Here is a 57,671-nt window from a genome sequence, read left to right as displayed (position 1 = left end):
ATTGAAGGCGGTCTCAAGCTTGTTCAGGGCTTCCAGGCTCTCACGCAGGTACATCAGGACGAAATCCGCCTTTTGGCCGACAATGGAGTAGACAGCGGAGCTTCCTTCCTTGGCTTCCTCGACAGGTCCCCATTCTTGCATAAAAGCGTGCAGCTCCTCCAGAGCTACGGCACGTTCCTCATCATCGGCAGCCGTCCAGGCTGTCCAATTCAGAGAGCGGAAGTCGTGGAGGGCGTACCAGCCTTCCAGGGTCAAAGCAGCTTCATTCATGATCTCACTCCTTAAAAGTTTTACAAAGCCTAAGCTTCGCTGAAATTACTTCGTGTAAAACTTGGCTTCGGAAGCATATGCTTAGTTTTACAAAGCCTAAGCTTCGCTGAAATTACTTCGTGTAAAACTTGGCTTCGAAAGCATATGCTTAGTTTTACAAAGCCTATATGTATCCGATTAATCTATAAGCATTGTATCGCATGCAGACTGCCCAGAGCAAACCGGGAGGGTCAAAAAAGTGCCGGGTACACAATAAAGTTCATTGCTTCGTGACATTTTTTCTAGTAAACTTACTACTAGCTCGTATAAGATGTGCGGTTCTTTATAGAGAGGGGTGAAGACGGCAGATGGGATTTATTCCTGTATTCGTTTTGGCCGTTTTATTCTTTGTCATGATGTTCGGGATTGGCTTTATTCTTAACATGTTAATGAAGACAACCTGGTTTCCCGCTTATCTGTTCGTAATTGTGATTCTCCCGGTTGTGGTGTACTCCATCTGGGACCGGAATGCCATGTCGCTGTGGGAGCATCTGTCCACCTTTCAGGTCGTGGATTACCTTACGGGAATCGCCGGCCTTGCCGGAGCAGTGCTCAGCGGATGGACCATCCAGAAGCTGCGGATCGGCGGCTACAAAATGTTCTAATTCCAAAGCTATTCATGAAAGCGGCTTCCCTAGGGAAGGCCGTTTTCTTTGACTTCTCCAATATCCATAAGTTTCCTAAGGAGAATGAATGTTCTGCGAAAAACGTCGAAATTGGGCTTTATTTTACATTTCCGGCGGAGATTTTTGTGATAGAATAGAAATCTACATGAATTCGTGTAAACAAGGGGGGTGGTATCCGCAGATGCGCATGAGCCATTTACATCATTATACCGAGCATCATCGCTACTGCGTTTCCCGCGAATTCGGGCTTAGTGTGATTGACGGCCGGATGCTTAGTTCTGTATATCAGCCTATGGTAGGCGCATTCGCCATCAGTCTGTACCGGCTGCTGTTTGAGCATGTCCCGGCTGAGACTATTGGCTATTCCGGAGTGGAGCAGCAGCGCAGGCTCTTTATGACACTGGGTGTGGAGCCGAACGAGAAGGGCCGCAAATATTTAATTGATCAGTGTTCCCGGCTGGAGGCGGTAGGACTGCTGCAGACCTGTCGAATCTATGTGCCGGAGACTGATGACTATATGTACGAATATGAGCTGATGCCGCCGCTGTCGCCGGCTGATTTTTTTGCCACCCAGCATCTGACGCTGCTCTTGCGCGACAAGATCGGCAAATTTGCCGTGTTGTCCCTCCGGGAGCAGTTCTGGAACCGCGAGCCGGAGGAGTGGAGCCGCAGATCGATTGGCAAAGAGAATATTTCATTGCCCTTTTACGATATTTTTCAGCTGAATACACATGTGATTGACTATGAGCTAGAGCAGGCCTTGGCCGAGGTGGCATCGGTCCGGCAGCCGGGCATGCGTGAAACAGGTGAGCCGGCGATTGGCTACAGCGATATTATCCTGCGATTCCCGCGGGAATCGGCCAACAGGGGTCATGTGGAGAAGCTGCGCTTTGACCATGCCCAAATGGGGGTCATTAATTATGTGGCCCACAAATACGAGCTTGGCCCGCAGGACCTTAGCCGTCTGCTGGACGAAGACGGGGTCTTCTCGCCGGATGGCGAGGTCATTCTGGATGCGCTGCAGTATAAGGCCAGCCAGCATTTCCGCCAGGATATGAGGCGCCAGGAGAAGCGGGAAATTGCTGCAGCCAAGGTGATTTCCATCCGTGCTGCTTCCGCAGAGGAGGGGGATGATTCCAGTGCTCCTCCGGAGCAGCCTGTCGAGATGGAGTATTATGTAGAGGTGCCTCCGCAATTTTTGTCCAAGTGTGACATTCACCAGTATAATATGATGCTGCGCAACGAACCTTATACACGGCTTTTGCAGACCTTTTTTCCGGGGACTGTGCCAGGGCATCTGATGGACATGTTCGAGAAAATCGATCTGAACTACAAGCTGTCGGGGGAAGTTATTAATGTCCTTATTCATTATTTGATGACCATGGTGGCCTCCGGCGGGGAACAGCGCATGAACCGCAACTTTGTGGAGGCGATCGCTTCCAATATGCTGGTGAAACAGGTGAATACGTACGAGAAAGCGGTCCGCTATATCCGGGACCAGTCCAAAGTAAAAGGCAAAGGGGCGGCCGCCGGGACCCCTGCTTCCGCAGGGAGCCGCACGCGCTCCTATGCCAAAAATGCCGGACGGTCCGGCAAGCCCGAGATTCCCATTGTGCTGGATGATGGCAGTGCAGGGACCGTATCCGATGAAGAATTCGCGGCGATGATGAAAAAAGCGGCCGAAATTAAGGCCAGCAAGAAATCGAAAGCGCCGTAAAGAAAGTGAGGTGGAAGCATGGAGTCTATGGGCGATGTGCTGCGTTCAATGAATAGTCCCGCTCTGCGCCAGCGTTCCCGCGATTTGGAGCAAGGGCTGTTTAACCATCCTTTGGTCAAGGCGCTGCTGGCCGAGCATCCGGAGCTGGAGGAAACCCGGCTTCGGCTGCACATGAGCCGCCTGTATCAATACGTGGAGGAAAGCCGCAACTGTGCCAACTGCCCGGGCCTTGAGAAATGCCCGAATGATTTCCCGGGCCATTACAGCAAGCTTACGGTTGAGACCGTAGGCGGCACACCAGATCTATATGAACGCAAGACACCGTGCCGCCTGAAGGTGGCCCAGGACAATCAGGACAACATCCGCAAACGGATCCGCAGCTTTTATGTGGATGAGCGGGTCCTGAACGGGGGCTACGATGAGATTGATATTATGGGCAAAGACCCGCGCCGGGTCTCTGCTGTCAATAAATTATTCGACTATATTTCAGCTGCCAAGGAAGAGGGGCTGACTTCGCGCGGGATCTACCTGCACGGAACCTTTGGAACGGGCAAGACTTTCCTGATGTGTTATCTGCTGCACGAACTGGCTGTAGCCGGATACAGCGGTGTTATTGTGTACATGCCGGATTTTATTGAAGATCTGAAATCGATTATGATGGACGGCCAGAAGCTGAAGGAAACGGTGGATACGTTGAAAAATTGTGATTTGCTTATTTTTGACGATATCGGTGCGGAGAATTTGAATCCCTGGGCACGCGACCATGTGCTGGGAGCGATTCTGAACTACCGCATGAACCGCAAGCCCACCTTCTATACCTCGAACTATCCGCTGGACGGGCTGGAGAAACATCTCAGCTTCACCAGCAAAGACGGCGAAGAGCTATATAAAGGGCAGCGTTTGATGGACCGGATTGCTCCGTTTGTTGATGTAGTACCTCTGCATGGGGAGAACCAGCGGGGGACCGGCAGATAGCTGGTGAAACTCCTGTTGAATCCCGGGGATGAGTTAGTACACTGCATTTTGTACATCAGTTTGCGGGCCAATCCTGCTTTTGTCCGGTTAGACTGCATTTGATACATCAGGAATAGCAAAATGGGCTGGAAATCACCTGTTTTCTTGATTTTCACTGTACGAAATACATCCAAATGCACTTTTGAGCTGCCCTGGAGCGAGTGTTACTGCACTAAATACATTAGATTGCTCTCAAGCGCAGATAAGGTGCGTTGTTCTACAAATAGAAGGATCTTGGGCTCGAACGTTTTGAATGGAGGAGCAGTAACGTCTCCGGATGGGGAGCCGATCAGGCGAACCATGGTTTTAGCCGAGCCAAGAACCTGTGTAAATAGACAAAAATCCGGTTGCTTCCCAAGGGAAACACCGGATTTTTTGCATTGCAGCTGCCGCCGCGAATCTGAGGAAGGTTTATACTGCCAGCTACTCGGACAGTATAAACTTGACAATCACCATGCCGAAGAACACAACAGTCATGAATCCGGTCATTCCAAAAAAACCGGCCATTAAATCGCCCAAGTCATCGCGGGGTTCTTCGTTCACATGCTCCCGTGGGTCCCGTACGTGCGCGTTGACATCCATAGGTTCTGCCTCCTTGCAGGCGAGAGGCCTGCATTGTTATGAGATAAGTCATTGACAATTAATGCGCTTTCCTCAAGTATACCGAAACTGCAGGGAGATTGTAAAGATAAGGTTGACGGAAGAATGCAGCCCGGCTGGAGGCAGAAATGCCGCGGAAAATATATTTTTAACAATATAATTGTGAGTAACCATTCACTTGCCCCAATAAATATGTTATACTGAAACCGTGTCGGTAGATAGTAATTTGGTTATCATATTAGATGAAACCATTACATTGCTTCGAAAAACTTAAAGGAGGAACAATAACATGGCTATCGTGAACGTGTCTGACCAATCCTTCGCTAACGAAGTAGAAGGTCAAGGTACTGTAGTAGTAGATTTCTGGGCTCCTTGGTGCGGCCCATGCAAAATGCTTGCTCCTATTCTGGACGAATTGTCCACCGAGCTTGGAGATGGCGTAAAGATTGCAAAATTGAACGTGGATGAGAATCCGGAAACGGCTTCCCGTTTTGGAGTAATGAGTATTCCTACCCTGATCTTCTTCAAAGACGGTCAACCGGTAGATAAAGTTGTAGGCCTGAACTCCAAAGAATCCCTCAAAAATATCGTAGCTAAACACCAATAATATCTGTATGCTCCTGCACAGCCCTTTGGGCCTGCACAAGTAACGCCTTCGGTTCCTGCCGGAGGCGTTTTGTGTTCAATAAAAAGAGTACATTTGTTCTGTTCATGTTATAATTAACTTCATGCAAACATCCCCTGTTAGGCCTGGCTGAGGCTGGTGTACAGGAGGATGCCCCCGGGTCTTGCGGCGCGGGGAGGATTCAGGTGGGGGAGAAATTATGGACTATATGGATAATATCCGCAACAAGCTGGCGTTGTTACCCGACCTGCCCGGGTGCTATCTGATGAAGAATGAAGAAGGCACCATTATTTATGTGGGCAAGGCCAAGGTGCTGAAGAACCGGGTCCGCTCTTATTTTACCGGAAGCCATAACGGCAAAACACAGCGGCTCGTGGCCAACATTGTCGACTTTGAATATATTGTTACGGCCAGCAACATGGAAGCACTCATTCTGGAGTGTAATTTGATTAAGAAGCATATGCCCCGTTATAACGTTTTGCTGAAGGATGACAAGACCTTTCCCTATATCAAAATCACGAATGAAGCTCATCCGCGTCTTGAAGTGACACGCCGGGTGCTTAAGGATAAAGCAAAATATTTTGGCCCCTATCCGAATGCATATGCCGCCCAGCAGACCAAAAAGCTGCTGGACCGGATGTATCCGTTGCGTAAATGCGGGGTTATGCCTAAGGAAGTCTGTCTGTATTATCATATGGGCCAGTGTCTGGCTCCATGTGAGAAGGAAGTACCGAAGTCTTCTTATGATGAGATTATTCAAAGTATATCCGGATTTCTGGGCGGCGGCCATGAGGCGGTCAAGAAGGATTTGCAGAAAAAGATGCAGGAGGCTGCCGAGGAGCTTTATTTTGAGCGGGCCAAGGAGCTGCGGGATCAGATCATTCACATCGATGCGTTGATGGAGAAGCAGAAGATCAATACCCCGGACACCCGGGACCGCGACGTATTTGGTTATGCCGTAGATAAGGGCTGGATGTGTGTGCAGATCCTGTATATGCGCCAGGGGAAAATGATTCAGCGGCACTCGTCGGCTTTTCCGTTCTATGGTGATGCCTACAGTGATTTTATGTCCTATGTGACGCAATATTATAGTGACAATCCGGCACTTCCACAGGAAATCCTGCTGCCGGACCCGCTGCGCGAAGGTGGAATCGCAGCCAAGCCTGCTGCCGGTGAGCTGGCGGTGCTGGCTGCGGAAGAACTGAAAGCCGGTCCCGAGGAACCGGAGACAGCCCAGGAAACGGCTGAACGCGAGGCTGCAACCGAAGCCGCCGCAGCGGCCGGCGTGGTCGACGCTGCCGGCGGGGCCGCCATTCTCCAGGAATGGCTGGGCATCAAAGTACTGGTGCCGCAGCGCGGCCTCAAGAAGCAGATGGTCGGCATGGCCTGCGAGAATGGCCGGGTAGCGCTTGATGAGAAATTCCGGCTGATCGAACGGGATGAGGAACGGACCTCGGGAGCGGCGGTCAGCCTAGGGCAAAGCCTGGGGCTTGCGAATCTGAGCCGCATTGAAGCTTTTGATAACTCGAATATCCAGGGGACCAATCCGGTGTCGGCCATGGTTGTATTCATTGACGGCAAGCCGGCCCGCAAAGAATACCGCAAATACAAGGTCCGCACCGTCATCGGTGCCGATGACTATGGAACAATGCGCGAGGTGATCCGCCGCCGTTATGAGCGGGTGCTGAAAGAGAACCTGCCGCTGCCGGATCTGATCGTCGTCGATGGAGGGAAAGGACAGATCTCTTCAGCGATAGATATTCTAGAGAATGAGCTCGGCCTCTTCATTCCGGTCTGCGGACTCGTGAAGGATGATAAGCACAAGACTGCACAGCTGCTGGTGGGAGATCCGCCGGAGCCGGTGGCGTTGGCCCGGGATAGCCAGGAATTCTATCTGCTGCAGCGGATTCAGGATGAGGTTCACCGGTTCGCGATTACGTTCCACCGGGAACAGCGCGGGAAATCGATGGTCACCTCGAAGCTGGATGCCATTCCGGGAATCGGCGACAAACGGCGGAAGCTGCTGCTGAAGCATTTTGGCTCGCTGAAGAAGATCAAGGAAGCCGCGGTAGAGGATTTCCGGCCGCTCTCCATTGGTGACAAGCTGGCGGGACAAATCCTGGATGCGCTCAGGGATGAGGAGCCAAGTGTAGATTAAGACCGCTACTGCTAAAGGGGCTGACCCAAAAGTGGGGAAGAGACGCCTTGATCATTTTAGAAACCTTACAAGTTTGTAAAAAAAAGCGATTCTCCCGTTACCCGGGGAATCGCTTCTTTACATTCGGGACCCATTCTGGCTGGTGACGAACAGCGTTTGACGATGGAGAGGTGGAGGTGAGACCTAGCGCAAACCATTCCCCGGTTTCAAAGGCCCCGGCTTCGCCGGAGAATTAAAGCGGTAGACGACGTAACCTACCAGGAACGGCATAACGAGCGCGAAGATGCCGGAGGCTACATTGATGCTGTCCTTCATAAAGATGAGCGTAGCGCCCATCAGGATGCTGTCAAATACGACGTGGCTGAACATGACGGCTATAAATCCGTACCGGAGAAAAATATAACTGAACAGCAGCCCGATGACGGTCAGTTCAATCGGGCGGGAGATGACCGGATAGATCGGATACAGCGTATGGCCGAAGGCCCAGATCAGGGTAGTGATCAGACTGGCAATCAGAGTGCTGCGGACGAGCTTTTTCAGCATCCGAATCCCGAACAGGCGGTACACCGCTTCTTCGGAAAGACCCGCAAGCCACGCTACAATCGGCAGCAGCCAGGCATACCGCATGTTATACGGCGACTGGTCGGCATCGGTGGTGGACCAGTTGTCCAGGGTATAGCTCAAAATAATAAACATCACGGTCTGCACACCGAGCAGCACGAAAGCCCAGATATAGCCGGCACGGATGCTGCTTAGCACATATTGTCCATATCCCGGTTCCGTAGCCCGGGGCCATGGGTTCAGTCCTTCCTCCTGCCGCCATAATCCGTCTCCGCCGACCAGAGAAAAGTAGAGCAGCGAGGACATAAGCAGACTATAGAGCGCGTACAGGGTGAACATGATGATCGAGGTCAAGCGGGCCGACGCGTCATCGCCGGACGTTTCGGGCAACATATTATAGGTACTGACCATCATGATTACAAAATGCACCGAGCTCAAGAACACCCCGCGGGCGAATGAAGTATGGCCTCTGCGGAGAATGCTGTAGATGAGGGCAAGAATGCCCAGCGCCAGTGTAGGGATTCCGTAGCCGTACATAGTAAGCTTGGTGGCGAGAGAGGTCTGATCCGTGACATACGTCGTGTGCCACGCCGGGGCGGTGAAGCCTGCCCGGAAGGAAGAGACTTCGCTGTCTGCAAAATTAAAAAAATATTGCAGCCGGGACTCCCCTACCTTGACTGAGCTATCGGCGTAGACCAGCCCGAAGCTGTCTCTGCCCGGATCGACTTGCAGCTTCGCCGGATTGACCCCCCAGAGCCGCAGCCAGGGACGGGCCAAATTCTCCTTTTGCTCCAAGGTCAGCTGTGAACCGCTACTCCCGCCGACTGAAGCCTGTTGTGTGAAGGGGATCTCACTCCCGCGTGCAAAAGCTACAACTTTACCGGTATACATATTAAGATCAATGGCCAGACTGGGGTGATCTTCCCCGCCGACCCGCAGGCTTGCCTGATAGACGTCAAAAGGATAACGCTGATCCAGCTTGTTTTTGGAATAGTCCGTCAGCAGCTTTTCGCGGGACATATAGCCATAAAAAGCGGAGTCTGTCCGGTACACCACACTCCACTGGTCGCTTGCCGTCTCCTTATAACCGAGCTCTGCTGCCGCGAATGCTGCCGCCTGCTTACGGGCTTCCGCTTTGCTGATGACTGTAGTACTTTCGCCGTCTGAAGTGGAAAGGACCGAAGGGAGTACTTGGAATATGATAAAGATGACAAGACCGATCAGGCCCGCGATGATGAGCTTTTTGGAAAGGGGCCGCAGCTGCAGGGGTTGGCCGACGCGATTCATGGAACGCCTCCTTGGGATGAGTTAACAATGGCGATAATAAGAGCATATGAGACAAGTAGGCGGATGCATTCCAGGCAATTTATTTGTGTATTTTACCATTGTAGGGTCTGTGAAGGCAATGAAACGGGTTGGAAGCGGTATCCTATAAATGCTTGAAAAATGTTTTGTGAAGTCCGGTAATAACGTATATAATTTGAGTGCTGCACGCCTTTGGCCGAGTAATACATACAACAACATTTAATATTACAATGAAGAGGTGAGACAAGTGGCGTCCCCATTATCGACGACTTCCGAACGCAGATTACTAAGGCTGGCCCCGCCTCAGATTCTGGTGTTAGGCTTTGCGTCCATTATATTGATCGGGACCATGCTGCTGATGCTGCCCGTATCGAATACGACAGGAACTTCTTTAAACTTTATGGATGCCTTGTTTACAGCAACTTCTGCCACCTGTGTAACAGGACTTGTAGTAGTGGACACGGGGACGTTTTTTTCCCAGTTTGGACAAATTGTCATTATGGTGCTGATACAGATTGGCGGTCTGGGCTTCATGACCATGGCCACGCTGTTTGCGCTGGTACTGAAGCGCAGAATTTCACTTAGGGACAGATTAATCCTTCAGGAGGCCATGAACCAGGGCTCGATGGAGGGTATCGTCCGGCTGATCCGCAGGGTGCTGATTTATTCGCTTGTCATTGAAGGGATGGCAGCGGTGTTGTTAACTTTTCGATTTGTGTTCGACATGCCGTTTGGCCGAGCGCTGTACTTTGGGATTTTTCACGCGGTATCCATGTTCAATAATGCCGGATTTGATCTGTTCGGCGAATACCGCAGCTTAACCGGATATGTCAACGATCCTCTGGTTAATATTGTTGTCATGTTTCTGATTATTTCCGGAGGCATCGGGTTTATCGTGATGGCGGATCTTATGGAGTATCGTCACAAACGCAGACTGTCCCTACACAGCAAGGTTGTTTTGTCGATGACCGCAGCACTCATTCTCACGGGTACGCTGGTTATTTTTATTTTTGAATTCAGCAATCCCCGGACTTTGGGTTCTTTGCCTTTTGGCGGCAAGCTCCTGTCGGCCTTTTTCCAATCGGTTACTCCCCGTACGGCGGGAGCCAACACGCTGGATATTGCCGGACTGCGCCAGGCTTCGCAGTTCTTTATTGTTATTCTGATGTTTATTGGTGCTTCTCCGGGATCAACGGGCGGCGGAATCAAGACCACGACCTTCACCATCATGATTGGTGCCGTGGTGGCGATGCTGCGCGGACGTGAAGATATTGTCTTGTTCCGTTACCGGCTGGCGCAGGAGCGGATTTTTAAGGCGCTGACCGTTACACTGCTGGCGCTGCTGCTGATCGTCTCCGTCTCCATGGTGCTCTCCACTACGGAGGACCGCAACTTTCTGATGATTTTATTTGAGACCACCTCAGCGTTTGCCACGGTTGGGCTGAGTATGGGACTGACACCGGAGTTGTCGACGATAGGCAAAATCCTGATCTGCGTGACAATGTTCGCGGGCCGCCTGGGGCTCTTGACGCTCGCCTATGCACTTGGGCCGAAACAGGGTAAACCATTGTATAAGTATCCCGAAGGCAAAATGATTATAGGATAAGGAGCAACCGGATCATGAAACCACAGCAATTTGTTGTAATCGGCCTTGGCCGTTTTGGTTCCAGTCTGGCCCTGGAGCTGATGGAAATGGGCTATGAAGTACTCGGTATTGACCATATCGAGGAACGGGTGGAGGAAATGGGCGAACAGCTGACACATGCCGTGATGGCGGATGCTACGGATGAGGGGATCATGCGCTCTTTGGGCGTACGGAATTTTGACTGTGGCATTGTAGCGATCGGTGACAATATGGAGCGCAGCATTCTGGCGGCGATCCTCCTGAAAGAGCTGGGTGTGAAGCAGGTCGTAGCCAAAGCTATATCGATTCTCCATGGCCGGGCCTTGTCCAAGCTGGGCGTGGACCGGGTAATTTTTCCGGAACGGGATATGGGAGTCCGGGTGGCGCATCAACTGGTGACCCCCCATTTGCTGGACTATATTGAAATCTCCAAGGATTACAAAATCGTCGAGCTGACGGTCCCTGCCTGTATGGACGGAAAAAGCCTGGCAGCGCTCAACACCCGGGCCAAATACGGCTGCAGCATCATCGCGATTAACCGGGAAAGCGGCATTATTGTTGCCCCAACCGCACTCGATGATCTGCATGAAAATGATATCATTGTGGTCATCGGCTCCAATGAGAGTATTGACCGGTTTGAGAATGAAACTGTGAATCAGGAATAGAGAGACTTCGATATTATAGGATACTCAGAACAAAAGCCCATCCGGACCCTTGCAGGCCGGGTGGGCTTTTTGACTTTTGCCAGAGGAATCTCCGGCCATTCAGCACAACGCGTCCCGGATGCTTAAGTATTCTCCAGCCTGGACAGGAAAACATCCTCCGTCACTTGTACCAGGCTGCGCGCCGCCGTGCTTAGTCCGCCGCTGTCACGGTAGATAATGCAGGTGGTCCGCTGGGTCTGCTCCAGCTCCTTGATATGCAGCGAGACGAGTCCGCCGCCGTTCAGCAGCTCGGGACGCAAATAGGATTTCGGCAGCAGTGCCGCGGCTTTGATCGTTGGCAGCAGGCGGACGATGGCCTCGAAGGAATCGATCTCCATGCGTACATCGGGATCAATGCCGCAGCGCTGGAACAGATCATCCGTCAGGCGGCGGTACCAAGTGCCCTTGGAGAACAGAATCATCGGCAGACGGGAGAGATGGTCCATGGTCAGCTTAGGAAACAGGGTCAGCGGGTGATGCTCTGACACGACCAGCCGCAGCTGATCCTCGAACAAGGGGATGCAGCGCAATCCCGGCTCCTGTATGGAGGAGGCAATGATGCCGACATCGGACTTGCCTTCGCTGACTGAGGTGACAATCTCATGGGTTCTGCCGGTATTAAGCTTCAGTTCCGCCGCCGGATATTTCTCCATGTAGGCGTTCACCAGCGGCGGCAGCGTTGTCTGCAGTGTGGTAAGACTGGCGCCGAGCGTAACCAGCAGCGGCTCGCCTTCCTTGAACTTGGAGAGCGCCTCCAGGAATTTGGAACGTTGCTGCCGCTGCTCCAGGGCATAGGTATAGGTTAGGCGCCCGACCTCTGTCAGCTCCAGCCGTTTGCCGTACCGGGTGAACAGCGGAACGCCGAGCCGTTCTTCCAGTTTGGAGATTTTACGGGATAAGGCGGGCTGGGACAGATTAAGCTGGCGGGATGCGCGGTTCAGACTGGAATGCTCCACAACCGAGGCAAAAATGTCCAAATCATCAAACATTTCACGATTCCTCCCGTAATCCAAAATTAGGGTCACTCCGCATTTTGCGATATTGTGACCCTGAATGAAGTGACAAAGCGCATAGCCGAATAGTGGCACATCTGTTGTTCTATAAGGGTTAGGAGGGACAAGGCCGCAGTTGCATGCTTCTAAATGAGAATTATTATCACATAAAAAATATTCTTATGCGTTTATTGTATAACGATTAATAATTAGATTGCAATTCCCTTATAAGAGGAAAAGGAGTAACATGAAAAGTGACACAAGATATTCACACTTTGTGAATGATAAGACAAAGTCCGGGAAAACAATGGATAGCGGTGGACATCTGCTCCCAGCCACCCTGTGCAGGGTGGTTCAACCTGTTTCAACTGTAGTCCCGGCGGTGTATGAACACTAATGAAAACGCTGTTTTAATCGAAAGGGGCTATCTTTGCTATGAGAGGATTTTATTCCAGAAAAATTCATTCCTTGCTTGGCGTTATCCCGCTCGGAGCCTTTTTCCTGGAGCACATGTTGACAAATTTCGCGGCAGTAGAAGGTGGTGCTTCGGGTTTTACAGACAGTGTGCTGTTCCTGAACAGCCTGCCGCTGGTCTTCTTCCTGGAATTGTTCGGCATATGGCTGCCCCTGCTCTACCATGGGGTATATGGGCTGTACATTGCTTACCAATCCAAGCCGAACCTGAACCGTTTTAACCTGGAGCGCAACTGGCGCTACACACTGCAGCGCATTACAGGCGTTGTTACCTTCATCTTTATCGTGTGGCATGTATTTGAGACCCGCTTTCAGGTCACGCTTGGCAACGTGGAGCATGAGGAGCTTGGGGGTCTGATGCACAATATTGTGACCCAGCCGCTGCTGCTCAGTTTTTATGTAATTGGTATCGTGGCTGCATCCTTCCACTTTGCCAACGGACTCTGGTCTTTCCTGATCAGCTGGGGCATTACTGTAGGACCGCGCTCGCAGCGTGTCTCCTCTGTGATTTGTCTGGGCCTGTTCGTAGTCGTTACCTTCATGTTCCTGCTCTCGCTTGTTACGTTCCGTGACAGTGAATTCCAGAACACAGTTGCGCTGGCGCAATCTTTGAAGAACCTGATCTAACCTAATCTAACTGTAGATATAAAGGGAGTGAACTTACCATGGCAACAGCCGATATCATTATCGTGGGCGGCGGCCTGGCCGGCCTGATGGCTACCATCAAGGCGGCGGAGTCCGGTGCGCATGTCCATTTATTCTCATTAGTACCCGTCAAAAGATCCCACTCGGTCTGTGCCCAGGGCGGCATCAACGGCGCAGTCAACACGAAAGGCGAGGGGGATTCGCCTTGGGAGCATTTTGATGATACGGTCTACGGCGGTGACTTTCTGGCCAACCAGCCTCCGGTCAAAGCGATGTGTGAAGCAGCCCCGGGAATTATCCACCTGATGGACCGGATGGGCGTTATGTTCAACCGTACGCCGGAAGGTTTGCTTGATTTCCGCCGGTTTGGCGGTACGAAACGTCACCGGACAGCATTCGCCGGAGCTACCACAGGGCAGCAGCTGCTCTATGCGCTTGACGAGCAGGTGCGCCGCTGGGAAGTGGAAGGTCTCGTGACCAAAAGCGAGAACTGGGAGTTCCTGTCAGCCATTGTCGACAACGACGGCGTCTGCCGCGGAATCAGCGCGCAGAATCTGAAGACGATGGAGATTGAGACGTTCCCTGCCGATGCCGTGATTTTGGCGAGCGGCGGACCGGGCATTATTTTTGGCAAAACGACAAACTCCGTTATCAACACGGGGACTGCTGCAAGTGCGGTCTACCAACAGGGTGTGCATTATGCCAACGGAGAATTCATACAGATTCACCCTACGGCCATTCCGGGCGACGACAAGCTGCGGCTGATGTCGGAATCGGCCCGCGGTGAAGGCGGACGCATCTGGACCTACAAGGACGGCAAACCATGGTATTTCCTTGAGGAGAAATATCCGGCTTACGGGAATCTGGTGCCGCGTGATATTGCCACCCGGGAGATTTTTAATGTCTGTGTGGATCAGGGACTTGGCATCAATGGGGAGAACATGGTCTACCTTGACCTCTCCCACAAGGACCCGAAGGAGCTTGACGTCAAGCTGGGCGGCATTATCGAGATCTATGAGAAGTTCATGGGGGACGACCCGCGCAAGATTCCGATGAAAATCTTCCCGGCGGTCCATTATTCCATGGGTGGCATGTGGGTCGACTATAATCAAATGACGAATATCCCCGGCCTCTTCGCGGCGGGAGAATGTGAATATCAGTATCATGGAGCGAACCGCCTGGGTGCAAATTCCCTGGTCTCCGCGATTTATGGCGGGATGGTAGCCGGACCTAAAGCGGTTGAATATATCAAAGGCCTGAAGAAATCGGTGAAGGACATCTCTTCATCCGTATTCGACACCTTCCACAAGAAACAGACCGATAAATACGAATCCCTGCTTGCTATGTCGGGCACGGAGAACGCCTATGTCATCCACAAGGAGCTGGGCGAATGGATGACGGCCAATATGACTGTAGTGCGGCACAATACCAAGCTGGAAGCGACGATCGCCAAGATCAAGGAACTGAAGGCGCGCTATAAGAACATCAACATGAGCGATACGTCACGCTGGAATAACCAAGGCGTCGCCTTTACCCGTCAGCTGTGGAATATGCTGGAGCTGTCCGAAGCGATGACGCTGGGGGCACTGCTGCGCAACGAGAGCCGCGGGGCACATTACAAGCCGGAGTTCCCGGACCGCAATGATGAGGAGTTCCTGAAGACCACCAAAGCGGCATGGACAGCGGATGGCCCGCAGATCACTTACGACGAAGTGGATGTCTCGCTCATTCCACCGCGTATTCGCGACTATTCCAAGGATAAATAAGGTTACAGGACATAGCTCACATGAAACAGACGCACCAACAGATGTTTACAAAACTTTTAGGAGGTAACTGATATGGCGGAAACAGCTGCAGCCCCCAAAAACGTAAAGTTTATTATTACCCGCCAGGACGAACCGCAGAGCTCGTCGTATACGGAGGAATTTGATCTTCCTTATCGTCCGGGCATGAACGTGATCAGTGCGCTGATGGAAATCCAGCGCAATCCGGTCAATGCCAAAGGCGATAATACGGTTCCGGTATGCTGGGATTCGAACTGTCTGGAAGAAGTATGCGGCGCTTGCTCAATGGTCATCAATGGCAAGCCCCGCCAAGCCTGTGCGGCGCTTATAGATAATTTGGAACAACCCGTCCGCATTGAGCCGATGAAGACTTTTCCCGTGGTCCGCGACCTTGTCATTGACCGTACCCGGATGTTCAATGCACTCAAGCGGGTCAAGGCCTGGATTCCGATCGACGGCACCTATGACCTCGGTCCGGGACCGCGGATGCCGGAGAAGAAACGCCAATGGGCGTATGAACTCTCCAAATGCATGACTTGCGGTGTTTGTCTGGAGGCTTGTCCGAACGTTAATGAGAAGACCAACTTCATCGGACCGGCAGCCCTTTCGCAAGTCCGTCTGTTCAATGCACACCCGACAGGTGAGATGAACGCGGATGACCGTCTGGATGCTGTTATGGAAGACGGCGGTATCGACGGCTGCGGCAATTCGCAGAACTGCGTCGCTGCCTGCCCGAAAGGCATCCCGCTTACGACGTCCATTGCCGAGATCAACAAACAGAGCACCAAGCATATGTTCAAGCGTTGGCTGGGTGTGTAACACACTATAAGCCGGTTGAAATAAAGAAGCATCCAAGGCAGAGTGAGGTCTCTGTGCTTGGATGCTTTTTTAGTTGTAACAAGGGACTTAAATGCGGATGCCGATATTGCCGAATTGTTCCCCCTGCTGCATCCGCCGGAAGGCTGAAGCGGTGTCCTGGACAGCGAATACACGGTCCAGGACAGGCCGGATTTGGTGCAGCTCTATATACTTAAGCATCTCCCCGAATTCTTCGCTGCTGCCCATAGAGGTGCCGATCAGACTGGCCTGTGGAAAAAACAGCGATCTCGCCGGGAACTCTAGTCTGTCCCCGGAGCTTGCTCCGAACATAACGATTCGGCCGCCCGGTTTGATGACCTCCAAAGACTGCCCTAAGGTGGAGGGTCCGATGCTGTCCAGAATAAGATCCACAGGTTCACCGTGGAGGCTCTCGTTCCAGTTGCTGTGGCTGTCCACGGCTTGCCGGGCACCAAGGGCGAGTGCCCTTTGCTGTTTCACTTCGCTGCGTGAGGTCACGCTGACCCGGGCACCTGCCGCAACTGCCATAAGCAAGGCGAAGGTTGCCACACCGCCGCCGATCCCCGGGATGAGCACATGCTCGCCCGGCTGCAGGCGGCCCCGGGTGAACAGTGCCCGGTAGGCCGTTAGGGCGGCCAGGGGCAGCACTCCGGCCTCCTCCCAAGTCAGATATTCCGGCTTGGGGTAGGCGTTCTTCGCTGGAATAAGAATCGCTTCCGCCAAAGTGCCGTCCGTGGGTCCGCCGACGATCTGCGGAACGTCCGGCACAGGTTGTAGTGTATCCCAGCCGATGCAGGGATTGATCACGACCTTAGCCCCGATAGGCAGATCCACAACGCCCGTGCCGACCGCCTCAATCACCCCCGCACCGTCGGAGCCCAGGATTAACGGGGCGTCCTGATTTGTCCGTGCAGCCATCAGGAATAAATCACGGTGATTGATTCCGGCCGCTCTTAAGTTTACTTTCACCTCGCCGGGGCCGGGCGTTCTGTCCGCTGCCTTTTGATACTTCAGACCCTCAAGCCCGCTACTGCCGGCATGTACGATTGCTCTCATTGTTCTGCTGGCCTCCTTCACCTTATGACCATACCGAATGGTTCTGAACTGATTGTACACAGCGGGGATCATCCGGTAAAATGAACAGAACTGAAAGTGGCTATCATAAATAATCATACTAGATTACATACAACTGGAAGGTGAACCGAGAATGGAAAGCGGTGATTTGAGAATATTCCAGGCGGTCGCCCGGGAAGGCAGCATTACCAGGGCCGCGCAGGTGCTGAATTATGTGCAGTCCAATGTGACAAGCCGGATTCAATCCCTGGAGGCTGAGTTTCGGCTGCCTTTGTTCCGGCGCTCCAACCGGGGGATGATCTTGACCCCGGCAGGAGAGAACCTGCTGGGGTATGCGGATCAAATCCTGAAGCTCATGGATGAAGCGGTGCAGACCACCCGGTACTCTGACCATCCTTCCGGGCCTTTACGCCTCGGCTCCATCGAGACGGCTGCTGTTACCCATCTCACACCGCTGCTGGCCGAATATTATTCGGCGTTCCCTGATGTGGATCTATCGCTGATCACCGGAGGTACGCATGCACTTGTGCAGAAGGTGCTGAGCGGTGAGCTGGAGGGTGCTTTTGTGTATGGGCCTGTAGATTCTCCGGCATTGGAACAGGTGGCGGCTTTCAGGGAGGAGCTGGTGCTGATCTCGGAACCGGGTGAGCAGAACATGCTGCAGCTGCTGGCAAAGCCGATGCTTTTCTTTGATGTAGGGTGTACCCATCGCAAACGGGCAGAGCAATTTCTGCGCGAGAGTGGGACCACAAGCTATAAAATTATAGAATATGGCACACTGGAGATGATTCTGAACGGCGTCTCGGCGGGTCTTGGCGTATCTATGCTGCCGGGATCGTCGGTCTCCCAAGCGGAATCCGCAGGGAGAATTCTCTCTCATCATCTGCCCGGGGCGTATCGGGAACTGGAGGTCAATTTTGTGCACCGCAAGGAATCGTCCTGTTCCAGTGCGTTGTCTGTATGGCGTTCATTCCTTGAAGGGAACAGACGTGTATAACCGTTCTGATGCAAAAAGTGCAGCAGAAGGAGCTGGAGAGTCCTCCAAACAAGCTTCTGCTGCATTTGGTGCAGTCTAATCACCGTAAATGGCCCCAAACGGGCTATTTGCGGATATTCTAATGTATCAAATACATTAGAAGTGCTGAAAAGTAACTATTTAGCCAATTCTGCTGCACGAAATGCAGCAGAATGCCTTTACCCGCCAAGCACCGCCCCTGCGCCCTGGCCCCGCGTCGTGTCCCGCCTCGGCCAAGCGCATCCCCCCGCGCCGTGTCCCGCCCCGGCTAAGCGCCCCACCCGCGCCGTGTCCCAGCGCGGTGCCCCACTCTTGCTAAGCACCGCCCCCCAGCCTAACCGCTCGCCTCCCACAACAGTCTGTCCGCCAAACTCTTCACCGCTCTTTTCCGCCGATAACTTCACAAAAACCGAATTTGTTCACTGTGAAATTGTTCAATTCGTTCACTCTCCGCTTGATGTTGCTCTAGCTGGAACGGTTCAGCCGGACGTACACTAGGTTCGAACCCACCAAGGGGCGGGTTCAACCTTAATAGAGACATACAAGGAGGAGAAATGAACGTATGACGCCCCGTAGAGGATTGCTGCGTGAGTTGTCCGCGAACCGGATTATGTTTTTGATGCTGCTGCCTGTAGTTGTGTTCTTCATTATTAACGCGTACATCCCGATGGTCGGGATCTATTACGCCTTTACCAAGTTTGACTTCAACAGGAGCTTGTTCAACAGTGAATTCGTCGGGATGGAGAATTTCAAGTTCCTGTGGAATTCCGGCATTCTGGCCAAGCTGACGGTGAACACGCTTGGATACAATGCGGCCTTTATTTTATTCGGCAATGTATTGGCGATTTTTTGTGCAATCCTGCTGAGCGAGATCCGGCTGAAATGGTTCAAGAAGCTGACCCAGTCGATTATGTTTCTTCCTTATTTCATTTCATTCGTTATTCTCAGTGTGGTCGTCTACAATCTGTTCAATTATGACAGCGGTTTCTTGAACACGATGCTGAAGGCCTTTCATATGAATCCTGTCGATGTCTACAACACCCCTTGGGTGTGGGTGCCGCTGATCATTATTTTTTACCTGTGGAAAAATCTCGGATACAGCATGGTCATCTACCTGGCCGCCATCACGGGGATCAGCGAAGAGTATTATGAAGCCTCCAAGATTGACGGGGCGAATATTTTTCACAGAGTCTGGTACATTACGGTTCCCATGCTGAAAAATACCTTCGTGGTGCTGCTGCTCTTTGCGCTAGGCAGTATTATGAAGGGTCAGTTTGACCTGTTCTATCAATTGATCGGCAACAATGGTGTGCTCTACAACGTCACGGACATCCTGGATACGTACGTCTACCGTTCACTCAAGGTTACCTTCGACATCGGGCTTGCGACTTCGGCCGGCTTGTACCAGTCCCTGTTCGGCTTCATTCTGGTCATGACGGTCAATACGATTATCCGCAAAATCAATGACGAATACGCGCTATTCTAGGAGGTGCCGCCGATGAAGATCAAAGATGAAAAATATGCGATGACGTTCAGAATTATTGCCTATACCGTTACTCTGTTTGCTACTGTGCTATGCCTGTTTCCTTTTCTGCTCATTATCTCCGCTTCCTTTACGCCAAATGAAGTGATTATCCGTGAAGGGTTCCACCTTATCCCGTCCAAGTTCTCGCTGGAGGGCTACAAAATGGTCTTCCGGTTCCCGGAGACCGTACTGCGGGCCTATTGGGTGACGGGTGTCACGACAGTAGTGGGTACCGCGCTCGGCCTGTTTTTTATCACGATGGCCGGCTATGTGCTCCAGCGCAAGGATTTTAAATACCGCAACTACTTCTCGTTCTTCATTTACTTCACGACGCTGTTCGGCGGGGGCCTGGTCCCCTGGTACATCCTGATGACGCGTTACCTGAACCTGATGGATACGTATACCGTGCTGATTTTTCCCGGCCTGATGACGCCGTTCCTGATTATTCTGATGAAGAACTTTATCCGCTCTGCCGTGCCTGAGGAAGTTTTTGAATCGGCCAAGATCGACGGAGCCAATGATTTCAAAATCTACTACCGGATCGTCCTGCAGTTATCCATGCCGGGGATCGCTACGGTCGGCCTGTTTCTGGCCTTGGCGTATTGGAACGACTGGTTCCTGTCCTCGCTGTTCATCAATGACCAGAACATGTACCAGCTGCAGTTCTATCTATACAACATCATCAACAGCATCCAGTTCATCTCTCAGATGGGTGCGGGCACCGGGATTTCGCTGGGCACCGATCTTCCGACCGAGTCCACCAAAATGGCGATGGCCATCATCGTCACCGGACCCATTTTGTTCCTGTATCCGTTCGTGCAGCGTTATTTTGTCAAAGGCCTGACGATCGGGGCGGTAAAAGGTTAGGGCCGGGGGGGCCGATGCCCCCTCAGACCTTGGCTATATAGGATGGAGCTTCAACTCCATCTATATAACATATAATTTTATAGACAATAAGGGAGGATTCAGATGAGAAATAAAGCGAAATGGCTGGGTACGGTAATGGCAGGGGTAATGCTCTCGTCGGCGCTTGCGGGATGCTCAGGTTCGGGCAACACCAAGACGGAGGGGGCAGGGAATGCGGGCAAATCCGGCAATGCTCCGGCCACTGATGCGGCGGCTGAAACCACCAAAGGGCTGGACACCTCCAAAAAGGTCGAACTGCAATTCTACATGCTTGGCGATGCGCCGAAGGATTTGGCTGTGATTCAGGAGGAGGTCAACAAGCTCGCCGAAGCGGATCTGAATGCAACCGTCAAGTTTAACTACACCAGCTGGACCGACTGGGACCAGAAATACAAGCTGCTGTTATCCTCGGGACAGCCGATTGACTTGATTTTTACCGCAGACTGGACGCAGTATCAAGCCTATGCGAAAAGCGGGGCGTTCCTGCCGCTGGATGAGCTTTTACCGGCTGCAGCGCCTGAACTGCAGAAGTACGTCCCCACCGATATGTGGGATGCCGTCAAAATCAACGACAAAATCTACACCGTTCCCGCAACCTATAAGGAATATGTCAATAACGGCTTTGTGTACCGCGAAGATCTGCGCGAGAAATATAATCTGCCCGTTCCCAAAGATATAGCTACCTTCGAGGCTTACCTGGACGGTATCAAGGCCAACGAGCCGGAAATGCAGCCATTGTCCATAAATTCCGACGTCAAGACGAACCTGATGGATGTGTTCCGTGAGATCAGCGATGATACTGTGGGCGGCCCGCTTCCGTACGGGGTTGGCATTAAATACGGCAAACCTGGCGAAGTGTATTCCTATTGGGGTTCCGATGAGCAGAAGAAGGATCTGGAGACGATTAAGCGCTGGGCCGGCAAAGGCTTTTTCCCGAAAAACGTGCTGAACGTCAAAGATACGCTGCAAGCGCCGGTCATCAGCGGCAAAACCGCCGCCATGCTGGGCGACAACCCGAGCCGTTACAACGATACGCTGATCAAAATGCAGGCCAGTCATCCGGACTGGAAGCTGGGGTACACCTCTTTTGCCGAAACCCGCGGGTTCGCTACACCGGTGCATCCGATTCATAACGGATTTGCGGTTCCAAGAAGCAGCAAGAACCCGGAACGCGCCCTGGCCTTCTACGAGAAGATGGTCACTGACAAACGCTACAACCAATTGACCCAATACGGGATTGAAGGCAAGAACTACGAAGTGGCAGACGGTTATTACAAAATGATCGGCGACAGCACCTCGAACGGCTTCGCCCGTGAAGGGATGAATGGCTGGGCTTGGCGTAATCCGGAGTTCATGCTGTTCGACAAGGGCTACGACGGCGTTAAGGCCATCTTCGATGAGCTGGACAAAATCGCCAAACCGGATATTTTTACCGGCTTTGCGGAGGATTATTCGGCCTACCAGTCCGAGCGTGCGGCGCTGGAGCAGGTGGAGAAACAATATTTCTACCCGCTGTATGCCGGTCTGATTGACAACATCGACGAAGGCGTGGAGACGGCGATGTCCAAAGCTAAGCAAGCGGGACTTGAGAAAGTGCAGGCCGCCTATAAAGAACAGTGGGAAGCCTATGTAGCGGAAAAAGGCATCAAGTAAAGTAAGGGAAAAGGCATCAAGTATGCTAAGCCGGTCACACGGCGAACCTGCTCCTCATGTACAGTCTGCCGGACTTTCTGGGATGCCATGAAGGTCCGGCATTTTTTACGGGAAAGAGAAGTTGTTTCTTCTTGTTCCAAGGTGTCTGTATGCCTTATGATCTATCGTACAGAGCTTACAGGGGGGGAAAGCCTTGCGTCTGAAAGATGAAAAAAAATGGGGCGTATACGCAAAGCTGCTGCTTGGCATAGTGTTATGTACAGTACTGACAATTACGATCTCGTCGACGATTCTGTTTATCTATTTCAACCGGATTACACTCAAAGAGGATTATCAGTCCGATCTGAGGGACCTGACCCAGACCAGCCGGGAAGTGAACCATATGACGGACACGGCCCAGTCGCTCACTTTTCAGCTCTACCGCAACCACACGATTATGAAACTTATGTTCTACCCGGAACCGAGCATCTACGACAGTATTGCGGCAATGAACGAGTTGTCCAATTATTTGAACTCCATGCCCTATATCGAATCGATCTACGTCTACAATCCGAAGTCCGAATATGTCTACATTGCCGCCGACAGCGGACAGAACGGACTGCTGACCAAGCAGGAGCTGAGCGATAAGGGGGTGCTGGATTTAATAGAACATTACCGGGACTACAAACCATTCACACCTATCCCGCGCACGTATAACAGCAACAATGAAAGCGATGCCAAAAATGTCTATACCTATCTGGGGTACGATGCGATAGGCAGCGGGAACACGGTCAATTCCGCCATCATCGTCAATATTTCCGTCTCATGGATCAATAAAGAGATTGCGGATGGGGACCAGAAGCCGGGCCGGTCTTACATCATGGATAACCGGGGGCTGCTGTTGTCCGGGGAAGATCTGTCGCCAGCCGCATTCACCGCCGAAGGGACTGCAAAGCTTCGTACGATTGCCGGCAGCGGCCTCGAAGGTTATTCGCTGAGTCAAATTGACGGACGCAAATACCTGGTCTCCTATACGAAGCCTGACGGGCTGGATTGGCGTTATCTGAGAGTAACCCCCTACGAACGGGTAACGGAGAATATCAGGCAGATCCGAACGACGACTATCCTGATTACGCTGGCCATTCTGGCAGCCGGAATCCTTGCCGCCTGGGTGTTGTCCCGCAAGCTCTACGCACCTTATGGCCTGATTGCTTCCCGGATGCAGACACTGGAGGCGGCGAACCGCAATAATGTGTATACGCTGCGCCAGCATCTGCTGCGGGGGCTGGTACTGGGCAATGAGCCGCTCAATCCCAAGTCGCTGCGGGCGAGGCTCAGCCAGATGAACATTACCTTCGACTTCCAGAAGCCTTACCGTCTGGTGCTGCTGCGCATCGACCGCTTCCGGCAGCTCTCCACTCTCCGGGGGGCGGATCTGAAGGCTTACCGGTACGCCATGATGAACATTGGTTCCGAGCTTGGGATGCAGTATTATCATGTGGAATCGGTAGAGATAGAGGGGGATGCCATTCTGTTTGTTTTTGGGGATACCGGCAAGCTGGACATGGAGGATGAAGCAGAGCTTGTCGTGCTGCTCCAGCAGATTCAGCAGGCTATTGCGGAACATCTGCACATTGGCATATCGGTGGCTTATTCGGCTCTGGAGCATCAGGTGCTTCATCTGAAGGCGCTCTACCATCAGGTGGACACGGCCTCCGGGCACCGCTTTTTTCATGGCTTAGGTACGATTATCCGGGCCCAGGAATGCATATTGCCGGATTCCAAGGCCTATGTGTTCCCGGTAGACAAGGAGAAGCGGATGACGGATGCCCTGATGGCAGGCAAAACGGAGGAAGCAAAGCTCTGTATGAAGGCCATCATGGAGGGGACGTTGGCCTTCCCGATCGGAGCGGCACAGGCTGCCATCGCGCGTCTGGCCATTACTTTGAACAATGTGCTGTACACCTTTCACCGCAATAAATTAATCGACCCGGAGGCCGTGCCTGTGCTGATCACCTCCGCTGTGGATGAGCTGGAGACGATGGAGGAAGTGGGCGGAGCCTTTTTGGCTGCCATCGATCAGTTGCATGGGCTCATTGTGGAGAAGCGCAGCATGAAGCAGGAGGATCTGATTCGCAGAATCAATGATATTGTAGATGTGAGCTATGGAGATCCGAACCTGTCGTTGAATGCGATTGCCCAGGAGCTGGACCTGTCTCCGAGCCACCTTGGGCGTATCTACAAGCAGATGACGCTGGAGACTCTCGTCGATGTGATCAACCGGACCCGTGTGGGAAAAGCGGCGGAGCTGCTGAACCGTACCCAGGAACCGGTCGCTGAAATTGCCGGAAAAACGGGGTTCACGAACACCTCCTATTTCTACCGCATGTTCAAAAAATATTACGGCCTGACTCCAAGCGACTACCGGAAGAAAAGTTCATGAATGATGTTGAAACTGGAGGAGCGGCCGGAAGCCGAAACATTCAAAGGATCCGCAGGGGACGATGAGTCGTTCTTCTGCGGATTTTTGGTTTGATTTATACCCCGGGTGGGTATAATTTCAATAACGAAGTTGCTTACTCTACTTCCGCAGCTTGATAGCGGCAATAGGCCTTGCTATGGGCTTTGGAAGGCAAAAATGCCTTCCAAAGCCCGTGGTTGGCCAAACAATACAGTTTAAAAGGAGTGTATACAAGATGAAGAAACAATGGACATTACTTGCTGCAGCTGCCATGCTTGCGCTCAGCGGCTGCGGCGGGAATGGAAATGACGGCGGCAACACCCAAGGGCATACTGCGACTGCTGTTACTACGGAGCAGGGTGACACCGCGCATATGAATCATTCCACTTCAAGTGAATTACCGGAAGGGATGAAGGAAGCCGTGAATCCCAAGTTTAATATCGGGAGCGAGGCCATCATGAAAACCAATCACATGCCAGGCATGGACGGTGCAGTGGCAACCATAGCAGGAGCTTATGAAACGACGGCGTATTCCATCTCCTATACGCCTGTTACCGGCGGAGAACGGGTCACGGACCACAAATGGATCGTCCAGGAAGAAATTAAGGACGCCAAAGCCTCTCCCTATGAATCGGGTGCCGACATTACAGTCACAGCGGATCATATGCCAGGGATGAAAGGGGCCGTCGCGACTATAGATTCGGCAGAGCCGACCACTGTATATATGGTCGATTACACACCAACAACCGGTGGAGATCCGGTCCACAATCACAAATGGGTTACGGAAAGTGAGCTTGCCCCCGTGAAGTAACGCCTAACCCATCAACGGATTTGATTTTTTGGTCATGGCAGGGTTTGTGTTATAATTTCCATAGTTGGAATAGACTTGGCGCGAGAAAGTTCTGGGGAGGAATGGGACGTGATTTGTCGGGAGCAGGTTGAGGCATTTGTGATGGTGAAGCAGCATGAACACGGCAAGGTGGCCGGAGAGCTTGCCAAATGGTTTAAGGAAGAACATGTCCCGGAGGAAGGCCGCCGTGAAGAGGTGCTGCGGGCGGTAAGCAATCATGACCGGGGCTGGATTGATCTGGATGAGACTCCTTTCTGGAATGATGCGGAGGGGGCTCCCTACACCTTTATTGATTTCCCTGTAGTGCCGAAGCTGACCTTCTACACACGGGGGCTCGATGAGATTGAAGCGGACACGGCGTACGGGGCATTGCTCTGCAGCCTGCACTTTGAGCGCCTGATTGAGACCTCGGGCGAAGCCTGCCCGGAGCTGACGGCTTATCAGGAGGCAGAGGCTGAACGCAGATCCCGCATTCACCGTGAGCTGGAGCAGTCCAGGCCGATCGGCGAGGATGAGCTTTATTATGATGCCCGGCTGCTGCAATTCAGCGATGATCTGTCATTATACATGGCGCTGAATGAACCGGGCAGCCCCAAATCGGAGGAGCATCCTTGGTGGACGGAGGGATTCTCCGGCAGTGAAGATTTCAGCTTCACATCGGGGCGCAAGATTTCGGCGGAATGGCAGGATGAGCGTACTTTGCTCCTGGACCCCTTCCCTTTTACCAAAAGCTTCGAAATTGCTTACAGTCAACGCCGTGTCCTGAAGTCAGCGGTTGCCGAAAAGGGAATCGCCTCTGCTTACAGGGAGACGCCGGAAGAAGTATGCCGGATTGTATTAAAAGAACGGCCGGAATAAGCAGGATTTGATGGCTCCAAGGTCCATTTTGGCGAGTCAACACCGATAGGAAGTGGCCAGCGTGCTGTAGGTTTGGACAGTTTAAAGCCTGACGGACTATTAGGACAGGAGTGTAATAACCTTGGAGTGGTGGATCTGGGCCCTTAATATCGTTGTAATGCTGCTGCTGGCATTGTGGTTCTACAGGATGGAATTTAAGTGGGTCAACCAAGGAGTGCTGCTGACTCCTATTGTGATTTATGTATTAATCTCGGTGGAGGATTTGCTGGACTGGATTGATCTGGGCTCTCTGGTGCCGGGCAATGGCGGCATGCGGGCGCTGATTCTTTTCTTTTGTCTGGTTTCCGTGCTGTTCTATATTATTTTCATCTTCCATGAGATCAAGCAATCGAATGATAAGGAAGTAAGGCTGCAGCAGACATTGCTCCGTATCAGCATCGCTGCCTTTTCCTGCATTGTTTTTTTCACAATCGTATATACATCCATCTATAAGCTGTTTGGACAAACTTCTTTTCAGGGAGAAAACCTGGGGGGAGATTTGCTCAGCCAGTTGATTACCTTCCTGTATTTCAGCGTTGCTACCTTTACTACTGTGGGTTACGGAGATATAGCCCCAACCGACAATACTTCACGGCTCGTTGTTGTGATGCAGATCAGCTTCAGCTTTATCACTGTAGCTTATGCGCTGTCTATGCTGGGTTTGTTCCGGAAGATCCTTGGTCCAGGCTCGGAAAAGGAAGTCGAAGCGTACATTGAAGAAGAAGTTGAAGAGGAAGTCGAAGAAGAAGTTGAAGCGGAAGTGAAGGAACCGGATCGGAAGAATAGAAGTGCCAAAGAATAACACCGGGGCACAAGCAGCAGTGTCATTGCTGTGCCCCGGTAAGGAAGGAGAGACTCCCAATGAATCAGGAAACGTCCGGGGTTTCTCCTAATACGAAGGATATGAACCAACCGGCCCAGGGCAGCGGGAAAAAAACTTCGCCTGACAGGACGGGAGGCAGGCCCAAAATTACCCGCCGTCAATTTCTGGCCAGGGGAGCTGCCACCGTCATCGGAGCCGGCTTGCTTGCAGGCGGATATGCCTGGCAGGGAGAGCCGCGCTGGCTGGATGTGACCTCACTGGATCTGCGTCTGCAGGACTTGCCCTCTGCGTTTGCAGGGGTCCGATTAGTACAGTTCAGCGATACGCATCTCGGCTTTAACAAGGATGAAAGAGACCTGGCCCGCTTGGCGGCCCAAATCACGAAGGCCGAACCGGATCTGATTCTCTTCACCGGAGATATTGTGGACAGCGAGCCTGGTGATCTGGTCTCCTCTGTGCCAATACTGGCGGAGCTGAAGGCTCCACTGGGCAAATTCGCTATTCTGGGGAACCATGACTACAAGAATACCGGAAGATTAACCGGTTTATGGCAACAGGCGGGATTCACTGTACTGCGCAATGAATCTTATCTAATTAAGCGTGGAGGCGCAAGTATGGCCGTCACCGGTCTGGATGACCTGCTCCACGGCAAGCCGGACCCGGAAGCTGCCCTCAAGGGTGTTCCGCCCGGAACGTTCACGGTTCTGATGATGCATGAACCGGATTACGCAGATATTGCCGAGACCTATCCGTTTCATTTGCAGCTGTCGGGACACAGCCATGGCGGACAGATCCGTTTACCGCTGGTAGGAGCGCCTTTTACTCCGTACGGATCGCTCAAATACATATCCGGGCTTTACTATACGCCGGTCAATGCCATGCCGGTGTATGTGAACCGGGGGTTTGGCGAGACGTTAATGCCGCTCCGCTTCATGTGCCGACCCGAATTGACGGTCATGACACTGCACCGGGCATGACCGGCTGCTGCCGGCAGGATTTTTGGAAAAGGAGAGCGTGATGGACAACCATGGCAAATTACCGGTAACAATCCAGCGGGGACAGACTGTCGATCTGCGGCCACTCCTGCCGGTGGATGCTCCAGCCCTGCGGAGGCTGCTCATCCATCCGGAGATCAGGCCGCATGTGCTGCTGCGCGGCGAACCGGGGGCGCAGTCGGTTTATCTGAACAAGCTGTTGAAACGTCTGCTCTCTGTCTCCGCTCCAAACGAACTCCATCTGGGAGTATGCCACAAGGGAGAACAGAGGCTGATCGGCATTGTCTCCTTGCAGAACTGGAAGCGGCGTGAGGGCAGGGCTATGCTGGGCTATATGCTGGACCCGGCCTGGTGGGGCCGCGGCTTCGCGACAGAAGCGGTCGGTCTGCTGCTCGGTTACTGTGTCCGGGAACTGGGCCTAACGAGAATAGAGGGACGCTGCCGGGGAAATAACAGCAGATCCGAACGGGTTATGCTGAAGAACGGGATGACGCTGGAACGGCTGCTGCCGGTGGCGGGCACGGCGGAGGATGTAATGAAAGTATTCACATTGTTACACAAATGAAATAATACCGTTATCAAACTCTAACAGAGACAGGTTAAACTAAGTACATGACCCCCTTTTGAAAATATAAATGCTTTGGGACCCGATGAGTCGGGTCCATTTTTTTGTATATGGTTATGTTAAATCCCATTGTTGATAGATTTGTGTTGGAGGAGTGAACAGCAAATGGAGTACTTGGTGATATTTTTTTGTTTCGCTATTACTTTACATAATCTTGAGGAGGCACTTTGGCTGCCTAAATGGTCACAGGAGGCTTCAAAGTTTCAAAAATCAGTGAGTCCGGACGAATTTCATTTTGCAGTTATTGTCATAACGGCATTGGCCTATTTATCTGCTTTTTGTTATTTGTATATTCCACAATCCGACTTGGCCAAGTGGGTTTTTGTTGGTTTTTTAGGTTCCATGATTTTAAATGCTGTCTTCCCCCATCTTATCGCAACAATTCTGTTAAAAAAGTATGCCCCCGGACTTGTTACCGGGTTACTGCTCAATATTCCGATCAATTCATTGACTCTTCTACATATGTTTGAGAACGATTTACTTGAATGGAAAGAACTTTTATTTGCTACGATAGTTGTTGGGATAATTTTGTTAGTCCTGATCCCACTCTTATTCAAAACAGGAAAGAAAATTTCACCTTTTTCTTATACTCCTTAAAGGAAACAGCCCTCTATCGCAATAGAGGGCTGTTTCCACAGGCCTTCCTGACTCTGTACAGTTTAGCGGGCTTGTCCCCGGCAGCTCCTCTGAAGGAACTTAGGCTACAGAGGGACGGCAATCTGCTCGCGTTGTTTGTAATACACCCACCGTGTGAAGCCGATTTCCTTCAACCGTGCGGCCACCGCCTCCCGGTCTTCGGCTACGCGCGAAGGCTTGTGGGCATCGGAACCGAAGGTCACCTCGACGCCGTAATGAAGCGCACGTTCCAGAATGGCATCGGATGGATACCAGCCTCCGCATTTTTTGGTGCAGCCGGAGGTATTAATCTCAATCGAAACACCGTTTTCGCCGATAATACGCAGACAATCATCAACGGCAGCATCGGCAGGGATGTCCGAAAAGGCTGGATAGTTGCCTTTCATCGCATCGATATGTCCCAGGATCTGGAACATACCGCTGCGGGCCGAGTCGGCGATGAGCCGGTAATATGTGCTTTTGTCCGTAATCTGACCCTGAGGACTGAGTTTCTTCCAGCGGTTTTTATTAAAAATACTGATGCCTCCAACGTTATGCACCGAGCCGATGATATAGTCGAAAGGATAAGCGGACAGCGTCTTGCGGTAAAGCTCCGCATGCTCGGGCAGGTAGTCCGCTTCAATCCCGAGCAGTACGTCGATTACGCCCGCATATTCTTTTTGCAGAGACAGCACTTCATCCACATAGTGGACCAGCTCTGATTTGGACATGGCTATATGAGGGAACTCCTGCTCGGATGCGCTGCCGAAATAAGGAGTGTGATCCGATATGCCGATCACGCCCAGCCCGGCAGCAATGCCGGCCTCGATATAATCCCGAATCGTGCCGTCGGCATGGCCGCAGCGGACATGATGGGTATGCAGGTCGAATTTCATGAATAGAACATCTCCTTTGGCCATGGTTAGCTTGGCAAACTGTTACTCTGAACCGATGAACTGGGTTTCCGGCATGCCTTTGAGGTCACTTAAGAATTGCCGCATGGCGGAGTTGACGTATTTGCCCGACTTGGTAATTACACCTACCGGATGGGTGACTTCCAGCTCCATGATCGGGACGATCTTGAGTGTTCCGGCCCGGACCTCGGAATTGACAGATTGCTTGGAAATGACGGCGGCGCCCAGATCGAGCTCGACCATCCGTTTGACTTCCTCGCTGCTGGTCAGCTCCATGATGAGCTGGGGCTGAATACCATGCTTCGCGAGCACCTCATCGACAAACTTTCGCCCTACCGTATCGGGGGAGAGCAGGATGAGCGGCGTTTTTCCCAAAGCTTCGATTCCGGCGGTTTTGACATGTGCGAGGGGATGTCTTGGAGAGACAACCAGCTCAAAGGTATCATAATACAGTGTGGAGGTGGTCATGCCGGGATTGCGCCCGATCAGGTAGCCGATGCCGACGTCAACCAGTCCATTCTCGACATGCTGATAAATTTGCGAAGATGACATCGAGGAGATCGATGTTTTGATATGGGGGAACTGGTCCTGAAAATAAGACAGGATTCGCGGTAAAATCTGAATGGCAATGGATGTTGTTGTGCCCAGAACAATGTGGCCCTGGGGATTCTCCTCCAGATCCGCAAGCCGTTGCTTCATTTCGTCAACAATGCCTACGATCTGCTCCGCATGCTCCAGAAATACTTTGCCGCGGTCGGTAAGCGTCACCGGCTGGTTCCGGTCCACAAGCTGGGTCTTGAACTCTTCTTCAAGACTTTTGATCTGGGCCGATACTGCAGGCTGGGTCAGATTGAGCAATTCTCCGGCTTTGCGGAAGCTCATGGTTTTGGAAATGGTAATGAGTGTCTCCAATTGGCTGATGTTCATGAATGACCTCCTTTGGGCCTACCGAATGTTGTTGAAATACTTAAGGATATCTTACGCTCAATGTTGGCATTTGATTAAATTATAGGAGATTCTACCGGGTAGGGCAATGTTACTGCCAACTAACTTTGGAATTCCTCCGGCAAGACCATTAATTTTTGATGAATTGTGCCGATATATGAAGTATAATAAATCAATATTGCTTGGGACTTTTGGTATATGACTAAAGCCCGGGATAGGGGGGACAGCACTTCCATGAAAGCAGAAGTAATCAATCCGTTTTTAGAGTCTGCACGCATTGTAATTGAACAGGTGATTCAGGTCTCGCCGTCCACCGGCAACTTGGGAATTAAAGACATTGAGCTGATTGATAATCATATATGGATTCAGGTTGGAATGACGGGCCAACTGAGCGGGAACATTATCTTTGGAATCGCAGAGCATGTTGCACTGCGGATGGTTTCAGTGATGATGGGCGGCTTCGTCATTACCGAAATGGATGAAATGGGCCAAAGCGCGATTTCGGAGCTTGGCAATATGATCAGCGGAAATGCCAGCACAATTCTGTCCAATCAGGGCGTAACGGTTGATATCACTCCGCCGAAGCTGATGAAGTCAGAGGCAATGTCCTTTCAGTCCGGCAAGGCGCTGAGCATTCCGCTGATGATGGAAGGAATCGGAGAACTGGATATTCAGGTGATGATTTCCTAGGCCAAAGGGTTGGGAGCTGAGAGACTTTTATGAACTTGAAGGATAAGGTTGTTGTCATTACGGGGGCGTCGAGCGGGATCGGAGCGCTTACTGCGCAGATGCTGAGCAAGCGAGGGGCTGTCCCGGTGCTTGTGGCGCGCTCGGAAGACAAGCTGAATGAGACGGCGGCCGGGATACCGGGCGTTTTTGGGCTGTACATTTGTGATGTAAGAGATGAGGCGAACGTCCAGGAGACCTTTGCGCAGATTCTGGCGGCCCACGGGAGAATTGACATTCTGCTCAACAATGCCGGATATGGGAAATTTACGGCCTTTACGGATATGGAGCCCCGGGAATTCGATGACATGATGGATGTGAATTATATGGGGATTGTCCGCTGCACCAAGGCTGTAGTTCCACATATGCTGGAGCGGGGCTCCGGCCAGATCATCAATGTGGCCTCGATGGCCGGCAAGATCGGCACAGCCAAATCGGTGGCGTACACGGCAACCAAACATGCTGTGCTGGGCTTCACCAATGCGCTGCGCCAGGAAATGCGCAAGACCGGAATTATTATCTCAGCGGTGAATCCCGGACCCATTGCCACTGAATTCTTCAAAACAGCCGATCCATCCGGCAAATATGAGAAAAGTGTGGCCCGGATGATGATGACCCCGGAGTACGTTTCTGCCAAGATTATAACTGTTATGGAGAAGGGCAAGGAGGAGCTGGATCTCCCGCGGCTGGCGGGTTTCGGCATCCGTCTGTATGGCCTTTTTCCGCGGCTTGCGGATAAGCTGACCTATAAGGCAATGAACAGAAAATAGCAGCGTGCTGCAAACTGCGGGCCTTCCATTTGGTGGGGAGGCCTTTTTGGCATATAATGAACATATGATCTCAAATGAAAAGGATGAATACCTAATATGGATAAAGCTTCTTTTGCGGCCATTGGCATAGAGGACGACCTGATTGCCAGATTGGCGGAGTTCGGCATCAATGAGCCTTCCCCGGTACAAGCGCAGACCATTCCGCTGCTTCTGGAGGGACGGGACATTCTGGCGGCCTCACAGACAGGAACAGGGAAGACGCTGGCGTATCTGCTGCCGCTGCTTCAAGGGATCAGACCCGAGCACAAGGTCATGCAAAAGCTGGTCCTGGCCCCTACCCAGGAGCTGGCCATGCAAATTGTACGCGAGGCGGAGCGGTATGGTGAACCGCGCGGGATTCGGGTAATGGGCCTTATTGGCGGGGCGGCGATCAAACGCCAGATTGACAAGCTGCGCGAACATCCGCAGCTTGTTGTAGGCACGCCGGGGCGCATCCGCGAGCTGATCGGGCTGCGCAAGCTGAAGATGCATGAAGTCAGCACAATTGTAATTGACGAAGCGGACCAAATGTTCCAGCTCAGCGGAGCCGGAGAGGTCGCAAAGATCATCAGCAGCGCACTGCGCACCCGCCAGCTGGTCATGCTGTCTGCGACGATAGGCCCGGAGACCAAAGCCCTGGCCGGACGGGAAATGAAAAATCCGGCCGAGGTGGGTATAGATCCGGGTGTCATGACGGCCCAGAGTCTGGAGCATCACTATGTCGTGGCCGAAGAACGGAACAAGATGGAGATGCTGCGGCGTATCATCCGCCACTATAATCCGGAACGGGCGATTGTATTTGTGAATGCCAATGAGGATATCCGGGAGATTGAATCGAAGCTGAACCAGCTTGGATTAACAGCAGCCGCTTTGTACGGGGATGCCGACAAGGTAACCCGCAGCAATGTATTGTCAAAGTTCCGCGACGGGAAATTCCGCTTGCTGGTTGCGAGTGATGTAGCGGCCCGGGGCCTGGATATTGAGAATCTATCGCTGGTGGTCAGCTTTGATCCGGCGTTTGACTCCGAGCACTATGTGCACCGTGCCGGACGTACCGGACGCATGGGCCGCCGCGGCTTGTCGGTCACCATTGTGACGGAGCAGCAGACCTTCATCATGCGCAAGTTCGCACGTGAACTGGACATTGCGCTTACGGAGCGCGAAATGGTCGGCGGCAGGGTGCTCCCTGCCGATGAAGCCCGCGGGGCTTCACGCGGCGGGGCAGAGCGCCCGGAGGGCGGCGGCACGCGCCGCGAAGGGCTTGCCCCGCGCAGCGGCAAGCCGCCGGTTCGCACGGCGGGCGTGAACCCGCCCGCGGGCTCCGGCAAGCCGGACCCGACGCGTCCGGCAGGCAGTACGCGCACCGGCAATGCGGCTCGTGGGCAGAGCGGCAAGAATAAAGGGGCGCCGAAGTGGCTGAAAGACAAAACTCCGCGAGGTGACGGTCGATGAATAACACTCCCGTATTGCAAATTACGGGCCTTTCGGGGGGATACAGCCTGAACAAGCCGGTTCTCCATGATGTCGGGCTTCAGGTGCAGCCCGGAGAAATGGTCGGGCTGATTGGGTTGAACGGGGCAGGCAAAAGCACCACCATGAAGCATATCCTGGGGTTGATGTCGCCACATAAAGGCGATATTACGGTGCTTGGCAAGACACGTGCGGCCGACCCCGGTGCGTATCACGGGGCTTTGTCGTTTGTGCCGGAGTCGCCGCTGCTGTACGAAGAAATGACGGTGCGTGAGCATGTTGAATTTACGGCCCGATCCTATGGGGTGGAACGCAGCGATTACGAATCCCGCAGCCTGCAGCTGGCGAAGCTGTTCCGGATGGAGGACAAGATGGATACCTTGTCCTCCCACCTGTCCAAAGGGATGAAGCAGAAGGTGATGATTATGTGCGCCTTCGTGGCGCGCCCGGCGCTGTATGTGATTGATGAGCCTTTTTTGGGATTGGACCCTTTGGGTATCCGCTCCCTGCTGGATTTCATGCTGGAACTGAAGAATTCCGGTGCTTCAATTCTGCTGAGCTCTCATATTCTTTCGACCATCGAGAACTACTGCGACCGCTTTATTGTGCTGCATCAGGGCAAGGTGATTGCCGAAGGCAGCCTGGCAGAGATCGCAGCTGCATCGAAGCGGCCCGGCCAGTCCCTGGAACAGTTGTTCTATGAGCTGGTGCAGGGAGGCGAATAATATGGATCTGAAGGAGCTGCGCCGGGAGCGGCACAGCCAGGCCATGGGCAAGCTGCTCCCTTATGTGGGCTATATTATTCAAAGCGGAGTGGCGATGGTCTTCCTGTTTGTGATCATCGCATTCTCCGCTTGGTACACCTCGCTGCTCCGCGATGTACCGGACGGCATCCCCATCCGCTGGATTATGCTGGCTCTGCTGCTGCCGGCGGCAACGCACAGCGGATTCCGGACCTATCTGCAAACTCCGGATACGGTATTTCTTTTGCCGCAGGAGCACCGGATGCGGGAGTATTTTGTTCCCGCCTGGATTAGAGGGAACCTGTGGAAAATCCTGCGTCTGGCCTTCATCCTGATTACCTTGTGGCCGCTGTACATACGTACGGAAGCTTCACCCAAGCTGCTCTTTGCAACGGCATTGCTTCTGCTTGCCGTGAAGCTACTGGCGAGCTTCGGCTTATGGCGGGAGCTCTCCCTGCTCTCCCGTCCGGCATCCGGCAGTTATGCACTGCTGCGCTGGGCGGTGTGCGGCCTGATCATTGCCGCCTGGCTGTGGCAGCCGGCAGGCCGCGGACTGCTCTTTATCGTGCTGCTGGCTGCCGCCTATCTGGTGGCGCTCCATGTGCCTGCACGCCACGCGGTCCCCTGGGAACGGCTGATTGCAACGGAGAAGAATCAGGGGGCCCGCGCCTTAATGATGCTCGGATGGTTCGTGGACGTGCCGGGCCGCGAGCAGCGGGTCTATGCACGCCGCTATTTGTCCAAGTGGGGCGGCTCGATGCCATGGCGGCGTGATACGGCCTACCGTTATTTGCTGACCAAAAGTTTTGCACGGGGCGATATATTTGGAATTGTGCTGCGGATCGCGCTGCTGGGTCTGCTGCTGTCCTGGTGGAACCGCGGCACTTATGTCGGGACGGCTATCTATTTATTTTTCCTGTTCATCGTCGGTGTACAGCTATTGTCACTGCGCAAGCTGCACAGCGAGTCGTTCTGGCTGACCATCTACCCGCTGCCGCAAGGTACGAAGGGGCAGAATACTACGGCCTTTGTCTTTCGCACTCATTTGATTCTGGCCGTGGTGCTGGGATTGCCATTCCTGACCACGCTCGGGGAACGACTGCTGCCCGCTGCCGGAACTGTGGCTGCCGGTGTGCTGCTGGCCTTTCTGTTCAAAGGATATATGTCCCGTAAGGAAGCGCGTCTGGAAGATGATGATCTGTAGCCGCCCAAGCCGCACTCTGAAATTATAGCTTGACATTGGATTTGGCTGAATCTATAATCAACGTCAAGCAAGACATATGTAGCAACGATCAAAGACATGATTCCTCTGCACAGGCTGCACAGAGAGAGAAGCGATTGGTGCAAGCTTCTTCAGTAGTGGCATTGGAGTTACCCCTTTGTAGCTGTGTGGTGGAACCCGCCGGTCTGTTCAGGCGGAAGTATACTTCACCGATTCATCCCCGTTACCGGATGCTGATGAGGACCCGGGTTCGTTACGGGTCAAATTAGGGTGGAACCACGAGTTGAACGCACTCGTCCCTTGGGACTGAGTGCTTTTTTGCGTTCAATAACATGTGGATGGGGGATAAATGAAATGGTAAAAGCAACACTGCCGGACGGTTCGGTCCGGGAATACGAGCAGGGAGTAAGCATTCTGGATATTGCCGGTTCCATTAGTTCAGGACTAAAGAAGGCGGCGGCAGCCGGCAAGATCAACGGCCAGCCGGCCGATTTGAACCGGACGATAGATGAGGACAGCCAGGTGGAAATTCTAACGCTGGACAGCCCGGAAGGGCTGAAGGTTTACCGGCACAGCACGGCCCATCTGCTGGCTCAGGCACTTAAGAGAATCTACGGTCAAGCGGAGGTTAAGCTCGGTATTGGCCCTGTGATCGAGGATGGATTCTATTATGACATCGATATGGAGAAATCCCTCTCCGTAGAGGATTTCCCGGCGATCGAAAAGGAAATGAAGCGAATTGTGCAGGAGAATCTGCCGATGGTACGCCGCGTGGTGAGCCGTGCGGAGGCCGTCGATATATATACGGAATTGAACGATCCCTACAAGCTGGAATTGATCCGCGACCTGCCGGAGGATGCTGAGCTTACAATTTACGATCAAGGCGAATTCTTCGATCTGTGCCGGGGGCCGCATTTGCCGTCAACGGGCCGCATCAAGGCCTTCAAGCTGCTGAGTGTAGCAGGGGCCTACTGGCGGGGGGACTCGAATAACCGGATGCTTCAGCGCATTTACGGCACAGCTTTTCCGAAACAGGCGGAGCTGGATGAGCACCTTCATCTGCTGGAAGAAGCGAAGAAACGGGATCACCGCAAGCTCAGCAAGGAACTGGAGCTGTTCATGTTCTCCGAGGAAGCGCCCGGCATGCCGTTCTATCTGCCGAACGGGATGACGATCCGTACAGCGCTTGAGGATTTTGCACGTGAGCTGCAAAGACAAGAGGGGTACGATGAAGTACGCACACCGCTGATGATGAACAACCGGCTTTGGGAGCAATCGGGCCACTGGGATCATTATAAAGACAATATGTATTTTACCAATGTGGACGATACGAAGTTTGCGCTTAAGCCCATGAACTGTCCGGGACATATTCTTGTCTACAAAAACAGCCTGCACTCCTACCGGGATCTGCCGATCCGGATTTCGGAATTCGGCCAGGTACACCGCCATGAATTCTCCGGGGCCCTGAACGGTATGATGCGGGTCCGTACGTTCTGCCAGGATGACGCGCACCTGTTCGTATTGCCTGAGCAGATTGAGGAGGAGATGAACCGCGTCATCTCGCTGATCGACCATGTCTACAAAGTGTTTGGCTTTGAATACAAGATTGAGCTCTCTACCCGCCCCGAGGATTATATGGGAGCCCCTGAACTGTGGGACAAGGCGGAGCAATCGCTGCGAAATGTGCTGGAGAAACACGGCGCAGACTATCGGCTGAATGAGGGCGACGGCGCTTTTTACGGGCCCAAGATCGACTTTCATATCCTTGATGCGCTGAAAAGAAGCTGGCAGTGCGGCACTATTCAGCTGGATTTTCAGATGCCGGAGAAATTTGAGATGTCCTATATCGGTGAAGATGGCCAGAAGCACCTGCCGGTGATGATTCATCGAGCGGTTTACGGTTCCCTTGACCGGTTCGTCGGCATCCTGACAGAGCATTTCTCGGGTGCGTTCCCACTGTGGCTGGCACCGGTGCAGGTGAAGATTCTGCCGGTATCCGGCAAATATGCGGACTATGCCTATGAGGTGAAGAAATTGCTGGAAGCTTCGAAAATAAGAGTAACGGTAGATGCAAGCAATGAGAAGCTGGGTTACAAAATTCGTGAAGCGCAGCTCTCGAAGGTTCCATACATGCTTGTGCTTGGCGAGCAGGAGCTGACAGACCGGACGTTGTCCATTCGCAAACGGGGCGAAAAGGATACGGAATCGGCAGAGCCGGCAGCATTTATCGAGCGTATCACTCAGGAGATCCTGCAGAAGAGGATGGATTAAGCTCGGACATTGCCCCTGTTTCTGCTCAAGAGAGAGGGCAGATAACGGTCAACAAGCGTATAACAAAAGCCCATAATTCCAAAGGTTAGGGCAGCGGTACTCCTCTGCAGCTGGTAGCCATGGACAAAGTACTCGTTATAGGATTCACGGAAAATAAGCAGGCCGCCGGCGGCACCCAGGCAGGTAAACAGCAAAATACGCAGCGGAAGCGTCCGGATCCACCGGTGCATCACCCAGCTTACCGGCAACACCAGGACCGGGTAGATGACGAAAGCGGCTGATGCCCACAGGAAAGGGAAAACCAGACCGAGGTCACGCAGACCCCAATATTCTGTTGTTGTAATCTTATTGCCCTCCAGCACTTCCAGGGCGAACGAAGCAAGCGTAAATAACACCATGAAATTGAACCACATGAACAGATAATGCCTAATCATAGTAAAAAACCATCCCCCTCTGAGAATTGTACTAGTACAGCATCAGCTTTTAAAAGGCGGGAATAGATGGCGCATTCGAAAGCTACCTCCCGGGAGGCACGCTGTAAGCCTAGGGCGGAGATCGCTAGAATGCTCTTTATACATCAGGATGGGAAAAAGTAGGCTCGTTTTAGGATTTTAGTGGTTTTGGTGCAGCAGGAACCGTAGCATTCGCCAAAAAGTGCCTTAGGGCTATCCTTTGAATGTACAAAATACATCATTATGGATATTTGAGCCTCGTTTATACCATTCTGAGGTACGATATACATTAGAACAGATCGAAAGCTGGTGACGAACGCTAATCCATATCAAACAGCCTTCAGAATCCCTTATTTTAATCTGATACTGTACTAGTAATATGGACGAGGGGGAGCGGGCAAAGGTTGTGCTGTCACCGGAAAAACATGCCAAAATAACGCCATAGCGGGCTCAACACCCGTTATGGCGTTTTTTTAAACTTCATGAGGGAATGTCGCGTGAACGCGGGTAATGGGAGAGAGCGCTTAGGCTCCCTCCCGGGATGTTCATTCCCGGTTAGACAAAGAGTGAACGGCTGATGATGACAAGCAGGATGAAAAGTACCAGAATGGCACCTGTGCTTGTAAACGCACCGCCGTATCCATATCCGCCTCTTTCTTCGCTCATGTTCATTCCCCTTTCGCGTGTGAGTTGTTGTACTTGAGTACATCGTATTGTATGTGCCGGGGGGAATTCGTGTATGGGCCAATGCCGCATCAAGCTCACAAAAAAATCAGCCCCGTGATTCACGGGGCTGATCGGAGTTACCGAACCTATGTTGAATTAAGCTTTTTCGAGATCACGGATGCCTGCATAGACCAGATCAAACAGGTCTTCCAGATTCTCCTCTTCAATACAGGAGAAAGCAATCCGCAGATCCGTCTCACCCAGCGCAATGGTGCCCAGGCCATAATTATGAATCAGGTGCAGGCGCAGGTCTTCAGCCGAAACGGTATGAAGCTTCAGGCACATGAAGTAGCCGGAGTTGAACGGATAATACGTCCATACGTCATCTCCGTATTTGCCGCTGTCCAGCAGCGTCTTCACCTTGTTGGCCCGGCCCTTCATAATCAGAAATTTCTCTTCTTTCTGTGCTTCGAACTCGGGGGACTTCAGCGCATCCAGCACGAAGGTCTGTGACGGGTGTGGTCCGCTGGAGATGGTGGCCCGGATAATCCCGAGAGTTTTTTGCTCCAGGGCAGCAAGCAGTTCTTTGTTCTCCGAAGCATACGTGATGAAGCCTACGCGGAAGCCCCAGACGAATTCTTCCTTGGTGGCTCCGTCAATCTTCACAGCCAGTACACGCGGATGCAGATTAGCAAGCCGTCCGAACAGGGATTCCGTAAGAGAATCTTCAAAAAAGAGTCCGAAATAAGCATCATCACTGACCACTACGACATTAATGCCTGCTTCGGCCGCACGGAGAATTGCTGCTACGATCTCTTCGCCTTCACGAAGACCCGGCGTATATCCGGTAGGGTTATTCGGGAAGTTCAGCAGAACAATTGCTTTGCCGCGTTCCTTCTGGGACAGCAGCGCTTCCAGCAGACCCGCGCTGTTGAAGCTCATGTCTTCGGTGAAGAGCGGGTAGTTCACGGTCTCGGCTTGACGGCGGATGCCGAAAGTCAATTCGTAGTTCTCCCAGTTTTTGTCCGGATAAATAATAGCGTCGCCCGGTTCGGCGAACAGATCGGCGACAATGCTAAGCCCATGGGTCAGGGCATTGGTAACTATAGGGTTACCGAAAGATTTGCCTTCAAGAGAAGGATTCTCCCGGAGCATCTTCTCCCGCCAGACGGTGCGCAGTTCCGGCTTGCCTGCCGGGGGAGCGTAGCTGTAAAGATCCTTTGGACTATAAGCGGAGAGCTTATCTTGAATGATGCCAAGGTGCATAGGTACGCCATTCTCGGTAGCGATCCCAATGGTTGCATTATACTTCTTGGCATTCGCAGCCGCTTCAGCGGACTGGCTCAGAATCCCTTCCTTGGGAAAGTAGATGTCCTTGCCAAGGCTTGAGAGCATTTCATATACATGTTCGTTGCCGGCTTTGATACTTTCATTCAATTGTCCAGCCAGTGCATTCATCAGTTTCATCCTTCCGGTATTCTTCTGGGATATATACTGCTAACATTGCCTAACATTATATCACCGGGGAATGCCGACGTCACTGTGGAAAGAACGGATTTTCAAAATAGTTTGAGAACAATTACAGAGCCTGTCTTTCCCAGAAAGACAGTTCCGCAAATCTGTCTGTATCAGGAGTGGTAGGGGCAGTATTTCTTCATCAGCTCGATCGTTTCCGGGTCACGCCCGCCGCCACGAGCGGATAATCCTTCGATGACGGCTGTCCGCTCTTCGTCCTTCAGATTCTGTCCGAATTTGAACTTGGCCGTGATCTCTTCCGGGGCGATCCGGACCATGGCCACACCTTTGAGGCGGGCTCGGTAACGCGGATCTGCCGCATCTATGGGGGCATAGCCGCCCTCCGGCTGCAGCTTCTTCATAAACAACGTGAAGACCGCCGCTTTTTCGGCATTATCCTCCACAAGCTCGGCCTTACCGAAGGCGGTGACGCTCTTGAAATACGCGGTAGCCGGACAGGCGAGCTGCGGATCACTGAAATAGGAAGGAATTAGCGCGTATTCATCAGCGACTGTGAAGCAGACCTTAGGCTGGCGGCGGATCACCTCCATTTTGCCACCGGCATGGCTGCCATGGAAATAAAAACTGCCTCCGGTGTATACGAAATTAAGCGGGGTTACCCGCGGCTGTCCCTGTTCATCGCTGGTGCCGAGAAAGCCGTAGCTCATCCCGTCCAGAAAAGCAGTCAGCTCCTCTTCCTGTTCGATCTGAAATTCTTGTCGGCGCATCAGGCTCATCCTCTTTCCTAATAGTAGCTTTGATTTATTTAGAATAGTTATAAAATTGACAATAAAAAAGGTCCGATTTACAATTTTTTTAGTGGTCCACTTGGACAGGAAGGGCTGAGACTGTGGAAATTACGTTGGCTTATGACCAAAATCTGGCCATGCACCGGTATAAATATTTAGCGCTTTATCATGCGATCCGGACGGCTATCGTGGAGGGGACACTTCCCGGGGGGACGAAGCTGCCGTCCACACGCCGGCTGGCTGTGTTGTATGATCTGTCCCGGGGATCGGCCTCACAGGTCTATGACATGCTGCTGGCTGACGGATATGTGCAGGCGAAGACGGGCCGGGGCACTTTTGTTGCGGAGGGAGTCACGGGAGAGACAGGAATCGGGAGAGAGAGCGTAGAGGGCGAAGAAGAGGGCAGAGCTTCTGCTTCCGGCGGTACGGATTCGGGAGCTGCCGCAGCGGACTCTGCCGACCCGGCGGCCCAGGCAGTGTCAGGGATTGTTCTTTCTGCCTGGGGTCAGCGTGTCCTTAAGCGGCCGTTCTCTGCGGATGCTCCTGCTGGCGGGGATCATATAAGCTTCTGCAGCAGTGGTCTACGGATGGAGCACTTCCCGTATGCCGAATGGCGCAGTGCGCTGGCGTACGCCGGGGGTCAGGGAGGCGGCCTGCTGGAAGACAACGGCCCGCCCGCAGGAGATGAAGGGCTGCGGCAGGCCATTGCCGCCCATCTGCGGATTACGCGCGGCATCCGTGCCCATGCGGAGCAGATTGTGCTGTTCAGCGGCTCGATGCAGGGCATCGTGCTGCTGACCCAGCTGCTCCTATCTCCGGGGAGTCCGGCTGTTGTGGAGGACCCTGGGTATCACGGTATCCACCGTTCCGTAGAGGTGGCCGGCGGCCGGCTCCTTCCCGGCGAGGTGGATGACCGCGGGCTTGTGCCGGAGGATTGGGACGCCCGGCTGCTGTTTGTGACATCCAGCCGCCAGTTCCCGACCGGCGCGGTGCTGCCTTTGGAGCGGCGGCGTACGCTCCTGGAGTGGGCGCAGCGTCACAATGCTGTCATCGTCGAAGACGATTATGACAGCGAATTCCGCTGGGCCGGACGCCCCATCGAGCCGCTGAAAGCCCTCGACCGGGGAGAACGGGTCGTTTACATCGGCTCGTTCTCGGGCAGCATGTTCGCGACGTTGCGGCTCGGCTATGCCGTGCTGCCGCCCGCGCTGGTGCAGCCTGTCATCGCGGCCAAGGCTCTTTATGAGCCGCTTCCGGCCGGACTTCTGGAGCAGCGGGCCTTGGCTCGTTTTATGAATACCGGCGGCTACCACCGCCATCTGCGGAGGATGACCCGCATCTATGGCGAGCGCGGGCGTCTTCTCCGCAGCCTGCTGGGTGAGCGGCTGGGCAGCTGCTTCGAAGCACGGCCCGGCGATGCGGGCCTGCAGGTGTATGCACGCTGGCTGGGCCGTCCGGAAGCATTCGCTGCGTTCCGGGCGGCGGCGCTTGCACACGGCACGGATTTCAGAGATGTCCGGCTGTACCGTACCGGGCCAGGCGAACCGGCGGCCTGTTTTTCTTTTGCCCATTTGTCGGCGGCTCAGCTTGTGGAAGGGGTGCAGCGTCTGGTGCTGGCCGCGGACGATGTGCAAAATGAAGCGTGACAAGGTATGATGAAAGATAAGGGGAACCTGGATAAGATTACTTTTCATACTGAACCATATTTTGGGAGGGAATGTTATGCTGCATGCATCGCCGTCCTCGTTTGTCATCCTGCCCGCCTTGGCGAAAATTGTATGTGAACCAAGCTGGAAGTGGCAGAAACGGGAGAAGCCGCTGCAAAATTATGATTTGTTCTATGTCTGGAGCGGGGAAGGGACGGTTGTGCGCAATGGCGTACCCGTTCAGGTCGGCAAGGGAAGCTGCTTTTTGTTCCGGCCCGGTGACCACACCAGTGCAACCCATAATCCGCAAAAGCCGCTGGTGCTTACATATATTCATTTCGACGTGGATGCTGAAGTTATGGAAATTCCGCAGCCTTACCGTGTGATGGAAGATACGGTGGAATTTGAGCATCTGCTGGCAAGGTATGTCCGCCTCTTTCTGGTCAGCACCTTTGCGGCCGAAGAAGAGGGGCAGCTTGTGCTGAAGCAGCTGATGATTCATCTGCTGCGCGAGGACCGGGTCATGCCGATTGAACGGCATGTCAGCAATCAGCTGGCTGAGGTGATTCATGAGGTGGCCAACTATGTGAGCCAGCACCCCGGCGCCTCGCACCGCGTGGAGGATCTGGCTGCCCGTGCGGGGCTGTCGCCGCGGTATTTTTCGATCAAATTCAAAGAGCTTACCGGCTCTTCCGTGCAATCCTATGTGATCCGCGCCCGCATTGAACGGGCCCAGCACTTGCTGCTATATGCCGGGATGAATGTGACAGAGGTGGCGGATGCGCTCGGGTACCGGGACATTTTCTTCTTCAGCCGCCAGTTCAAACAGCACACCGGCAAAAGCCCCTCCGAGATCCGCTGATCGGTGCCGATTGTTTCAGCCCGGGGATGTCAGGGTAAATACTTGGAACCTGGTTTTTACAGAGAATTTACATAACATCTTGGAAAGGAAGACGAGGGAATGATCATCAGGCGCCGGATTTGCAATACGGATTGCAAGGGTGGAGGCGGCGGGATTTTTAGAAACCGCTTAAAACGTTTAAAGCAGCCTAGAGGAATAGCGGCTAACTACTGGTTCTGAGACGAACTGGACATATACGAAGAAGAAACCGGAGCCTGCAGAGGCTCCGGTTTCTTACGCTGGAATCCTACCGGGAATTACACCCGTTAATTCGGTCGAAACAGCTAATAATGGGTGAATAGAGGGAAATACACCCTCTAATGATGGCAACTTGACGGTAATATCATATGCAGCCTAGGATTAGTGGGTGTTTTTCCCTATAAAGTGGACATTTAGGCAGGATTCGTGAACTTAATGGGCAGAATTCCCTTAGAGCTCGTTGAGCTGTCGTAAATCACAGCCCGCTGGATGCTGAATCCGCCTTGTTAATTCATTGTCATCCGTTGGACATACTCCCCCATAATCTCCTCCGCAGGCACCGGCCTGCTGTAATAAAAGCCCTGGACATTAAAGCATTGCAGTTCTTTCAGCAGGGTGACCTGCTCCTCGGTTTCGACACCCTCAGCGACAATTGTCAGCCTGAGCTGCTTGGCCATCGAGATAATCATCTCGGCAATGGCGCGGCTGTCGGGGTCGGTAGTGATCTTTTGGACAAAGGAACGGTCGATCTTCAGGCACCCGATGGGGAGACTGTGCAGATAGCTCAGTGAGCTGTAGCCAGTCCCGAAGTCGTCCATGGAGACGGAAATCCCCGCTTGCCGGAGATCGCTCAGAATCGTAATGACATGCTCTTCGTTATGCATCATCGCGCTTTCCGTGATTTCCAGTTCAAGCAGCGAGGTATCAAAGTCCAGCTCCCGTATCGTATTCATAATGGAAGCAAAAATATCCGGCTTCATCAGATGGACCTGGGAAACGTTCACGGCGATGGGGACAATTCTGCGGCCTGCGGCTTCCCACTTCTTCAGCTGGCAGCATGCGGTGCGCAGGACCCATTGCTCCAGCGGGACTATGAACCCCGACTTCTCCGCCACCCGGGATGAATTGCAGCGGGGGGATGATGCCGAGAACAGGATGTGCCCAGCGGACAAGGGCTTCCAGCCCGACCGTGTTACTGGTGCGGATATCAATTTTGGGCTGGTAGAACAGCCTGATTTGATCGTTTGCCAGCGCCTTCTCCAAATCGTTCTCCAGCATCATCTGTTCGAGGCTTGTCTGGTCCCTTTCTGCATCGTAGAACTGGTATTGGGAGCCGCCGTTTTCCTTCGCGCTGTACATGGCCGTATCTGCGTGTTTGATCAGCGAGTCCGCGTCCAGGCCGTCCTCCGGAAACCTGGCAATGCCTACAGAAGCAGACAGCTTCACGGAATGATTCCCCACCTCGAAGGGATAAAGATTTTTAATATATTTAAACCTGAAACGTAAAGATCAAACTGGTAATCCGAAAACAATTATTAATTGCAAATCTGCAGGAGTATAATAGGGGAAAAGAATAAACGAAATTATGGTCAAAGGAGAGAGAGAACATGTACGAAGTGGTATTGATACGGCACGGTGAGAGTGAGTATAACCGTCAGAACCTGTTTACGGGCTGGAGTGATCCCGACTTGACGGACAAGGGTATTCAAGAGGCGAAGGATGCGGGAAAGCTGTTGAAGGATGCCGGCTACACGTTCGATCTGGCCTTTGCATCGGTGCTGAAGCGTTCCATTAAAACACTGAATTATATTTTGGACGAGATGGATTTGCTATGGATCCCGGTACAGAAATCATGGAAGCTGAATGAGCGCCATTATGGCGCGTTGCAGGGGCTGAGCAAAAGCGAGACTGCGGTGAAATACGGGGATGAGCAGCTGCATATCTGGCGCCGCAGTCTGTCGATGCGTCCGCCGCTGCTGGAACCGGATGATCCACGTTATGCGAGGAATGATGTCCGCTACAAAGAAGTCCGTCAGGGCGACATTCCGCGGGGGGAGAGCCTGGAGGATACGGTACAGCGGGTCGGCGACTTCTGGGCCAACCGCATTGTGCCGCTGATCCGCAAAAAGGAGCGGGTACTTATCTCGGCGCATGGCAATACCCTGCGCGCGTTGATTAAATTCATGGAAGACCTGGATGAACCCACATTGCTTGAACTCAACGTCCCTACAGGTGTACCGCTCGTATATAAGCTGGATGATGATGTGAAGCCAATCAGCCGCTTTTATCTCGGGGAGCCGGAAGAGGTCCAGGCTAAAGCCCGCGAGGTGGCGAATCAGAGTAAGGTGACGGAGTAGGGGGAGGAGTTGGCCTCTAGAAAAAGCCCTAATTCTCCTAATCCATAAAAGCTGTAGTTACCAGACTCACCTCTGCCAGACATTTCCTGATTCATTCGCTATAATACCTCCATGATATAAATTAAAAAGGGCTCCAGGCGATTTTCCGCACGGAGCCCTTTTGGCCTTGCCTGTTACAGTGGAGCGCGCATCGTGCCGAGCAGCTCGCCCATCTTCACCTTCATGTTCTTGCGCAGTCCGGGACGCGGAGTGAAGGTGCCGCTTTCCGTTAGCAGCACTACAGTGGAGCCGAATTCGAAATAGGCCAGATCGCCGCCTTTTTCCCATTCGGACGCCTGCTCATCAGCGTAGCGGATACTGCTGACGTTCATCGCCCCCACCTTCACTACGGCGGCTTCCCCGTGTTTGCCGGCTATATAAGTAATGAGCCGTTCATTACGGCTCAGGACGCCTTTCATATGCCGCATGCCAAATTCATTGACGGGATAGGCCCGGCCGCGGATATAATCACTCTCTACCTTCTGCCCGCTAAGCGGCGAATGAATGCGGTGATAATCAGTAGGACTTAAATAGAGCACGAAGAAGAAGCCCTTTTTGTACCGCTCCAGATGCGGGGAATGGTTCAGCAGCTCCTCCAGATTATAATCCTGGCCTTTTACATTCATAAGTGTTCCTGAAGTAATGTCGCCCATAGCCGTAATCAGTGCATCGACCGGGCTGACCAGTGCATCGTCACCTTCGGCGACGGGCCTCATCCCCGGCTTCAGCCGGCGGCTGAAGAACTCGTTGAGTGTACGGTAGTCCCCGGGACTATGCTCCGCCTCGCCCGCAGGAATATGGTAAGAACGAATAAATACCGGAATCAAAAAACGGCTGATTCTGCTATGGGCCAAAGCGCCCATGATCCGGGAAAGCCATCGGTGTGAGGACAGCTCGGTCATCAGCCGCAGTAATTGTTTAACCATGCCCATCTCCCTTCCATCATGCAGCCGCGCAGCCTGTGCAAGACTGGCTGTCACCGCTCTGCATTATATTGACATAGAATAGGAGACAAATCAATAAGAGTTATCCGGGACCGGCCTCTTCCATCAGAAAACGGGCATAGCCCATAGGTTTGCGGTAGCTGTTCTTCCAGATTTCCTGAAGCCCGGCTTTGCGGAATCCGTAACGTTGATCCCGGCCATTGGCTTCGATGAAAAAAAGCCGTCCATCCCTGGTCAGGCCAATGTCCAGGCCGATGTCTGCCAGGCCCGGGAGCCGCTGGCCCAGTGACCGGGCAACAGCAAGGCTAAGCGCCTCCAGCGACATGCGGAGAATGGCCGCATCCCTGCTGGAGAAAGCCGTATCCAGCACATAGGCGGAGCTGAGCGCCTCGCCGCCCCGTGCGATATTGGAGACGAATCCGCCGGGAGCAGCCAGCTTGGCGAACAGCCCGGTGACCTGCCACTCCCCGCCCCAGCCGCGCTGGACGGTGACGCGCAGATCAAAGGGACGTCCGTTCATCTCGGCAAGCGGTATACGTTCCTGCACGAGATAAGGGACTTTGGAGAGCCGGGTCCGCAGTGCCCTTGGCAAAGCATCCTGATCTACCGGAAGCGTGGCCCAGTGTCTCGCTCCCCTTGGCAGATAGGTTAAATTCCAGCGCCATGAGCTAGTGCGGACACGGACCAGCCGCATGACGCCATTGCCTATGCTGCCCCTGCAAGGCTTCAGGATGAGGTCCGGGTAGCGGTTCATCATCGCTGCCAGCCCTGCCAGCCCCTTTGCTGTCTCCGGCAAATAACGGCGCAGCTCCTCATTTTGTGCCAGCAGCCCGTGAATCTCATCCTTGCCGTAACGGTTGTTGTTGTTGAATACCCGGGGGACATGCCGGAGCAGCCGTTTCATGCCTGGACTGTCAGTGCCGTAGATGGCCCGGTTATGGATTACGCTTGGAGTTGGAAGGATAGTTCTTCTATAGCCCTGAGGTCCATGTATATAGGCAGCACAGAAGCCTGAATCGGTATCGATATCAGCCAATCTGAGAAAAACGGGAGTTATGCCGTAGGCGGCTGCGGCTTCCTCATAGTTCAACAGGGATTCCTGTCCTGTTTTTTGCCGGGGCACCCCCCGGTGCACAGCGGCATTTAGCAATATTCCGACGAGCTTTTGCGCCATGAAAGGTTCCTCCTGTTATCTTCAGTTGCTTCTTCCGTTCCCTCACTTGTCATTCTATGTTTGTACCCACCTGTCAGGGTGGACGAATGTGCGGCGTCAGATGCCCTTTTTTGCCGGTCCTCAAAATATCAAGAATGTGCTCCCCTTGTTGAAACGGGTGTCATCTGCCTACTCTGCTGCATATGATGCCTAGGAAACATTAGTTGGAAGGAGGAGACGGCTTGTGAGGGGATCCAAAAGGAAGCAGCCGCGCAGTCCGAAAAAAAGGCTCTACGTGGTCGATAATCCCAATATGAGTGAACTGAACATGTTGGGGAACACGCCAAAGGTTTCGGCGGGTGCTGAAGCCGTAAGCAATGAAGCTGCAGAGGTGGAGTCGGAACCTGTTCAAGAACTGCAGGTAAGCGGAGTAGAGATTGCAGAAGCGCCTATTGATGTAGAAACGCCTATAGATGTAGAAGCGCCGGCAGAGGCTGCTCTGCCGGGTAAGCCTGAAGAGCAGCTTGATGTTAGCATAGAAGGCGATTCAATAGAGGCGGATCAGCAGCCCGCCGCTGCAGTTGTTCTCCCGGAGAAGGAACGCTTGCAGCCGGTGTATACCGATGATCTGTCGGATGGAGCGGTGACCGGAGTCAAAATCGCCCCGCGCGCCATCGACGGGTCCAAGCTGAAATTTGGCATCATCGGGACACCCTGGCTCCAGGATTATGCCGTTCAGAGCATTAATATCGCGGACAAGGCGGTAACCTCTTCCAAGATCGCACCGGAGTCGGTTTCCGGGGAGCATTTGGCGGAGGGAAGTGTAAGCGGAGGCAAGCTGCTGGATCATTCCATCAGCGGAGAGAAGCTTAAGAACGGCAGCATCGGGCCGGATAAGCTGGCTGACCGGGTGATCGGAAGCGGTAAAATTGCGGATAGATCCATTGAAAGCCGGCATTTGAGTGAGTGTATCATTACAGCGGAGCTGCTGGAAGACGGTGCGGTAACCGGCGATAAAATACTCAGCGGGGGCGTAAAAGGACGCCATTTGGCGAATGGCATTATTGACCGCTCCAAGCTGGCGGATGAAGCTGTCACCGCAGACAAAATTGCCGACGGGGAAATCAGCGGTGTCAAGCTGGCGGACGGCATCATTGAGAGCCGCCACCTTGGCGAGCACTTGATTACAGCTAAACATCTGGTACCCGGCGCCATTGGACCGGAGCAGCTTGCCGGCCGGCTGATCGGCAAGGAGCAGCTGCAACCGGGTGTCATTGACAGCGGACATCTGGCAGAGGGTTCAGTGGGCGCGCGGCAACTGGGCGCAGGAGTCATCCACAGCGCCCATCTGAGCCTGGAGAGTGTGAAGGCCGCCCATATCGGCGATGGTGAAATTGCCAGCCGTCATCTGGCTGACCGCAGCATTTCTTTTGTCAAGCTGGCAGAAGGTGCGGTAGGAACGGCCCAGCTTGTGGAGCAAGCCGTTACAGCTTCCAAGATCGCCGATCAGAGTATTCTGGCGCATAAGCTGGCGGATGAAGCCGTGACTACACGTCATATTGCCAAGTCTGCCGTGCGCGGTCCGCAGATAGCCATGCAGGCCATCACCTCGGACCATTTGCAGCGTGAGATCGTGGGCAACGCCCATCTGGCAGAAGAAGCTGTGGGAGCGGATCAGCTTCAGGACGAAGCTGTGCAGACGCGCCATTTGGCGCCCGGAGCCGTGACAGGCAAAGAGTTGGAGGCTGAATCGGTAGCTGAAGGACATCTGCGTCCGCTGAGCGTAACTACCGCCAAGCTGGCCGACGGCAGCGTTTATACCGCTAAGCTTGCGCAGGGAGCGGTGACGGGAAATGTCCTTGCCCGTGAAGCGGTGAGCGGGGAACATATCGCTTGCTGCGCGGTGGATGAGAAACATCTGGCCGATGCCAGCATCAGCGGACGTATCCTGCAGGATGCGGTGGTCGATGCCGGTCATCTGGCAGCAGGCGCTGTAGAGAGCAGACATCTCGGGGTGAACAGTGTGAACTCCGCTGCACTTGATTCCGGTTCGGTATTGTCGAAGCACCTGGCTGCGGGTGTTGTGAAAGAGAGTCATCTGGCTGCAAACGCCGTTCAGCCCCATCATTTGGCCGATCATGCCGTCACCTCGCTGAAGCTGTCACCCGAAAGTGTATCCACCGACAAAATCAGCGATCTGTCCGTGACTACAATCAAGCTGGCCGACGGCAGTGTCGAGTCCGGCAAGCTGGCGGCAGGGGCAATATTGCCTGAGCATCTGGCTGCAGGAGCTGTGGGTCCGCTGTCGATCAGCGACGGCGCAATCCATGCCAGACACGTTGCTCCCGGCAGTATCGGTGGCGCACAGATCCGTCCCCTCATCATCGGCAACGGTCATATCCTGCCTAACGCCATCTCAACTATCCAGCTGCAGAACGGCAGTGTCGATGGGGCAAAGCTGGCGGACCGTGCGGTGAATTCCATTCATCTCGCCCCGGAAAGCGTAGAAGGCAGTCAACTGGCTCTTGAAGCGGTGGAAGGCAGGCATATTCGTTCGGAGGGCATTACGCTCCGACATTTGGCGGGTGAGGTACGCAGCGCCGAACTGCTGCCGGATGGCAGCATTACGGGGAAAAAGCTGGCGGAGGGTTCGGTAGGTTCCTTTCATCTGGCACAAGGCAGTGTGTACAGTGATCATCTTAGCGCGGAAGCGGTAGAAGGCGGGCATATCCGTGCTGGCGAAATCACGCTCCGTCATTTGGCGGAAGAGGTGCGGACGCCAGAACTGCTGCCGGACGGCAGCATTACCGGAAAGAAGCTGGCGGAGGGTTCGGTGGGCTCCTTTCATCTGGCACCGGGCAGTATATACAGCGACCATCTTAGCGCGGAAGCGGTAGAAGGCGGGCACATCCGTGCCGGTGAGATTACGCTCCGCCATTTGGCAGATGAGGCACGCAGTGCTGAGCTGCTGCCGGACGGCAGCATTACCGGCGGGAAGCTGGCGATGGGTTCGATCAGCTCTCACCATTTGACGGCTGGCAGTATATATGGTGAGCATTTGTCGGTAGAAGCGGTAGAAGGCGGGCACATCCGTGCCGGTGAGATTAGGCTCAGCCATTTGGCCGAAGAGGTTCGTACGGCTGAGCTGCTGCCGGACGGCAGTATTACCGGCAGGAAGCTGGCGGAGGGCGTGGTCGGTTCCCATCATTTGGCGGCTGGCAGTGTATATAGTGAGCATTTGTCGGTAGAAGCGGTAGAAGGCGGGCACATCCGTGCCGGTGAGATTACGCTCAGCCATTTGGCCGATGAGGTACGCAGTGCTGAGCTGCTGCCGGATGGAAGCATCACGGGTAAGAAACTGGCGGAGGGTTCGATCGGTTCCCATCATTTGGCGGCTGGCAGTGTATATGGTGAGCATCTGTCTGTAGAAGCGGTAAAAGGCGGCCACATCCATGCTGGTGAGATTAAGCTCCGGCATCTGGCCGAAGAGGTTCGTACGGCTGAGCTGCTGCCGGACGGCAGTATTACCGGCAGGAAGCTGGCGGAGGGCGTGGTTGGTTCCCATCATTTGGCGGCTGGCAGTGTATACAGCGACCATCTTAGTGCGGAAGCGGTAGAAGGCGGCCACATCGGTACCGGCGAGATTAGGCTCAGCCATTTGGCCGATGAGGTACGCAGTGCTGAGCTGCTGCCGGATGGAAGCATCACGGGCGAGAAGCTGGCAGAGGGCTCGATCGGTTCCCATCATTTGGCGGCTGGCAGTGTATACAGCAACCATCTTAGCGCGGAAGCGGTAGAAGGCGGCCACATCGGTACCGGTGAGATTAGGCTCAGCCATTTGGCCGATGAGGTACGCAGTGCTGAGCTGCTGCCGGATGGAAGTATGACCGGCAAGAAGCTGGCGGAGCACTCCGTGGGCTCCTTCCATTTGGCACCGGGCAGTGTGTATGGGGGACATCTGGCCACAGAGGCCATACAAGGAGGTCACATCCGCTCTGGTGAGATCACACTCCGTCATCTGGCCGCAGAGGTTCGTACGGCGGAGCTGCTGCCGGACGGCAGCATCACTGGCGGGAAGCTGGCAGAGGGTTCGGTGGGCTCCTTCCATTTGGCACCGGGCAGTGTGTATGGGGGGCATCTGGCCGCAGAAGCCGTCGGTAGCCGTCATATCCGTTCCGGTGAAATCATGCTACGGCATCTGGCCGACGAAGTTCGCACGGTTGAGCTGCTGCCGGATGGCAGTATCACTGGCGGGAAGCTGGCTGAAGGCGTGGTCGATTCCCATCATTTAGCGGCTGGCAGTGTATATGGCGAGCATTTGTCTGAAGAAGCGGTAGAAGGCGGCCACATCCGTTCTGGTGAAATTACACTCCGTCATCTGGCCGACGAAGTTCGTACGGCTGAGCTGCTGCCGGATGGCAGTATCACGGGCGAGAAGCTGGCGGAGGGCTCCGTGGAGGCCTTCCATTTGGCACCGGGCAGTGTGTATGGAGGGCATCTGGCCGCAGAGGCCGTTGGAAGAAGTCATATCCGTGCCGGTGAAATCACGCTCCGTCATCTGGCTGAAGACGTGTACACCTCAGAGCTGCTGCCGGATAGCAGCATCACGGGTGAGAAGCTTTGCCCGGGAAGTATTGGATCGGAGCACTTGTCCCCCGGCGCAGTAGGAGTGACAGAGCTTCAGGACGAGGCTGTTGATTCCGGCAAAATTGCTTCTTTCGCTGTACAGTCCCGTCATCTGGAAGAGGAAAGCGTGCAGAGTTACCATTTGGCCCCGGGTGCGGTACAAAAGGAGCATCTGGCGGATGGCGCGATCCATATGGAGCATTTATCCTTCAGTCCGGTGTTGAGTGCCGGCAAGCGGGGGACGCTGCAGCAGTTCGGCATGACGGCATTCATGTTCAATGAAGATGAGCGAAGCGTGGAGGTGACGGTGGCTTTTGACGAGGGCTTTGGACATACCGGCTATGTGCTGGTTGCCATGACTAATCAGCCTTTCTTCCATGCTTCCTTAAAAAGCAGATCAAATGCGGAGGCCGTTATCCAGGTAGTCAGATTAGAGCAGACCCCTCATTTCTATGGCGTGATCTCATGGATTGCTATTGGCTCTCCGTTATCGAAATCGCCCCAGGATGACCGTGTGTTCGATTAGTTGATGCCGGGGTGGAAAGGTCAATTGAGCATAACAGAAGAGGGCTATTCCGGCCGCTGTGAACAGGCAGCCGGGATAGCCCTTAATGCTGAGCCCAAGTTCCGTAAAAGCAGTCCCGGCTGCCAATTGTCCCGATTTCCGCATAGAGAGACACCAGCCGTTACCCTGTACGCCGTATTACATAGACTGTGTTGTAACCCCAGCCCGGCGAATAGCACTGTAAAGAAGGTGGATGAGCTTGATGCCCAAACGAACTTCTGCCCGCCGCATGGGACGGCGGACCTCCCGAGCAGCACGGCGGACTTCCCGCCGGGTGCGGCAGGCAGCAGCCTTGCCTGCTATGAATCATCCCGAGCCCTATGTGTCCGTCATTATTCCGGCCATGAATGAAGCCGGGACCATTGCCGGTGTGATCGCCGGGGCCAGGGGAGTTCATCCGCGCTGCGAGGTTATTGTTGTTGTCAACGGTTCTGCCGACAAAACGGCGGAAATTGCCAAGGCGTCCGGCGCACATGTCATCTTTTATGAACTGCCGCTGGGACATGATGCCGGCCGCAGTGTCGGAGCCGAGGTTGCCAAAGGCGAAATTCTATTATTTACGGATGGTGATTTGGTTATTTCCGCAGCACAGCTGCGCCCCTTTGTGAAAGCTGTTCGCAGAGGCGCGGACATTGCACTGAATGATTACTCCGGACCGGTCCGCAGCATCATTCCCCATCCGGTGGTGCTCTCCAAACATGTGCTGAACCTTATGCTGAACCGTCCGGATCTGAAAGGCTGTTCCATGACGGCAGTACCGCATGCCCTAAGCCGCAAAGCGCTGAGTCTGCTTGGCACCAGCGCATTGTCCCGACCTCCGCTGGCCCATGCCCGCGCAATTATGGAAGGGCTGCACGTGGAGGCTGTGCACAAGGTGCCTGTTGGGAAGCTGAACAGGGTCCGCCGCAAGGCGGGCGGAACGGATCCTTTGCAGCACCTGATTGTTGGAGATCATCTCGAGGCTTTGTCCCTGCTGCTTGAACGCCAAGGGGACAGAGCGGGATTCAGTGACGGAAGCCGGCGCCGGGAGATGGTGAGGTGATGGATTCTATGCCCAGACCCAAACGGCGTGGAGAAAGCCGCCCTCCTGCAGGCAGAACGGCCAGGCACAAGGCGTCCCGCCGCACTGCGCGGGCCCGCAGGCCAGCCGCCAGACGGGCAGAGCGGATACTTGCGCCACTGCGCGGTACCCTGTCGGTGATTGTCTCGGCGCGCAACGAGCAGGAGACCCTGCAGCTCCTGCTGAAGCAGGTTGCATGCCTGCATCCGGCGGAGATCATCGTGGTCCTGAACGGTTGCAGCGACAACAGCTTTGAACGTGCACGGCAGTGCAAGGAGGCCACCATTGTGCATTGCCCCGCTTCCGCAGGCCATGATGTGGGCCGGGCTATAGGGGCGAAGCTCAGCAAGGGCGATATCCTGCTCTTTCTGGATGGTGATATGGTCATTCCTGCTCCGCTGCTCCTGCCGTTCGCGGCTGCCGTAGACAGCGGTATCGATGTAGCGCTTAATGATCTGGATGCACTGCTGCCACCGTTCGGCAGCAGTGACAGTGTCACCCGCTGCAAGCTTTTCCTTAATTATGTACTGGGCCGCAGGGATCTTGGAGTTAGCTCCATGACAGCTGTCCCGCATGCACTTTCCCGGCGGGCTCTGGAGACCATCGGCTGCCGTGAGCTGATGGTGCCTCCCAAGGCACAGGCCATCTCGATCCTTAAAGGGCTGCGGGTAGAGAAGGCAGGCTCCGTTGATGTTATTAAACATAACCGGCTGCGCCAGGGCAATACGGGAGTGGGGAACGGCGTAGAACAGCTGATTGCCGGTGACCATGCCGAAGCGCTGCAGGAAATACTGCGGCATCAGGGAGCCGCACGGTTCTCCCCAGGCAGCAATCTGGAAGAACACCGCCGGCAAGTAGCAGTCTGGAGGAACGGGATATGACCAGGACCAGTATTGTTATTCCAACTTATAACGGCCTTGACCTGCTGCGCTCCTGTGTAGAGTCGATCAGAGCCTGCACCGCTGAGTCCTATGAAATCATAGTGGTTGACAATGGTTCCGGGGATGGAACCGATGCCTACTGCCGGGCGGAAAAAATTCCTTTTATTTCTCTGCCTGGCAACCGCGGTTTTCCCGGGGCCTGCAATCTCGGTCTGCTGTTTGCCTCCGGCGACGAATTGCTGCTGCTCAACAATGATGTTGTGGTTTCGCAGGGCTGGCTGACCAACCTGAAAGCAGCGCTTTACAGCGCTCCGAATGTCGGTATAGTGGGCCCGGTGACGAACTATGCCAGCGGGCGGCAGCAGATCAAGACTGATTACGCAGATCTTGCCGGATTTCACCGGGCCGCGGCTTTAGCCAACAGGGCAAATCCTGCAAAATGGCAGGAAACCAAGCGGCTGGTAGGGTTATGCTTTTTATTCAAAAGAGAGCTGCTGGACACGGTGGGTCTCTTGGATGAGCGTTTTTCCCCCGGGCATTATGAGGATGATGACTATTGCTACCGTGCCAGGATCAAGGGGTATCGGCTGCTCATTGCCGGGGATTGTCTGGTGCATCATGAAGGAAGCGCCAGCTTCAAAGAAGTATACCGGGCCGGATGGCATGAACTGCTGGAGCGCAACCGCAGGCTTTTTATGGAGAAATGGCAGGTTGACCCGGAAAGCTTCATGTAAACAGGCAGACCTGAAGGCTAAAGACGTAGATAAAGAGGAGGAAAGTAAGTGAAAGGAGTCATACTGGCGGGCGGAACAGGCTCTAGACTTCAACCGCTGACCCGGCTTATGAACAAACATTTGCTTCCGGTCGGCAAATATCCTATGGTGTGTTACGGCATAGACCGGCTGCGCCGGGGTGGTATAACCGATATTCTTCTGGTCATCAGCAAGCAGTCCGCTGGTCTGTATACGGATTTTCTGGGCAGTGGCGCCGCTTTTGGCGTATCCCTGACCTACAAAATCCAGGAAAAAGCCGGAGGCATCGCGGAAGCGCTGGAACTGGCGGAAGGTTTTATTGCCCCGGGCGAGCGGTTTGTAGTCCTGCTGGGCGATAATCTTTTTATGGATGATCTGAAGCCTTATGTGGATGGGTACCTGCGGCAGCCGAAAGGGACGGCCAAGGTGCTGCTCAAACCGGTGGATGACGCGCGAAGGTACGGTGTTCCGGTGTTCGACGCCCATGATTCGGCCTGGATTGCCTACATTGAAGAGAAACCGCAGCATCCGAAGAACGGGTACTGCGTTACCGGCATTTATATGTACGACACCGCAGTATTTGACATGATCCGGCGCGTTTCGCCTTCCCAGCGTGGGGAGCTGGAGATTACCGATGTGAACAATATCTATGCCAAAGACCGCAGGCTGAGCTACGATGTGCTCAAAGGCTGGTGGAGTGATGCGGGAACCTTCCAGTCTCTGCGCGAAGCGGGGGAGAAGCTGAAGGATATGCTGCCGTAAGGCGTTAAATGACAGGCGGGATACAACCAAAGAACCTTGAATGGCTTGATGCCGTTCGGGTTTTTTAGTTTTGGCGGATTCAGTCTTACGAAGGCGGCACCGTAAGGGCTCCTGCCGCATATGCTGTAGCA

General features: G+C 53.6%; 49 protein-coding genes and 1 pseudogene (1 of these 50 cut by a window edge). 35 read left to right on the top strand and 15 right to left on the bottom strand.

Annotated elements, in window-relative coordinates:
* Positions 1 to 270 carry the 5' portion of a hydrogen peroxide-dependent heme synthase gene (gene hemQ / locus IEY53_RS00980; RefSeq protein ID WP_189021750.1) on the bottom strand. 483 nt of this gene lie to the left of the window's left edge, so 270 of the gene's 753 nt are visible here — the first part of the coding sequence; its start codon is at positions 268 to 270; its stop codon lies beyond the left edge, outside the window.
* A 347-nt stretch (positions 271 to 617) separates the two neighbouring features.
* On the opposite strand from hemQ, the gene IEY53_RS00975 reads away from it, so the two are divergent.
* The 3 genes from IEY53_RS00975 (at position 618) to dnaI (ending at position 3,627) form a co-directional block, all read left to right on the top strand.
* Positions 618 to 914: a YuiB family protein gene (locus IEY53_RS00975; RefSeq protein WP_189021749.1), complete on the top strand. Its 297-nt coding sequence runs from the start codon at positions 618 to 620 to the stop codon at positions 912 to 914.
* Between the two features lie 202 nt (positions 915 to 1,116).
* Positions 1,117 to 2,652, top strand: coding sequence for a replication initiation and membrane attachment family protein (locus IEY53_RS00970; RefSeq protein ID WP_189021886.1), 1,536 nt, complete (start codon positions 1,117 to 1,119; stop codon positions 2,650 to 2,652).
* 18 nt (positions 2,653 to 2,670) lie between these two features.
* On the top strand, positions 2,671 to 3,627 hold the full coding sequence (gene dnaI / locus IEY53_RS00965) for a primosomal protein DnaI (RefSeq protein ID WP_189021748.1): 957 nt from the start codon (positions 2,671 to 2,673) through the stop codon (positions 3,625 to 3,627).
* Positions 3,628 to 4,089: 462 nt separating this feature from the next.
* Here dnaI and IEY53_RS00960 read toward each other — a convergent pair whose 3' ends face one another.
* Positions 4,090 to 4,248: a YqzM family protein gene (locus IEY53_RS00960; protein ID WP_189021747.1), complete on the bottom strand. Its 159-nt coding sequence runs from the start codon at positions 4,246 to 4,248 to the stop codon at positions 4,090 to 4,092.
* Positions 4,249 to 4,555: 307 nt separating this feature from the next.
* Between IEY53_RS00960 and trxA the strand changes: the two genes are divergently transcribed.
* Together trxA and uvrC are read left to right on the top strand one after the other, a co-directional pair.
* Complete coding sequence (gene trxA, locus IEY53_RS00955; protein WP_189021746.1) at positions 4,556 to 4,873, top strand: thioredoxin; 318 nt, start codon at positions 4,556 to 4,558, stop codon at positions 4,871 to 4,873.
* Positions 4,874 to 5,090: 217 nt separating this feature from the next.
* Complete coding sequence (gene uvrC, locus IEY53_RS00950) at positions 5,091 to 7,049, top strand: excinuclease ABC subunit UvrC (protein ID WP_189021745.1); 1,959 nt, start codon at positions 5,091 to 5,093, stop codon at positions 7,047 to 7,049.
* Positions 7,050 to 7,232: 183 nt separating this feature from the next.
* On the opposite strand, the gene IEY53_RS00945 is transcribed toward uvrC, so the two are convergent.
* Positions 7,233 to 8,897, bottom strand: coding sequence for a CPBP family intramembrane glutamic endopeptidase (locus tag IEY53_RS00945; protein WP_189021744.1), 1,665 nt, complete (start codon positions 8,895 to 8,897; stop codon positions 7,233 to 7,235).
* Positions 8,898 to 9,162: 265 nt separating this feature from the next.
* Between IEY53_RS00945 and IEY53_RS00940 the strand changes: the two genes are divergently transcribed.
* Entirely contained in the window at positions 9,163 to 10,521 is a 1,359-nt protein-coding gene (locus tag IEY53_RS00940; protein WP_189021743.1) for a TrkH family potassium uptake protein, read from the top strand.
* 14 nt (positions 10,522 to 10,535) lie between these two features.
* A complete protein-coding gene (locus IEY53_RS00935) occupies positions 10,536 to 11,204 on the top strand; it encodes a potassium channel family protein (protein ID WP_189021742.1) in 669 nt (222 codons plus the stop codon).
* Positions 11,205 to 11,326: 122 nt separating this feature from the next.
* Here IEY53_RS00935 and IEY53_RS00930 read toward each other — a convergent pair whose 3' ends face one another.
* Positions 11,327 to 12,232 carry a LysR family transcriptional regulator gene (locus IEY53_RS00930; protein WP_189021741.1) on the bottom strand — a complete coding sequence of 302 codons (906 nt, stop codon included), beginning with the start codon at positions 12,230 to 12,232 and terminating at the stop codon, positions 11,327 to 11,329.
* 438 nt (positions 12,233 to 12,670) lie between these two features.
* On the opposite strand from IEY53_RS00930, the gene IEY53_RS00925 reads away from it, so the two are divergent.
* From IEY53_RS00925 to sdhB, 3 genes are all read left to right on the top strand, one after another.
* Entirely contained in the window at positions 12,671 to 13,336 is a 666-nt protein-coding gene (locus IEY53_RS00925) for a succinate dehydrogenase cytochrome b558 subunit (protein WP_189021740.1), read from the top strand.
* Between the two features lie 38 nt (positions 13,337 to 13,374).
* Positions 13,375 to 15,120 (top strand): succinate dehydrogenase flavoprotein subunit, encoded by a 1,746-nt coding sequence (sdhA, locus tag IEY53_RS00920; RefSeq protein ID WP_189021739.1) that lies wholly within the window; start codon positions 13,375 to 13,377, stop codon positions 15,118 to 15,120.
* 72 nt (positions 15,121 to 15,192) lie between these two features.
* On the top strand, positions 15,193 to 15,957 hold the full coding sequence (gene sdhB, locus IEY53_RS00915; RefSeq protein ID WP_189021738.1) for a succinate dehydrogenase iron-sulfur subunit: 765 nt from the start codon (positions 15,193 to 15,195) through the stop codon (positions 15,955 to 15,957).
* A gap of 87 nt (positions 15,958 to 16,044) precedes the next feature.
* On the opposite strand, the gene IEY53_RS00910 is transcribed toward sdhB, so the two are convergent.
* A complete protein-coding gene (locus IEY53_RS00910) occupies positions 16,045 to 17,031 on the bottom strand; it encodes a zinc-dependent alcohol dehydrogenase family protein (protein WP_189021737.1) in 987 nt (328 codons plus the stop codon).
* A gap of 151 nt (positions 17,032 to 17,182) precedes the next feature.
* On the opposite strand from IEY53_RS00910, the gene IEY53_RS00905 reads away from it, so the two are divergent.
* The 11 genes from IEY53_RS00905 to IEY53_RS00855 all read left to right on the top strand — a co-directional run bounded on the left by IEY53_RS00905 (position 17,183) and on the right by IEY53_RS00855 (position 29,375).
* Positions 17,183 to 18,046, top strand: coding sequence for a LysR family transcriptional regulator (locus IEY53_RS00905; RefSeq protein ID WP_189021736.1), 864 nt, complete (start codon positions 17,183 to 17,185; stop codon positions 18,044 to 18,046).
* Between the two features lie 580 nt (positions 18,047 to 18,626).
* Positions 18,627 to 19,550, top strand: coding sequence for an ABC transporter permease (locus IEY53_RS00900; protein WP_189021735.1), 924 nt, complete (start codon positions 18,627 to 18,629; stop codon positions 19,548 to 19,550).
* A 12-nt stretch (positions 19,551 to 19,562) separates the two neighbouring features.
* Positions 19,563 to 20,456 (top strand): carbohydrate ABC transporter permease, encoded by an 894-nt coding sequence (locus tag IEY53_RS00895; protein ID WP_189021734.1) that lies wholly within the window; start codon positions 19,563 to 19,565, stop codon positions 20,454 to 20,456.
* Between the two features lie 102 nt (positions 20,457 to 20,558).
* Positions 20,559 to 22,148, top strand: coding sequence for an extracellular solute-binding protein (locus IEY53_RS00890; protein ID WP_189021733.1), 1,590 nt, complete (start codon positions 20,559 to 20,561; stop codon positions 22,146 to 22,148).
* Between the two features lie 193 nt (positions 22,149 to 22,341).
* On the top strand, positions 22,342 to 24,570 hold the full coding sequence (locus IEY53_RS00885; protein ID WP_189021732.1) for an AraC family transcriptional regulator: 2,229 nt from the start codon (positions 22,342 to 22,344) through the stop codon (positions 24,568 to 24,570).
* Positions 24,571 to 24,823: 253 nt separating this feature from the next.
* Positions 24,824 to 25,399 (top strand): YdhK family protein, encoded by a 576-nt coding sequence (locus IEY53_RS00880; RefSeq protein WP_189021731.1) that lies wholly within the window; start codon positions 24,824 to 24,826, stop codon positions 25,397 to 25,399.
* 108 nt (positions 25,400 to 25,507) lie between these two features.
* Positions 25,508 to 26,296, top strand: a complete 789-nt coding sequence (locus tag IEY53_RS00875) for a DUF3891 family protein (protein ID WP_189021730.1) — start codon at positions 25,508 to 25,510, stop codon at positions 26,294 to 26,296.
* A gap of 121 nt (positions 26,297 to 26,417) precedes the next feature.
* Positions 26,418 to 27,137, top strand: coding sequence for an ion channel (locus tag IEY53_RS00870; RefSeq protein ID WP_189021729.1), 720 nt, complete (start codon positions 26,418 to 26,420; stop codon positions 27,135 to 27,137).
* A 59-nt stretch (positions 27,138 to 27,196) separates the two neighbouring features.
* Positions 27,197 to 28,135 carry a metallophosphoesterase gene (locus IEY53_RS00865; protein WP_229695903.1) on the top strand — a complete coding sequence of 313 codons (939 nt, stop codon included), beginning with the start codon at positions 27,197 to 27,199 and terminating at the stop codon, positions 28,133 to 28,135.
* Positions 28,136 to 28,175: 40 nt separating this feature from the next.
* Positions 28,176 to 28,718 (top strand): GNAT family N-acetyltransferase, encoded by a 543-nt coding sequence (locus tag IEY53_RS00860; protein ID WP_189021728.1) that lies wholly within the window; start codon positions 28,176 to 28,178, stop codon positions 28,716 to 28,718.
* Positions 28,719 to 28,883: 165 nt separating this feature from the next.
* Positions 28,884 to 29,375 (top strand): HXXEE domain-containing protein, encoded by a 492-nt coding sequence (locus tag IEY53_RS00855; protein ID WP_189021727.1) that lies wholly within the window; start codon positions 28,884 to 28,886, stop codon positions 29,373 to 29,375.
* 104 nt (positions 29,376 to 29,479) lie between these two features.
* Here the strand turns inward: IEY53_RS00855 and IEY53_RS00850 are convergent, their stop codons facing one another.
* Positions 29,480 to 30,289: a histidinol-phosphatase gene (locus IEY53_RS00850; RefSeq protein WP_189021726.1), complete on the bottom strand. Its 810-nt coding sequence runs from the start codon at positions 30,287 to 30,289 to the stop codon at positions 29,480 to 29,482.
* 42 nt (positions 30,290 to 30,331) lie between these two features.
* The gene (locus tag IEY53_RS00845) at positions 30,332 to 31,234 is read right to left on the bottom strand and encodes a LysR family transcriptional regulator (protein WP_189021725.1); all 903 of its coding nucleotides are present in this window, start codon (positions 31,232 to 31,234) and stop codon (positions 30,332 to 30,334) included.
* Positions 31,235 to 31,486: 252 nt separating this feature from the next.
* On the opposite strand from IEY53_RS00845, the gene IEY53_RS00840 reads away from it, so the two are divergent.
* The 6 genes from IEY53_RS00840 (at position 31,487) to thrS (ending at position 38,493) form a co-directional block, all read left to right on the top strand.
* Positions 31,487 to 31,942 (top strand): chemotaxis protein CheX, encoded by a 456-nt coding sequence (locus IEY53_RS00840; RefSeq protein WP_189021724.1) that lies wholly within the window; start codon positions 31,487 to 31,489, stop codon positions 31,940 to 31,942.
* Positions 31,943 to 31,971: 29 nt separating this feature from the next.
* A complete protein-coding gene (locus IEY53_RS00835; protein ID WP_189021723.1) occupies positions 31,972 to 32,748 on the top strand; it encodes an SDR family NAD(P)-dependent oxidoreductase in 777 nt (258 codons plus the stop codon).
* A 96-nt stretch (positions 32,749 to 32,844) separates the two neighbouring features.
* Positions 32,845 to 34,239 (top strand): DEAD/DEAH box helicase, encoded by a 1,395-nt coding sequence (locus IEY53_RS00830; RefSeq protein WP_189021722.1) that lies wholly within the window; start codon positions 32,845 to 32,847, stop codon positions 34,237 to 34,239.
* The gene (locus tag IEY53_RS00825) at positions 34,236 to 34,982 is read left to right on the top strand and encodes an ABC transporter ATP-binding protein (RefSeq protein ID WP_189021721.1); all 747 of its coding nucleotides are present in this window, start codon (positions 34,236 to 34,238) and stop codon (positions 34,980 to 34,982) included. Before IEY53_RS00830 ends, IEY53_RS00825 begins: the two co-directional genes overlap by 4 nt.
* Position 34,983: 1 nt before the next feature.
* Positions 34,984 to 36,204 carry an ABC transporter permease gene (locus tag IEY53_RS00820; protein ID WP_189021720.1) on the top strand — a complete coding sequence of 407 codons (1,221 nt, stop codon included), beginning with the start codon at positions 34,984 to 34,986 and terminating at the stop codon, positions 36,202 to 36,204.
* 372 nt (positions 36,205 to 36,576) lie between these two features.
* Complete coding sequence (thrS, locus tag IEY53_RS00815; RefSeq protein WP_189021719.1) at positions 36,577 to 38,493, top strand: threonine--tRNA ligase; 1,917 nt, start codon at positions 36,577 to 36,579, stop codon at positions 38,491 to 38,493.
* On the opposite strand, the gene IEY53_RS00810 is transcribed toward thrS, so the two are convergent.
* The 4 genes from IEY53_RS00810 to IEY53_RS00800 all read right to left on the bottom strand — a co-directional run bounded on the left by IEY53_RS00810 (position 38,490) and on the right by IEY53_RS00800 (position 41,854).
* On the bottom strand, positions 38,490 to 38,927 hold the full coding sequence (locus IEY53_RS00810; protein ID WP_189021718.1) for a hypothetical protein: 438 nt from the start codon (positions 38,925 to 38,927) through the stop codon (positions 38,490 to 38,492). The two genes, thrS and IEY53_RS00810, sit on opposite strands and share 4 nt — an antisense overlap.
* 573 nt (positions 38,928 to 39,500) lie before the next feature.
* Entirely contained in the window at positions 39,501 to 39,617 is a 117-nt protein-coding gene (locus IEY53_RS34875; RefSeq protein WP_215183411.1) for a YjcZ family sporulation protein, read from the bottom strand.
* 150 nt (positions 39,618 to 39,767) lie between these two features.
* Positions 39,768 to 41,069: an aminotransferase class I/II-fold pyridoxal phosphate-dependent enzyme gene (locus IEY53_RS00805; protein ID WP_189021884.1), complete on the bottom strand. Its 1,302-nt coding sequence runs from the start codon at positions 41,067 to 41,069 to the stop codon at positions 39,768 to 39,770.
* Positions 41,070 to 41,239: 170 nt separating this feature from the next.
* Positions 41,240 to 41,854 (bottom strand): pyridoxamine 5'-phosphate oxidase family protein, encoded by a 615-nt coding sequence (locus tag IEY53_RS00800; RefSeq protein WP_189021717.1) that lies wholly within the window; start codon positions 41,852 to 41,854, stop codon positions 41,240 to 41,242.
* A gap of 122 nt (positions 41,855 to 41,976) precedes the next feature.
* On the opposite strand from IEY53_RS00800, the gene pdxR reads away from it, so the two are divergent.
* Together pdxR and IEY53_RS00790 are read left to right on the top strand one after the other, a co-directional pair.
* Positions 41,977 to 43,521 carry a MocR-like pyridoxine biosynthesis transcription factor PdxR gene (gene pdxR, locus IEY53_RS00795; protein WP_189021716.1) on the top strand — a complete coding sequence of 515 codons (1,545 nt, stop codon included), beginning with the start codon at positions 41,977 to 41,979 and terminating at the stop codon, positions 43,519 to 43,521.
* A gap of 76 nt (positions 43,522 to 43,597) precedes the next feature.
* Entirely contained in the window at positions 43,598 to 44,383 is a 786-nt protein-coding gene (locus IEY53_RS00790; protein WP_189021715.1) for an AraC family transcriptional regulator, read from the top strand.
* 524 nt (positions 44,384 to 44,907) lie between these two features.
* Here IEY53_RS00790 and IEY53_RS35680 read toward each other — a convergent pair.
* Together IEY53_RS35680 and IEY53_RS35675 are read right to left on the bottom strand one after the other, a co-directional pair.
* The gene (locus IEY53_RS35680) at positions 44,908 to 45,516 is read right to left on the bottom strand and encodes an EAL domain-containing protein (protein ID WP_268240737.1); all 609 of its coding nucleotides are present in this window, start codon (positions 45,514 to 45,516) and stop codon (positions 44,908 to 44,910) included.
* A 64-nt stretch (positions 45,517 to 45,580) separates the two neighbouring features.
* Positions 45,581 to 45,847, bottom strand: a pseudogene (locus tag IEY53_RS35675) (diguanylate cyclase domain-containing protein); the annotation flags it as partial.
* A 161-nt stretch (positions 45,848 to 46,008) separates the two neighbouring features.
* On the opposite strand from IEY53_RS35675, the gene gpmA reads away from it, so the two are divergent.
* Positions 46,009 to 46,758, top strand: coding sequence for a 2,3-diphosphoglycerate-dependent phosphoglycerate mutase (gpmA, locus tag IEY53_RS00780; RefSeq protein ID WP_189021714.1), 750 nt, complete (start codon positions 46,009 to 46,011; stop codon positions 46,756 to 46,758).
* A gap of 173 nt (positions 46,759 to 46,931) precedes the next feature.
* Here the strand turns inward: gpmA and asd are convergent, their stop codons facing one another.
* Positions 46,932 to 47,723, bottom strand: a complete 792-nt coding sequence (asd, locus tag IEY53_RS00775; RefSeq protein WP_189021713.1) for an archaetidylserine decarboxylase — start codon at positions 47,721 to 47,723, stop codon at positions 46,932 to 46,934.
* Between the two features lie 100 nt (positions 47,724 to 47,823).
* The gene (locus IEY53_RS00770; protein WP_189021712.1) at positions 47,824 to 48,915 is read right to left on the bottom strand and encodes a YheC/YheD family endospore coat-associated protein; all 1,092 of its coding nucleotides are present in this window, start codon (positions 48,913 to 48,915) and stop codon (positions 47,824 to 47,826) included.
* A 223-nt stretch (positions 48,916 to 49,138) separates the two neighbouring features.
* Between IEY53_RS00770 and IEY53_RS00765 the strand changes: the two genes are divergently transcribed.
* The 5 genes from IEY53_RS00765 (at position 49,139) to IEY53_RS00745 (ending at position 57,540) form a co-directional block, all read left to right on the top strand.
* Positions 49,139 to 54,046, top strand: coding sequence for a WIAG-tail domain (locus IEY53_RS00765; RefSeq protein ID WP_189021711.1), 4,908 nt, complete (start codon positions 49,139 to 49,141; stop codon positions 54,044 to 54,046).
* Positions 54,047 to 54,287: 241 nt separating this feature from the next.
* On the top strand, positions 54,288 to 55,127 hold the full coding sequence (locus tag IEY53_RS00760) for a glycosyltransferase family 2 protein (protein WP_308424195.1): 840 nt from the start codon (positions 54,288 to 54,290) through the stop codon (positions 55,125 to 55,127).
* 8 nt (positions 55,128 to 55,135) lie between these two features.
* Positions 55,136 to 56,026: a glycosyltransferase family 2 protein gene (locus tag IEY53_RS00755; protein WP_189021709.1), complete on the top strand. Its 891-nt coding sequence runs from the start codon at positions 55,136 to 55,138 to the stop codon at positions 56,024 to 56,026.
* A complete protein-coding gene (locus tag IEY53_RS00750) occupies positions 56,023 to 56,760 on the top strand; it encodes a glycosyltransferase family 2 protein (protein ID WP_189021708.1) in 738 nt (245 codons plus the stop codon). Before IEY53_RS00755 ends, IEY53_RS00750 begins: the two co-directional genes overlap by 4 nt.
* Before the next feature lie 48 nt (positions 56,761 to 56,808).
* Positions 56,809 to 57,540, top strand: coding sequence for a sugar phosphate nucleotidyltransferase (locus IEY53_RS00745; RefSeq protein ID WP_189021707.1), 732 nt, complete (start codon positions 56,809 to 56,811; stop codon positions 57,538 to 57,540).
* Positions 57,541 to 57,671: the final 131 nt, after the last annotated feature.

It is taken from the genome of Paenibacillus albidus, assembly GCF_014644435.1.
Classification (GTDB): Bacteria; Bacillota; Bacilli; order Paenibacillales; family Paenibacillaceae; genus Paenibacillus_AQ; species Paenibacillus_AQ albidus.
This window is presented reverse-complemented; position numbering and strand designations above follow the sequence as displayed.

Excerpts from the sequence above, each read along its gene's own strand:
- IEY53_RS00975 (WP_189021749.1), top strand. The coding sequence starts at position 618 with ATGGGATTTATTCCTGTATTCGTTTTGGCCGTTTTATTCTTTGTCATG.
- IEY53_RS00970 (WP_189021886.1), top strand. The coding sequence starts at position 1,117 with ATGCGCATGAGCCATTTACATCATTATACCGAGCATCATCGCTACTGC.
- dnaI (WP_189021748.1), top strand. The coding sequence starts at position 2,671 with ATGGAGTCTATGGGCGATGTGCTGCGTTCAATGAATAGTCCCGCTCTG.
- IEY53_RS00960 (WP_189021747.1), bottom strand. The coding sequence starts at position 4,248 with ATGGATGTCAACGCGCACGTACGGGACCCACGGGAGCATGTGAACGAA.
- trxA (WP_189021746.1), top strand. The coding sequence starts at position 4,556 with ATGGCTATCGTGAACGTGTCTGACCAATCCTTCGCTAACGAAGTAGAA.
- uvrC (WP_189021745.1), top strand. The coding sequence starts at position 5,091 with ATGGACTATATGGATAATATCCGCAACAAGCTGGCGTTGTTACCCGAC.
- IEY53_RS00945 (WP_189021744.1), bottom strand. The coding sequence starts at position 8,897 with ATGAATCGCGTCGGCCAACCCCTGCAGCTGCGGCCCCTTTCCAAAAAG.
- IEY53_RS00935 (WP_189021742.1), top strand. The coding sequence starts at position 10,536 with ATGAAACCACAGCAATTTGTTGTAATCGGCCTTGGCCGTTTTGGTTCC.
- IEY53_RS00930 (WP_189021741.1), bottom strand. The coding sequence starts at position 12,232 with ATGTTTGATGATTTGGACATTTTTGCCTCGGTTGTGGAGCATTCCAGT.
- IEY53_RS00925 (WP_189021740.1), top strand. The coding sequence starts at position 12,671 with ATGAGAGGATTTTATTCCAGAAAAATTCATTCCTTGCTTGGCGTTATC.
- sdhA (WP_189021739.1), top strand. The coding sequence starts at position 13,375 with ATGGCAACAGCCGATATCATTATCGTGGGCGGCGGCCTGGCCGGCCTG.
- sdhB (WP_189021738.1), top strand. The coding sequence starts at position 15,193 with ATGGCGGAAACAGCTGCAGCCCCCAAAAACGTAAAGTTTATTATTACC.
- IEY53_RS00910 (WP_189021737.1), bottom strand. The coding sequence starts at position 17,031 with ATGAGAGCAATCGTACATGCCGGCAGTAGCGGGCTTGAGGGTCTGAAG.
- IEY53_RS00905 (WP_189021736.1), top strand. The coding sequence starts at position 17,183 with ATGGAAAGCGGTGATTTGAGAATATTCCAGGCGGTCGCCCGGGAAGGC.
- IEY53_RS00900 (WP_189021735.1), top strand. The coding sequence starts at position 18,627 with ATGACGCCCCGTAGAGGATTGCTGCGTGAGTTGTCCGCGAACCGGATT.
- IEY53_RS00895 (WP_189021734.1), top strand. The coding sequence starts at position 19,563 with ATGAAGATCAAAGATGAAAAATATGCGATGACGTTCAGAATTATTGCC.
- IEY53_RS00890 (WP_189021733.1), top strand. The coding sequence starts at position 20,559 with ATGAGAAATAAAGCGAAATGGCTGGGTACGGTAATGGCAGGGGTAATG.
- IEY53_RS00880 (WP_189021731.1), top strand. The coding sequence starts at position 24,824 with ATGAAGAAACAATGGACATTACTTGCTGCAGCTGCCATGCTTGCGCTC.
- IEY53_RS00865 (WP_229695903.1), top strand. The coding sequence starts at position 27,197 with ATGAATCAGGAAACGTCCGGGGTTTCTCCTAATACGAAGGATATGAAC.
- IEY53_RS00860 (WP_189021728.1), top strand. The coding sequence starts at position 28,176 with ATGGACAACCATGGCAAATTACCGGTAACAATCCAGCGGGGACAGACT.
- IEY53_RS00855 (WP_189021727.1), top strand. The coding sequence starts at position 28,884 with ATGGAGTACTTGGTGATATTTTTTTGTTTCGCTATTACTTTACATAAT.
- IEY53_RS00850 (WP_189021726.1), bottom strand. The coding sequence starts at position 30,289 with ATGAAATTCGACCTGCATACCCATCATGTCCGCTGCGGCCATGCCGAC.
- IEY53_RS00845 (WP_189021725.1), bottom strand. The coding sequence starts at position 31,234 with ATGAACATCAGCCAATTGGAGACACTCATTACCATTTCCAAAACCATG.
- IEY53_RS00840 (WP_189021724.1), top strand. The coding sequence starts at position 31,487 with ATGAAAGCAGAAGTAATCAATCCGTTTTTAGAGTCTGCACGCATTGTA.
- IEY53_RS00835 (WP_189021723.1), top strand. The coding sequence starts at position 31,972 with ATGAACTTGAAGGATAAGGTTGTTGTCATTACGGGGGCGTCGAGCGGG.
- IEY53_RS00830 (WP_189021722.1), top strand. The coding sequence starts at position 32,845 with ATGGATAAAGCTTCTTTTGCGGCCATTGGCATAGAGGACGACCTGATT.
- IEY53_RS00825 (WP_189021721.1), top strand. The coding sequence starts at position 34,236 with ATGAATAACACTCCCGTATTGCAAATTACGGGCCTTTCGGGGGGATAC.
- IEY53_RS00820 (WP_189021720.1), top strand. The coding sequence starts at position 34,984 with ATGGATCTGAAGGAGCTGCGCCGGGAGCGGCACAGCCAGGCCATGGGC.
- thrS (WP_189021719.1), top strand. The coding sequence starts at position 36,577 with ATGGTAAAAGCAACACTGCCGGACGGTTCGGTCCGGGAATACGAGCAG.
- IEY53_RS00810 (WP_189021718.1), bottom strand. The coding sequence starts at position 38,927 with ATGATTAGGCATTATCTGTTCATGTGGTTCAATTTCATGGTGTTATTT.
- IEY53_RS34875 (WP_215183411.1), bottom strand. The coding sequence starts at position 39,617 with ATGAACATGAGCGAAGAAAGAGGCGGATATGGATACGGCGGTGCGTTT.
- IEY53_RS00805 (WP_189021884.1), bottom strand. The coding sequence starts at position 41,069 with ATGAATGCACTGGCTGGACAATTGAATGAAAGTATCAAAGCCGGCAAC.
- IEY53_RS00800 (WP_189021717.1), bottom strand. The coding sequence starts at position 41,854 with ATGCGCCGACAAGAATTTCAGATCGAACAGGAAGAGGAGCTGACTGCT.
- IEY53_RS00790 (WP_189021715.1), top strand. The coding sequence starts at position 43,598 with ATGCTGCATGCATCGCCGTCCTCGTTTGTCATCCTGCCCGCCTTGGCG.
- gpmA (WP_189021714.1), top strand. The coding sequence starts at position 46,009 with ATGTACGAAGTGGTATTGATACGGCACGGTGAGAGTGAGTATAACCGT.
- asd (WP_189021713.1), bottom strand. The coding sequence starts at position 47,723 with ATGGTTAAACAATTACTGCGGCTGATGACCGAGCTGTCCTCACACCGA.
- IEY53_RS00770 (WP_189021712.1), bottom strand. The coding sequence starts at position 48,915 with ATGGCGCAAAAGCTCGTCGGAATATTGCTAAATGCCGCTGTGCACCGG.
- IEY53_RS00760 (WP_308424195.1), top strand. The coding sequence starts at position 54,288 with ATGCCCAAACGAACTTCTGCCCGCCGCATGGGACGGCGGACCTCCCGA.
- IEY53_RS00755 (WP_189021709.1), top strand. The coding sequence starts at position 55,136 with ATGCCCAGACCCAAACGGCGTGGAGAAAGCCGCCCTCCTGCAGGCAGA.
- IEY53_RS00750 (WP_189021708.1), top strand. The coding sequence starts at position 56,023 with ATGACCAGGACCAGTATTGTTATTCCAACTTATAACGGCCTTGACCTG.